This is a genomic window from Micromonospora sp. NBC_01412, from assembly GCF_045040215.1.
GTDB lineage: Bacteria > Actinomycetota > Actinomycetes > Mycobacteriales > Micromonosporaceae > Micromonospora > Micromonospora rubida.
This window is the reverse complement of sequence record NZ_CP109528.1, coordinates 3,827,453-3,883,331: the sequence shown is the minus strand read 5'-3', so window position 1 is coordinate 3,883,331 and position 55,879 is coordinate 3,827,453. Positions and strand designations below refer to the sequence as shown.

Here is a 55,879-nt window from a genome sequence, read left to right as displayed (position 1 = left end):
TTCAAAGGTCAAATGTCGGGAAAACTGGCCACGATCCCCGTGTGGGCCAGTCGCGACGCGCGGTCCGTGATGTGACAAGGAGCTGGCACGTGGGCATTGGTCGGCGCAGCGCGGGAGGGTCCGTGACAGTCGGCAGCGTCGCCGTGCCGGGCATGATGTTCGCGCTGCTGACCCGCGCCGCCATGGTGGGGGCAGCGTCACCGCGCCAGCGCCCGATGTGGACGCTGGCGGCCTCCGCGCAGGATCTCGATCCGGTCGGCGACACCGCCGGCGCCCTGCTGCATCGGCAGACCTCGCGCTTCCTGGTGCTCGGTGCCCTGGCATACCGGGTGTGCGTCCTGCCCGTCGCCCTGGGCCTGCTCGTGGTGCACGGGGATCCGCTGGCACAGGTGACTCTGCTGCCGGTTACGGCCCTGCTGCTGGCCGCCAACGTCGCGGCGATTGTCACGGTCCATCGGCGGTCGACAGTGGACCTCGGACGGGCACGCGGCGCCGTGCTGGCCGACCTCGCCGTGGCGTATGGGGTGAATGTGGGGGCGAGTGCGGTGGTACCGCACACCGAGGTGTTCTGGGCGTACCTGGCCGGTGTCGTGGTCCTGGTGACCGGCGCGTACGGCGTGGTCGGTGGCGTCCTCGCAGTGCTGGTGTCGATGCCGGTACAGCTGGCGATGGGCGCGTTCGGTGCCGCCGCTGACCGGGGAGCGCTCGCCGGCCGGGTCGGGTGGCTCGGATTGGCGGTGGTGGTCACGTTGACGGCGCTCGTGGTCTGTGGGCTGAGTCTGCACCTGGCCATGTCGTACGGGATCCGAGCTGGTCGGGAGGCCGAGCGGGTCCGGTGGCTGCGGTCGCTGCACGACACGGTGTTGCAGACCATGGAGGCGATCGCCCTGCACAGCGCGGCGGATGAGACCTCGCCAGCGGCGCAGCTCGCCGAGGTGCGGGCCACCGCCAGGGCCCAGGCCGCTCGGCTGCGTCAGGCGCTCGACGAGCCCGGTGGCGGCAACGACAACCCGCTCGCCAGTGGGTTGGCCAGACTGGTCGAGGAGCTCGCGGGACGCGGGCTGCGGGTGGAGCTGGCGGTGGCGGCCGACGCCGGCAGTCGGATGTCCGGCCCATACCGGGACGCGGTCCTCGGTGGGGTACGGGAGGCGCTGGGCAACGTGGCCAAGCACGCCGGAATCGGTGACGCGGTGGTCCGCGCTGACGAGGAGAGCAGCGCCCTGGTCGTGGTGGTCCGTGACCATGGCTGTGGCTTCGATGTCGTCGGCCGACCCGGGTTCGGCATCCGGGAGTCGATCGTCGCCCGGTTGCGCGAGGTCGGCGGCAAGGCGACCGTGGAGTCCTGGCCCGGCCGTGGCACCCGGGTAACCCTGCGGGTGCCGGCATGATCCGCCTGGGCCGGCCCAGGCGTGGCGCCGGCGCGGCGGCCCGGCCGGGTCCGACTGGCTCACGGCTCGTTCTCGGCGCACTGGCGGGCCTCGTCGGCGCGCTGGCCGGGGCGCTGCCGGTAGCCGCCGCGCCGGCCGGCTGCGCCAAGCCGGTGGGAGTGCACACCGCCGGCAATCCGTGGGCGACGGAACTGCTCGGGCCACGCCGGGTGTGGCCGCTGAGCACGGGTTCCGGGGTGCGGGTCGCGGTGCTCGGCACCGGCGTCGACGCCCGTAACGCACAGTTTCGTCCAGGTCAGGTCGAGGATGGTCGGGACGTCCTGCTCAACAAGGACGGGGCCACCGACGACTGTGACGGCCGAGGTACGTTCGCCGCCGGCCTGATCGCCGCCCGGCCACACGACGAGACGACCTTCGCCGGTCTGGCTCCCGGCGTGTCCGTGCTCCCGGTTCGCTACACCCAGACCACCAGGCAGAACGACGGGGCCGTTGACCCCGGCCGACTCGCCGCCGCCATCGACTTCGCGGTCGCCGCCCGAGCCCGAGTGATCTACGTGGTGCTACCGGCGATCAGGAACACCGCCCAGTTGCGGGCTGCCACCGCGCGAGCGATCGCGGCCGACATCGTGCTGGTTTCGCCGGCCGCTTCCGGCGTGCGGGCCAAGGGTGCGACCAGCTACCCGACCGCGCTACCCGGGGTACTGGCGGTCGGTGCGTTCGGGCCGGACGGCGCGGCGACCTCCACCGAATCCGGGGACTACATCGGGGTGGCCGCCCCGGGAAGACAGCTGCTGAGCCTCTCCGCCGGGGCCGACGGTCGACTGGGCCACTCACCCACGGTTGACGATCCGGCCTATGCGGCGGCGTACGTGGCGGGCACTGCCGCGCTGCTGCGGTCGTACCGGCCGGAGCTCAGCACCGCCGAGGTGGTGCGGCGGATCGAGTCGACCGCGCACCGAACCGCAGTCGACGGGCACCATCCGCAGCTCGGCTGGGGAATGGTGGACCCGTACCGGGCGGTGGCCGCCGAGGGGGTCGAGGATCCGCCGGCAGCCGTGGGCGCGAGTGCGCAGCCGGTTGCCGCGGCCCGGGCGAATCCCGGTGCCCAGGTGGACCCGTGGGTGCTGCCGCTGGCGTTGGCGGGACTCGTGGCGGCGCTGCTGCTCGGGATCGGTACGGCCGTGGCACGTCGAGGCCGGGACCGCGGTTGGCGTCCAGGCGGCTGCTGACCGGCCCGCCGCTGTTACGGCGCCTCGGTCGGTACGCAGGGGCTGGAGCCGCCCACCACCACATCGCCGGTGCCGTCCCGGGAGATGTGTACGCCGAGGTTCGTCCCGTCCCGCTGGAACTGGTAGGCCACCTCGGCCTCGCCGCCGCGGTCGGTGGCTCGCCAACCGTCCGCGCTCAACTCCGGCACCACCTCGGTCAGCAGAATCTCGGCGGCACCGGGCGGGGCGGGAAGCCGCAGGTTGTACTCCCAGCGCACCGACTCGCTCGGCACGCCGGCAGGCCGGAACGGGTCGCAGTCGAGCTGTTCGTCGCGGCTGATCCGGACGTCGGCGCCGAACCGCGCGGCAATCCCGTCCAGCACGGCCCGCAACGGCCCGGCCACGGCGACCAGCGGCGCGAAGTCGATCGGCTCGGTCACGGCGTCGACGGTACCGTCACGAGCGGACCACCGGTGAACACCTGATAGATGTTCCACCACGCGTCACTGTGGTAGGTCAGCACGTCGGAGTGCGCGGAGGTGCCCTCCAGCGGTCGACCGTCGGCGTAGTTGCCGGTCTCCAGCCGGACCACCCCCGGGAACTCGTCGGGGTCGGCCCCGTGCCCCCAGTTGCCGATGTTGATGTCCCGGACCCAGGCGATCGGATCGCCCGGCGCGGTCATCGAGTAGCGCTGCACATCGGGCTGGACGGGACGCAGGTCCTCCGGGCCGTCCACGCGGTGGCCCATGCCCGCCGACTCGATGTGCAGGATCCGGTCGGCGTCCAGGCCGTGCTGCTCGGCGGTCCCGACCACCGCGCCGCCGTACGAGTGGCCGGCGAAGGTGACCTGCACGTCGTTGCCGGCTGCGGCGGAGCCGGCGATCTCTGCACGCAGTTGGCCGGAGAAGTCGGCGAGTCTGGGCCCGAGTTCGTCGGCGAAGCGGGCCGACGGCGCCTGCGGGAACAGGTTGGACGGCAGGTCACCGTCCATCCAGACGACCATGGCCAGGTCCCGGCGGGGGGCGGCGTCGACGAAGCCGAGCGCGCCGTCGTGGTACCGCTCGAAGTTGGCCAGCTCGGAGGTGGTGCCCGGGACGAACACCGCGACGTTGCGGGTGCCGGCGTCGATGTCGCCGACCAACTCGACCATCGATCCGTCACCGGACGGGTCGAACGAGAGGATCTTGCGATTCTCGGCGATGACGCTCTCGTACAGTTCGATGCGCGCCTGCGACTTGGCGATGGTCTCGCGCAGCCGATGGTCGACGGCCTGGTCCCCGGTGAGCTGGGCCTGGTAGCCGGCGAGGCGCTGCCGTTCGGCGGCCAGCTCGGCGGTGACCGCCGACCGGTTGGCCTCGATCCGGGCGCCGAACGGGGCGGTGCCGGCGGGCGCGGCGGCCCCGGCGGCGGCCAGCATGGTGCCGCCGGCCAGACCGCCCAGCAGCTGCCGGAATGCCTGGCTCGCCTGGGTGTCGCCCTGCCGGTAGTTGCTCACCGTGGCGGTCACCCCGGTGGACAGCCGCCGGGTCTGGGTCGCCGCCGACTCCAGCTCGGTGCCGCTGAGTTGCAGGCTGTTGCCGTGCGCCTGCATGGCCCGTTGGGATTGCGGCATCAACCCGAACGCGTTGCCGTCGATGGCCGGCGTGGTGAGCTGCCCGCGAATGGCGTTCAACCGGTCGGCGCTTCCGGTGAGCTCGGTCGCCGCGGTGTCCAGGGCGCTCGGAACGGCCCGGAATCCGGCGGTGGTCACCTCCATGACCGGCCGCCCGGCTGGCCCGACTCAGACTCCTCACCGATCACCGCCGGCGTCACCACCGACTGCTCGCCCCACACGTCCTCGGTCTCGACCAGCCAGGGCGGGATACGCCGGCCGCCGGCCCCGTCGCCCCCGCCCATCGGGGCGAAGGGCATCGCCGGCATGAAGCCGCCGCCCATGCCCTTCGCCGCAGCCACCCCGGCGGCGGTCCCCGCGGCTCCGGCGAGCCCGCTCGCCGTCGCGCCGCCGGCCTGACCGGCCAGGGACTGGTTCGCCACCGGCGACAGGTCGACGCCGCTACCACCGCCGACGCCTCCGCCTCCGCCACCCGCCCCGCCGGCGGATATCCGGGCGCCGCTGCCGGCGGCGTCCTTGCTGTTGGCCGTCGCCACCGGGGCGGTGCCCGTCTTCTCCGTCTTCGGCTTGGCCCCCAGGGCAGGCGGCACGGTGGAGAACCGCCCGCCGAGCGCGGCGGCGGCCGCGGCCAACCCGGCGGTGAACATCGTGCCGAACAGCGGCCGGGGTTGGGTTACCGGCGGCACCTGGTTCGGGTCGGTCGGAGCCTCGTTCGGGGGTGTCTCGGCCGGTACGGACGGCAGGTCGCCACCGGGCTGCGGCACCAGCGGCAGGGCTGGCGTGACCGGCGGTGGCTCCTCGATCGGCGTGCCGGTGGCGGGCCGGGCGGCGGCGCTCGGGGTGACCGGCATCGCGTCCTCGGTGGTGACGTATCCGGTGGCGAGGGTGGACATCACCTGCACCGCCTGCAGGTGTGCCGCGTTCGAGGCGACCTGCGCCTGCTGCTGGGCCCGGACCTCGGTGGCCGCCTCGGCCTGCTGCTGGCGGAGCGCGTCGACCGTGGCGGGCGGAGTGTCCGCAGGCACGATCAGCGGCGTCGTCGCGGCGGCGATGACGGAGGGGGCGAGGTCGGGTACCGCGACCGGGGCGGGCATCGCCTTCTGGGCCGTGCTGAGCGCCTCGGCGGACGCGTGGGCCAAGTCCCGTACCGAGAACGCGGTGTTGGCCACCTGCCGGATGCCCGAGGCCAGGTCGTTGATCATCGTCTGGTACTGCCGGGCGGCGCCGCCGTCCCACCACTGCTCGAAATGGCGGAGCTGGCGTTCGATGTCGCCGGCGCGCTCGTGCAGCGCGGTGCCGGCGGCCGCCCAGCCCTCCGCCGCCTCGGTCGCCGATTCCGGTCTGCCGGCGTGCAACATCTGCGCAAGTTGCTGATGGCTGTACTGGCTGAAGTCGGTACGCGCCCGACCGCGTCCACGCGACATCGTGTCAGTCCCTTCCGTGGGCCCGGAAGGACGTGGCGACGCCGGTGTCATGTTCGGCGTACCCGTCCGCGATCATGCGGGTCACGTCGTTGGCGAAGGCGATTGCCTCCCGCACGCTGTGCAGCAGTTCATGCATCTGCTCGGCGGCGGCCCGGTGCCGCTCGACCAGCGACACCGCCTCGCCGAACTCGCCGAGCAGTACCGGCCGGATACGCAACTGGCCGAGGCCGTCCGTCGGCCTGCGCATCGCCTCTAGTTGGTCTTCCAACTCGCGGGCGAACGCCAGCAGCGATTCGAGGTGGACCCGGAAGGACTCCTCCTGGGACATCGTCGCGCTCTCCTGTCTCGGAGCTCGGCTGAGAACAACGCCGACCAGCGGGCGGCGGCCAGCGGGGGCGGCGGCGTCGAGTGGGAGCGGATCCCGCCCTCACTCCACGCCGCCGCCGATCGCCCAGCTCAGGCGAAGAAGCTGGTGTTCCGGTTCTCCAGCGCCAACTGGGTGTCGTGCGCCTCGTGCACCTTGCCGGAGAACTGACCGATCACCGCGATGATGTCGGCCAGCGCCGCCCGCAGCCGCGTCTCGGACTGCTCCGCGGACTGACCGGCGGTGCTGCCGGAGGCGTACCAGGTCTGCTTGATCGGGGCCAGGCTGCTGTGCAGCTGGTCCATGTGGCCGTTCAGCGCCTGGGCCTTGACCTGCAACGAGTCGGCGGCGGCACGCAGCGCGGCGAATTCGACGTTGATCACATCGGCGGACATCTCACATCACCCCTTTCCGGGCAGGGTCTAGGCACCAGCCAGCCGGCTGAGCACGGCGCCGCCCTCGCCCACGGCGCCGCTGAGGCCCCGCAGGGAGTCGGCGGCCGTCACGTCGCCGGTGTTGTAGTTGCGGAAGCTCTCGTTCACCAGACCGGACATGGTCTGCAGTTCTCGTGAGGCGGTCCGCATGCTCTCCTGCAGCCGGCCTTGCAGCTGCCAGAAAGCGGTGGCCTGGTTACCGGCGTACCGGCTCAGTACCGATACGAGTTCGCTCTCCAGCTCGGACATCGTCCGAGCCGCGTTGGTGGCGGCTTCGTCGAACCCGCTGACCGCTCGCGTCATCGCGGCGGCATCACTCTGGTATCCGGGACTGGCCACGTCGGGTCACCTCCTCTTGGCGGAGTCGCGCGCCGACTCGCGGCGCCGTACACGCTGCGGATGCTATGCAGTCGTCACCCATCGTTAGTACGGCACAAGTACCCGCCGCGTACACGGCACTATTACCCACACGGCTTCGGTGACGGTCGATGACTTTCCGTGCCGACCGGCCCTGAGCAGGGCGGGTTCGGATCAGGCCGGATCGGTCTCGGTCCAGGCGACCTGCACCAGCGAGACCCCGGTACGCCGGTCCACCAACTGCCCGCGTCCGGGCGGCTGCTTGCTGGCCTTGACGTCGGCCAGCAACGCGCCCTCGTCGCGGGAGCCGGAGAGCAGCAAGCCGGGCGTGCCCAGGTCGCGCAGCCGCTGCACGACCGGCTCGAACAGGCTGCGGCTGGCGCCACCGGAGCGGCGGGTGATCACCAGGTGCAGGCCGACGTCCTTGGCCTGGGGCAGGAAGTCCAGCAGGGGCGCGAGCGGGTTGCGGCTGGGTGACACCACCAGGTCGTAGTCGTCGACGAGGATGAACAGCTCGGGGCCGGTCCACCAGCTCCGGTCGCGCAGCTGGGCGGCGGTCAGGTCCGGGCCGGGCAGTCGCCGCCGCAGCCCTTCGGCGGTCTCGGCGATGAGCTGGGTGAGCACCGGCTCGCTGCCGGCGTAGCCGAGCAGGTGCGGGCCGGTGAGCGCGTCCACCAGCCCGCGGCGGTAGTCGGCGATGATGATGGCGGCGTCGGCCACCGGATAGCGGGCCACGATCTGTTGGGCGATCACCCGCAGCAGGCCCGTCTTGCCGGACTCCACGTCGCCGAAGGCGATGAAGTGCGGGTCGGCGTCGAAGTCCAGATGGGCCGGTCCCAGGTCCGCCTCGGCCAGCCCGATCGGGATCCGCCGGTCGCCGGGGACCGGGCCGGGCAGGTCGGCGGCCGGCACCAGCCGGGGCAGCAGCCGTACCTGGGGCGCGCGGGGGCCACGCCAACTCGCGTCCACCTGCTTGACCAGGTCACCCGCGCCGTCCGGCAGGTCGGCGACCGAGGTGCCGCCGTCGATGCGGGGCAGCCCGCCGAGAAAGTGCAGCTTGTCGGCGGTGAGCCCGCGCCCCGGTACGCCCTTCGGCACGCTGGCCGCGGCCCGCCGGTCGTACGCCGAGTCGGCCGGGTCGCCGAGGCGCAGCTCGACGTGGGTGCCGATCAGGTCCCGCAGTGCCGGCCGGATCTCCATCGCCCGGTTGGCCGACAGGACGACGTGCAGGCCGAACCCGAGGCCACGGGCAGCGAGGGTGGTGACCGACTCGTCCAGCGGCTCGAACTCCTGGCGCAGGGTCATCCAGCCGTCGATGACCAGGAACACGTCGCCGAACGCCCGCCCGTCAGGGCTGGGCGGGGGCCGCCGGCGGAAGTCGGCGATCGAGTCGATGCCGTGCGCGGCGAACGACCGCTCCCGCTCGGCCAGCAGGCCGGTCAGCTCGGCGATCATCCGGCGGACCCGTTCGGTGTCCATCCGGTTGGCGTAGCCGCTGACATGGGGCAGGCCGGACAGGCCGGCCAGGCCGCCACCACCGAAGTCGAGCAGGAACAGCTGCACCTCGGTCGGGGTGTGGGTGAGCGCCAGCGCGGTCACCAGCGTACGCAGCAGGGTGCTCTTGCCGCTCTGCGGTGCGCCGAGCACGAGCGCGTGCCCGGCTGCGCCCGACAGTTGTGTCCACAGTAGATCCCGGCGCTGCTCGAACGGCTTGTCCACCAGCCCCAGGGGCACGGTGAGCTGGCCGTTGCCGGCCCAGCCGACCGGTGTCAGGCCGCGCTGCGGGTCGATGCCCAGCGGCGGCAGCAGCTGGTCGAGGGCGGGCGGTTCGGCCAGCGGCGGCAGCCAGATCTGGTGCGCGGCGGGCCCGTTGCCGAGCAGCCGGCCGATCATCGCGCTCAGCACCGTCTCGCCGGTGGCCGGTGCGGCGCCGGGGCCGCCCGCCGGGGCCGGCGCGCTCGCCGGGTCGGCCAGTGCCAGCGGGGCGAGCCCGAACGGCAGGACCCGTCGCCCGTACGGAATCTCCTCGGCCACGGCCGCCGTCTGCTCGGGCGGCAGTTCGCCGGAGACGTAGGCGGCCTTGAACCGTTGCAGGGTGGTGGTGTCCCACTTCAGGTACGCCGAGCCGGGCACCGACGGCAGTTCGTACGCGTCGGACACCCCGAGCACCGCCCGGCTCTCCGCGGCGGAGAACGTACGCAGCCCGATCCGGTAGCTGAGGTGGCTGTCCAGACCGCGCAGCCGACCCTCCTCCAGCCGTTGCGAGGCGAGCATCAGGTGGACGCCGAGACTGCGCCCGAGCCGGCCGATCATCACGAACAGGTCGATGAAGTCGGGCCGGCTGGACAGCAGCTCGCTGAACTCGTCGATGATCACCAGCAGCGAGGGCATCGGTTGCAGTGCCGCGCCGTCGGTCCGGGCCCGCTCGTAGTCGCGTACCGAGGCGTAGTTGCCGGCGGCGCGCAGCAGCTCCTGGCGGCGGACCAACTCGCCGCGGAGCGCGTCGGCCATCCGGTCGACCAGGGTCAGGTCGGCCGCGAGGTTGGTGATCACGGCGCAGGTGTGCGGCAGGTCGGTCATGCCGGCGAAGGTGGCGCCGCCCTTGAAGTCGATCAGTGCGAGGTTGAGCGTCTCCGAGGAGTGCGTGGCGGCGAGCCCGGTGACCAGGGTCCGCAGCAGCTCGCTCTTGCCGGAGCCGGTGGCGCCGATGACCAGCCCGTGCGGGCCCATACCGCCCTCGGCCGACTCCTTGAGGTCCAGGTCGACCGGCCGCCCGTCGGGATCCACCCCGATCGGGATGCGCAGCCGGTCCCGGGCCGACCGGGGCCGCCAGGTGACCGCCGGGTCCAGCCGGCGCGGGTCGCCGATGCCGAGCAGGTCGGCCAGGCCGAAGTTGGTGGACAACGGCTGGTCGCTGGCCACCGGTGTGCCGGTGTGCAGCGCGGTGAGTTGCCGGGCAACCACCTCGGCGCCGGCGACGCTGAGCCGGTCCGGTACGCCGACCAGCGCGACGCCGTCCGGGGTGCGCATGCCGAGGCGACCCTCGGAGATCATCAGGTCGAGGGTGCTGGCGCCGCCGCCGGGCCCGCCGCCGATCTCGAGGATGGTGGTGCCTGCCAGCCCGCCGGGTGGGTCCAGGCCGGCGTCGGGCAGCGTGCCGGCCCCGTCGAACAGGATCAGCAGGTGCGGCGCCTCGGGCCTGTCCCCGGGCCTGAACGGGCCACGGGCCGCCGGGGCGGCCGGGTCGTCGGCGAGCAGCGCGGCCAGCTCGGTGAGGGTGGGTGCGGCCAGCCGGGTCGGCCCGCTGGCGTCGGCCCGGCCCGGGTGCACCGCGTGGGGCAGCCACTTCAACCAGTCCCAACCATCCTGCCGGTCCGGTCCGACGCAGGCGGCGACGCGCAGGTTGTCCGGGGAGTGGAAGGTGGCCAGGTGGGCCAAGAGGGCGCGGGCGAGGTCCAGGATCTCGGGGCGGTCGCCGGTCAGGGTGACCCGCTGGAACGAGCGCAGCGACACCGCCACCGGCAGCTCCCCTACCGTGGCGTAGGTGCGGATGAAGTAGCGCAGCGAGGTGGACGACACCGGGTCGAGGTCCTCCAGCGGTGCGGTCTGCGGCGCGCGCAGCGCCGTGGCCAGCCGCTGCGGCCCGGTGCCGACCCGAACCCGGCCGAAGTCGGGATCGGTGCGGGCCCGCTCCCAGAGCCGCTCGGTGCCGGCGAACGACCACAGGTCGGCCGGGTCGGGCAGCGCCGCCAGGGCCGCCTCCCGCTGGCGGACCGCCACCTCACGGACCTGCCCACGCAGGCCGCTGAGGTATCGCAGGTAGTCGCGTCGCTCGTCGTTGATCTGCGCCTTCTTCGAGGCGCCGCCGCGGGACAGGCTCATCACCAGCATGCCGACCATGGCGCTGATGTACAGCGCGCCGAAGACCCAGGTCATCGCCCCACCGGACCGGCCGATGTAGACGAACGACATGGCGCCCATGCCGAGCATCATCGGCAGCATGAACATCAGTTGCATGCCGCCCTGGCCACCGCCCCTGGGCAGGGCTGGCGGAGCCTGCAGCATGATCTCACCACGCGGTGGTTCGGGCAGCATGGCCCGACGACGGTAGGTGTCGACAGACATCCGGCAGTGCCTCCTCGGCCCGACGAGCTCGGTGACCCGTGGTCACTTTCACGGGGCAGGTCGTGGGTAGTTTTGCCGTTTAAGGGCTCGCGCGCACCAACCTACGATGACCCGCAACCATCCGGAAGCCGCCTCAGGGCGGTGGAGCTGCCCGGCCCGATGTGGCGCGGGCCGGGCGATCTGGCGGGAAGGTGCCAACGATGACGACAGGCTCGTCTTACAACGTGCGGCCCGATGCGGTACGCGGAGTGGTCGGCAACGTCGTCGGCATTCTGCTCCAGGCGTACAGCACGGTGATGGAGCTGGAGCAGTTGACCGTGGCGCCGACGTCGTTCGCGAAGCTCGGCTCGCCGGTCGCGTCGGCGAACATCACGATGCAGGGGCAGGTCGTCGGCACCATGCGGACGCTTCTGCAGGTGCTGCAGGAAGTCAACGACCTGGTGCACCGCAGCGCCAACGACTACGACGACGCCGACCGGGCGGTCGCCGCCGCGCTGGGCGGGTCGCCCGCCGGCACCGGTGCGTCGACCGGCGCGGAGCCCGGCGCCGCCCTTGCCGGCTACGCGATCAACGACAGCGCGGGTACGGCGGGTGAGCCCGGGTCGGTCGGCAACGTGCTGGACTACCTGGGCCGGGCCGGTCTCGGCGAGCTCTCTGCCCGTCCGCTGACCGATGTGACGTTCCACGACGCGCGGGACTTCGCCGACTGGCTCGACCGCAGCCCCGCCAACCAGGAACGGGTCGGCCTGCTGGCGGTGTACGCGGGCAGCGGGCGGGACGTGTCCGGCCTGGTGCACCCCGGCGACGTGGTGGTCGTGCAGCCGTTCACCGGTGACGGTGGCCCGGTGATCGGCGTCGCCGGCGCGAACGGCCAGCTCTACAACCACGGCGCGGTCGGCTCGGCGGCGGAGTTCGGCCGGGTCCGGGTCTACCGGCCGATGACGGACGCGACAGCGCTGTGGTGAATCCCGACGACGTGACGCCGAGAGAGGTGCGCCGTGTTTGACATCCCCAACTCGGGTGCGATGGATGCCGCCGCCGGCGGACGCGGGCCCGGCACAGTCGCGCTGCCCTCGATCGTGGGCGGTGACCCGGCGGCGATCCTCGCCCACGCCGCGGCGTTGACCGCGCGGGTGACCCGGCTGGTCACCCTCCTCGCCGACCTGGAACGCGCCCGCGAGCAGCTCCGTGAGGTGTGGTCCGCCGGGTCGGCGAGCGAATCCGTGGTGCAGAAGCTGAACAGCTCCTTCGCCAGCTTCCAGAAGATCATCGAGACCGTGTTCGCCGGCGTCCGCGAACTGGAGGGCGCCGCCGCGCAACTGACCACCGCGCAGATGGGGTACCGGGCGGTGGTCGGCGCGACCAACCCGACGGTCGCCGCGCTGATGTCCAACCCGTACACCCAGGCGGCCGGACGGGCGCTCGCGGTCAGCACCACCGGGATCCTCAAGGCCTTCCTCACCGGCATCGGCGGCATCCTCACCGCCATCGGAGTGACCAACCTCGGCCAGATCCTGACCGGTTTGGCCACCATCGTCGGCCAGGTCGAGCAGTTGTTCTCGAAGAACAACGACGGCGGTTCGTCACCCGCCCCGGCGTTGCCGGCCGGCAGCGCGGGCAACCCGGTGCTCGCGCCACCAGCGATGGCCAGCATCGCCACCGGGACGGGGCAGGCGGCCCTGGGCGGCGGCTACGGCACGGGCGGCTACGGCATGCCGTCGTTCAACGGCGCGGGCTACCCGGCCGGCGGGTCGATGAACACCTACACCCCGTCGGCGCTCGGCACCGACCAGTGGGTCGCGGTCCAGCCCGGGCAGTCCTCGCTCCCCTCCGGTGGGGCGCCGGTGACGATGACGCCCACCGGCCCGGTGCAGACCCTGCCGATCCCACCGGCCGCGCCGGCTGACGTGGTCGCACCCGCCCCGGCCGGCTCCGGTGGTGACGACGACGTGACGATCACGGCCAGCAAGGGCGACCTGTCGGTGACCGTCGAGGTGCCGGTGGACACCGGGCGCGCGTTCGACATCGAGGTCACCGCCAGCTCCGGCGGGCAGACCGTCGACGCCGACATCAGCGTCGGTGCCGACGGCTCGGTCAAGGTGGACTGACCGGTGACCGGCGTCCTTCCCGTCCTTGGCGGGGGCACCACCATGGATCTGTCCGGAGTCCTGTCCTGGCTGCTCGACCGGTACGCCACGGTGCTCGCCGAGTACCGCCGGCAGATCACCGGCGACCCGGCCGGGCTGCGGGCCACGGCCCAGTCCTATCTCGCGATCGCCGACCGGACGGCGGGCGTCTCCGGCGAACTGGTCCGCCGCCACTCCGGCCTCGCGGTGCACTGGTACGGCTCCGCGTACGACGCTTTCGGCTCCGCCTCCGGCCGGGTCACCGGCGGGCTCGACGGCATCGAGGCGCGGCTGCGCCGGCACGCCGCGGCGATGGAGCGCGCGGCCGGCGGGTTGGAGGCGGCGGCCGGCACCGGCGACGTGATCATCGCCCGGTTCCGGGCGAACGCCCAACTCCTGGTGGCCGCCGCCCGGGCGGTGCCGATCAGCCAGATCCCCGCGCTGCTGGGGCAGGCCCGGAGCATCGGAGAGCAGGCGGTCACCGCGATGCGCGGTGTGTACGACCGGCTCGGTGAAGTGTTGGCGCAGGTCGCCACCGAACTCGGCGGGCCGTCCGCCGCGGGCGCCGCCGGGTCGGCCGCCGCGGCCGGCGCCGACGGACGTACCGCCGGGGAGACTGTGCGGGCCGCGCTCGCCGGGGACGTCTCTCCGACGCAGTTCCGCCAGGCCATGGCGCAGCTCGCCGTGATCACCGACCGGGTACGCGCCAGCCAACCACCGTCCGCCGCGGACAAGGCCTTCCTCACCTCGTTCTACGGCGCGCTCGGCGATCGGGTGTTCGACCTGCCGGGCTACCTCAACGCCACCGAGTACCGCTATCAGACCAGCCTGTTCGGCATCTTCGGGGAGACCGCCCCGGGTTTCGCCCCCGCCGACCGGCAGGCGATGCTGCGGACCGTCGGCAACGGCATCCTGACCCTGTCGCAGGATCCGGCCGACCTGCCCGCCGCGATCCGCGATCTGGTGCACGAGCGGGCGACCACCGAGACCAACATCGGCACCAGCTCGTTCGGCTTCAGCCAGGAGTTGCCGTCGACGCCGGGCCGCGCGCCGCTGACCGGGGTGTTCGGCGAGACGGTCTACACCAACCGGCTCGACGTGCCCCGCTACGCCCAGTGGGAGGCGCTGTCCCAGCTGACCGGCGCGGCCGACCGGAACCTCGTCGGCGGGGCCGACTACTCCGCCGCGGTGACCCGTCGGGTCGGCGAGATGGCCGACGTCACCCAGCGACTCGACGACCTCTCCCGGCACAACCCCCACCAGCCCGGGTACTACGTCTCGACCAACGACGCGGTGCTCTGGGACAAGCCGCGAGTGGACACGACGCTGACCAACCTGCTCGACGTGTCCACCCGCAACCACGTCGCCGACGCGGCGTTGGCCGGCGACGGCGCGACACTGCGACGACTGGCCTGCTTCGGGTGGGCGGACGACGGCGCCACCGCCGGCCGGGTCGTCGACTGGATCGGTGCCGGGACCGCCGATCCCGCCGAGCACGACCTGGCCCGCGGGGCGTACGTGAACCTCACCCAGACGATCACCGACCCGGCGTCGTACCCGCAGACGCTGACCGCGATGCGGGAGAACCCGCACTTCGCCGAGGCGATCGCCCGGGCCACCGTGCCGAACATGGACCTGTACGCCCAGCCCCTCGACGGGCTGGACACCAACCCGGCGGCGCAGCAGCTGGGCAGCACCGACGCCCGGCACATGCTGATGCTCGGCCAGGTCACCCAGGGCGGTCGCGACGAGATCAACGCGGCCGCCGACCTGTACCAGGAGTACCTGCTGCGGCAGGCCGACGCCGGAACGATCCCGATGGAGCAGGCCGGACGGTACGCCGGCAACGTGGACGGCCTGACCAACGCCGCGGCGGCCAACGCGATCTGGCACGCCAACGTGCAGGACGCCGAGCAGGCCACCCGGACCGCGCAGGAGTCGTACGCCCGGCAGGTGGCGATCACCAACGCGGTCAAGGACGTGGTCGGATTCGGGGTCGGCAAGCTGCCGGAGGTCGGTTCGTTCGCCGGTTTCGCCTTCGGGCAGGCGGCCAACGTCGTCACTGGTGCCATGCAGGCGCCCGCTCCGGTGCTTCCGCAGGGCCTGCCCGCCGACGTGTTCCACCATCCGCAGTTCACCGGTAACGGGACCGTCTACACGGCCGCCGGTGACCTCGCCAGTTACGAGCTACGTACCGGCGGATCGGCGCCGAGCGTGCCAGTGGGGACGGGGTACGGCGCTGCCGCCGAAGAGGCCGTACGGTGGGCTCGGGCCGACCCGGGCCGGGCCGACTACATCGACGCTTACTCCACCGCCGCGCAGTACGTGTATCTCGGAAACCTTGCCACGCATACTCGTGAGTCGATCCAATTCGACGTGCAGGGGCGGCGACCGTAGCTCGGGTGGCGGATGCGGCACCGGCCGGCGGCGGACACCGGAAGGGAAGACGACAGATGGAACCGGCGATCGAGGATCTGCTTGCCCAGGTGCGCGAGCAGCAGCAGCGGATCGAGGACATCCAACGCTCGGTGGCGACCCTGGAGCTGACCGGGTACGCCGGAAACGGCGACGTGACCGTGAAGCTCAAGGGCGACGGCCGGTTCACCGACGTGACCATCGACCCGCAGGTGCTGCGCCGGTACGACGCGCACACCCTCGGCCAACTCGTGCTGGAGGCGGTGAACGACGGCCTGGCCAAGCTCGCATCGGCCAATGAGGCGCGGTACGCCCCGCTGCTCGGCGAGGCGCAGCAGTGACCACTGCGATCGCTCCCCGGCGGGTAACCGTGGTGGCGCCACATGCCCGCCTCGACGTGTCGTTGCCGGTGCAGAGCACCGTGGCGGAGTTGCTTCCGCAACTGGTCCGGCTGCTGGCCACGAACGCCGACCGGACCGGCGGGGTCGGCTGGGAACTGCGCCGTTTCGGTGGCCCGCCGCTGGACGGCGCGGTCACGGTCAGCAGTGCTGGGATGCGCGACGGCGAGGTGCTCTACCTGGGTACGGTCGACCGGCGGGCCACCCCGATGCTCTTCGACGACGTGGTGGATGCGATCGCGAGCGCCGCTGCGGACCGGCCCGGCGTGTGGCGGGCGGCGACGTCGCGGAGAGTCGGCGGTGCCGTCGCCGCGCTGGCCTTCACCGCGGTCGCGGTCGCGGTCGGATACAGCGGGCTGGCCGCGCTGACCACCGCGCTGCTCGCCGGCGTCCTGGCCCTGGCGCTGTTGGTCTCTGGCGGGGCGGTGTCGCGGGCGTTCGGCGACCGGGGGCTCGGCGCGGCGGTGGCCGCCGGTGGCGTCCCGGCCGCGATGATCGGCGGGCTGTCGGTGACCGGTGGTCTGGACGCGGCGATGGGACTGACCGCGGGCCGGTTGGCCCTGGCCTGCGCGGCGGCCACCCTCTACACGGCGCTGGCCGCCGTGGTGGTGGCGGAACAGCGGTTCGCCGCCGCCGCGGTGGCCGCCGCGGTCGGCAGCCTCGGCGCGCTCGCCGGCCTGCTCACCACCGCCTCACCCGCCTCGGTCGCGGCGGTCACCTGCTGCGCGGCCGTGATGGCCAGCCCGACGCTGCCGATGCTCGCGCTGCGGCTCGGCCGGCTGCCGCTACCCGGCGTGCCGACCGACGCGGAGGCGTTCCGCCGGGACGAGCGGCCCACCCTCGGGCCCGAGGTGGTCGGTGACACCGAGACCGCCGGGCGGGTCCTGACCGGTCTGTTGTGCGGTCTGGCGGTCATCGTGGCCTGCTGCGCCGGGGTGCTCCTGCTGACCGGCGGCCACTGGGCGTGGGCCCTGGCCGGACTGGCCGGCGCCGTGCTGCTGCTGCGCGCTCGCGCCTACGTCGGCCTTGGCCAGCGGGCGGCGCTGCTGCTCGCCGGCGCCGGGTCGGTGCTCGGCCTGGCCGCCCGGGCGGGCCTGGCCGGCGGCCCCGGGACGCGGCTGTTCCTCGCCGCGCTGCTCCTGGTGACCGGGGTGGTCTGCGCGACGTACGCAGTCCGGGCGGCTGCCAACACTCCGTCGCCGTACTGGGGCCGGCTGCTCGACGTGGTCGAGTTCCTGGCGCTGGTCAGCCTGGTGCCGGTGGCGGGGGCGGTGCTCGACATCTACGGCGCGGTACGCGCATGGGGCGGCTAACCCGTCGGCAGGCCAGCCAGCGGCAGCGTCTCCCACGCCGCCTCGGCATGCGCCCCGTCCAGTGGCACGAGGCTCCCGTCGAATCCGGCGGTGGCCTGCCGGGCCACGCCAGCGACCGCCTCCCGGGCCGGCCCGGCGGGCACTGCGACCCGGATCAGCACCGTGCTGCGGGTGCCACCGCCCCGCTGCCGGTCCCACCGCACCGACACGGCGCTGACCAGGGCCGGTGCGGCGGCGTGCCGGCGCAGCAGCGTCGCCACCTCGACCAGGCTTCGGGCCGCCCGGCGTGGTCGGTAGCAGACCTGGTGCAGCATGCCCAGCGACCAGTGGTGCCAGGTCTCGGTGCCCGGATCATCTGCGCGCCGAGGGTCGACGCCGAGCACGGTGGCCCATGCGTCGCGCAGTTGACCGCCGTCGAGCGCGGTGACCTGATGCCCGGCGGCGCGCAGGTCGGCGGCGAGCCGCAGCGCGGCGGTGCTGGCGGCCCGCACCGCGCCGGGCTGGCCGCCGCCCCGGGCCCGCACCGCCCGGACGGCCGTCTCGGGGTCGAGCCGGATGGCGATCCACCGGGCCGCGTTGCCGGTGCCGGGGGAGCACCAGTCGACCAGTTGCGCACCGGCCAGCGGCAGGTCGGGATCGTCGTAGCGGGCCACCAGCCGGCGCAGCAGGTCGTCGAGGTCGCCGTCGGGTTCGGCGCGCAGCAGCGCGCTCCACGAGTTGCCGTCGCCGGCCAGCCCGACCCGGTTGCCCGCTCGGTCCGCGTCGGTGCGGGTCCGCAGGGCGGGCAGCGCCGGCAACGCACGTCGGGCGCGGCGCCGGAAGCGGTGCCGGACGACCGCCCAGTCGGGCAGCCATCGGCCGCGCCAACGCACCCCGGTACCGATCACCACGACCGCAGCCGCCCCGGCGGCCGTGCCGCCGGCCGCGTCGTACGGGCCACCGGCGGCCACCGCGCCCAGCACCGCCGTCTGCCAGAGCACCAACCGGCCGACGCCGAGCCCGAGCCAGCTGCGCTGCCCCACGGGCGGTACGGGCATCGGTGGCACGCCACGGTGCCGCACCGTACTGAGCGGCGTCGAGGTGGCCGGTGCGGCTGGTGGCATGGCGCGGCTCCCTGGGCTCGAACTCGTCGTCGATCCATAAGTTCTAGTGCACCGGGTGTACATCGCACCATGGCGGGGAGGAACTGATGTGGACACAGCGGGACCAACTGCAGGCGTACCAGTTCCTGCGCCGCCGCCTCGTCTCGGCGCTACAGGTCGGCGACGCCAACCATCCGGTGTCGCCGAGCCGTCGCCTGGTCATCGGGTGTGCGCTCGGCGCCGCGGCGGCCCTGCTGGTGACCGCCGGCTTCGGCGTGTACGGGTTCCTGCGGCCCGGCGCGAACACCGACTGGCGCAAGCCCGGCCAGGTGGTGATTGATAAGGACACCGGCGCGGCGTACGTAATGGGTGCCGACAGGTTGCTGCATCCGATGCTCAACTACGCCTCGGCGCGACTGCTCGCCGGCGGCGACGGCACCGCGACCAGCAGGGTGTCGAGCAAGTCCCTGGCGGGTGCGCCGCGTGGCGTACCGCTCGGGATTCCGGGCGCGCCGTCGTCGTTGCCGACCCGGGATCGGCTGCTGACCACGCCGTTCACCGTCTGCGCGCAGACCGCGCAAGGACGGCCGGCGGGTACCCCGCCGGTCACCACGGCGCTGGCGGGGGTGCCGCCGGTGGGTACCGAGGTGGGCGCGGCGAGGGCGCTGCTGGTCGCCAGCCCGGACGGCGCCGAGCACGCGTTGGTGGCCGGGCGCCGGCACCGGATCGCCGACCCGGCCACGGCGGTGGCCCTCGGCTACGACGCGGTACGCCCGCTGCCGGTCAGCGCGGCCTGGCTGAGCGCGGTGATCGCCGGTCCGGACCTGCGGCTGATCACGGTGGCCGGAGTGGGCTCCGAGGGGCCCCGGATCGGTGGCCAGCTCACCCGGGTCGGCCAGGTGCTCGCCGCCACGAACGTCGGCACCGAGCCTCGCTACTACCTGGTCCGCGCCGACGGGCTGCTGGCGATCGGGCAGACCGAGGCGGCGCTGGTGCTCGGCAATCCGGCCAACCGGGCGGCGTACCCGGGCGGCGCGGCGCGCGAGATCGGGGTGACTACGGCCGACGTGGCGCAGTCGCGGCCGGTGACCGGTACGGCTGCGGACTACCCGGCCCGGCTTGCCCCGCCGGTCGAGGTTTCCGGCGAAGGGGTCGCGGTGTGCGCGACGTTGGACGGTGACGGGGCGGTGATCAGACTTGGTTCCTCGACCGGTGTGCCGGCCGGGGCGGCACCGGTCGCTGCCGGCGGCGGCTCCCGGGCCGACGTGGTGTTCGTGCCGGCCGGCCGGGCCGCGGTCCTGCGCGAGCAGCCGACACCGCAGGCCGTTCTCGGCACCGTCTTCCTCCTCACCGACCAGGGCGTGCGGCATCCGATTTCGGACGGCAACGCGTTGAAGGCACTTGGTTACGGGGCGGTCCGGCCCACTCCGGTGCCGCCGAGCGTGCTGGCCCTGTTCCCCACCGGCCCGGTGCTGGAGCCGGCCGCCGCCCAGCGGCCCGCGGCCCCGGTCGCGGTTCGATCGGCGGCCGGCACGGGGGAAACGAGGTGACCGGGGTGACGACGATCGAGGTGTCGGTGGTGGAGGACCATCCCCTCTACCGGGCGGCGCTGGTCCGCGCGCTCGGGGACGCACCGGACGTCCTGGTCACTACCACCGCCAGGTCGGTGGAGGAGTTCGCGGCGTACCGGCAGCCCGGGGGCGGGGTGGTGATCCTCGACCTGAGGCTGCCGGGGGTACGCGACGCGGCGGCGGTGGTCGCGGTCACCGGCATGGGCCACCGGGTGCTGGTGGTGTCCGCGCACGGTGACCAGTCCGATGTGCTCGGCGCGATCGCCGCCGGGGCCCGCGGGTACCTGACCAAGGACGCTGACGCCGACGAGATCCTCCGGGCGGTACGGGAGATCGCCGCCGGCAACACCTACGTGTCGCCGACCCTGGCCTCGATCCTGCTGGACTCGTCCCGTGGTCGGCAGCCGCTGTACCGGGTACCGCTGTCCGGCCGGGAGCGTCAGGTGCTGTCGCTGCTGGCCGCCGGTGAACGGGACCAGGACATCGCGGAGGCACTGGCGATCAGCGTCCGTACGGTGCGGTCCCACCTGGACCGGATCCGGGAGAAGACGGGACGCCGGCGGCGGCCGGACTTGACCCGACTGGCGATCGAGGAAGGTATCGCCGCACCGGCACAGAACCACTGACGGCCCGGTTGATCCCCCGGACTGTGGGGGGGCGGCGGGCTCGTGGACCTGGTCGATTCACACCCCGCTGAGTCCTGGTGACTCGCCCGGCAGGTCGGCGGCCGACGGAGTCGCCAGGACTCAGCGGCCACCCGATCCGCCCTCAAGCGCCTCGGCGAGCAGTTCGACACCTGATCCACTGCTGCACTTCACTGCTGTACAAGATTGAAAAAGGCCGTCTCCCACTACGGGAAACGGCCTTTGAACTGGGTGGAGCTGAGGGGATTCGAACCCCTGACCCCCTCGATGCGAACGAGGTGCGCTACCGGACTGCGCCACAGCCCCTCCGCCGGCGAACCGGCTTCGGTCCCACCCGGCTTTCACCGTGCGGGCCGGCAGCAAGACTAACAGCACACCCGTCCGCCGAGCGAATCCGCCCCACCCACTCGGCGGATCTTGGTAGGAAACAGCCCCCGGAGGGGCCGAAATCTTCCAAGATCGCCCCGGAACCCACGAACGGGGGTCAGGCCGTGTGGGAGGTGCGGCCCGACTGGTACGGGCGGCCCCGCAGGCCGCCCGTACGCCGGTACGACACCGATCCGCCGCTGGCCGCGGGCGGCAGGTCGGCCGGGCGGTCCAGGCCCATCGCCGTGCGGCGTACCGCCTCGCGCTGGGCCGCCAGGCGGCGGTGCGCCTCCCGACGGGCCGCCGCCCGGCGGGCCTGCTCGCGGCGCACCTCGGCCTGCCGGGCGGCCAGCCACGCCGTCTCCCGGGCCTGGGCCCGCCGCCGCCGGCGCTCGACCAGCGCCAGCTTGCGCAGGTGTACGACGTACGTCACCAACAGTGTCGCGGTGACCGAGAAGCTGATCCAGAACCCGGGGCCGAGCACGACCACGCCGATCAGCTCGACGAAGTTGAGCAGCAGCAGGGCGGCCAGCACCCGACGGCGGCGGTAGATCGCCGGGGTGTGCTGGCGACGCCGGGGCGCGGCCCGTCGACGGGACTTCGCCGACGACGGGACGGCGCTCAACCGACGCCGTCGGCGGCTCGCGGCGGGCGGCGCGGAGACCGGAGCGGACAGGCCACCCGTGTTCGCGTCCTCGCTCAAGGTGACAACGAGCGCTCGGGAGGGGTTGACCGGCCGGCGGCCGGGGACAGTGCGGCCCCGCCGACGGCGCTGGAGCACCCTCGCCGTCGACTGCGCCCGCTCCGCCACCAGCCGCTCGGTGGCGTCGTACCGACGAACCAGCGCCGGCGCGAGGGCGAGCAGACCGGCTGCGGCGAGGACGGCGAGGAGCACCGAGGTCGGCACCCTCACCCCTCCCGTCACCGAGTTCGGGACAACCGCCGTACGGCCGCAGGATCTTCGACAAATCGCCTTCCGGGCGGTCGATCCTGCGGGCGGGCAACGCTTGCCGCAGCTTGCAGTTACTTGAGGTTACGGGCCGCCGACCGTCTTGATTGTGCGCCGCGCCGATCAGGCGCAGGTGGGCCGCTTCACCCTGCGGTCGCGCGCAGCCGGTGCCAGCGGGCCAGCAGGCCGCCCTCGGCGGCCACTTCCTCGCTGGTCATGGCGTATCCGATGTGGTCACGCCACGCACCGTCGATGTGCATGTAACGCACGTGGTACGACTCCTCACGGAAGCCCAGCTTCTCCACCACCCGGCGGGACGGCTTGTTCTCCGGCCGGATGTTCACCTCGATCCGGTGCAGCCCACCCGGGCCGAAGGCGTGGTCCACCGCAAGCGCCAGCGCGGTGGGGATGACCCCCTGCCCGGCGACCCGCGAGTCCACCCAGTATCCGGCGTACGCGGAGCAGAACGCCCGCCGGACCATGCTGCCGATGTTGAGGTGCCCGACCAGCCGCTCCCGCTCCTGCTCGCGCAGGCAGACCGCGAACGGCATCCCCTCGCCGGTGCGCGCCGAACGACGCTGGTCCCGGTGCACCCAGCGGAACGCGGCCGGCGAGTTCAGCTCGTCCCAGCTCCCGGGCAGCGCGGACTCCCAGGGGGCCAGCCAGACCCGGTTGGCGCGGCGCACCTCCGACCAGGCCGCCGCGTCCGAGCGCCGGTACGGCCGCAGCAGCACCGGACCGTCCGCGAGCACCACCGGCCAGCCCGGCGACCGCCCGGACCACAGAGAACTCACCGAGCCCGCCCTCCGCTCGCGACTGCGGGGCTCGCAAGCTCACTCCTCACGCTCACCGGCGCCGGTCCAGCAGGAGGACGTCCACGGTGGAGCCGGCGGCGGCGGCGGTGACCCGCTCGCCGAGCACCATCAGCCCGTTCGCCTCGGCCAGCCCGGACAGGGTGAACGGCCCGCCCGACAGCGGCTGGACGGTGTAGCCGCCGCCGCGCCGCTCGGCGACGTGCGCGGGCCGGAACTCGCGCAGGCCACCGGGCGAGGTGATGGTCTCCAGCAGGTGCGCGCGGACGCTCGGCCGGAACACCGGCTCGGCCCCGGCCAGCAGGTTGATGGCGGGACGGGCCAGCACCTCGAAGCCGATCAGCGCCGCGCCGGGCTCACCGGGAAGACAGACCACCGGCACCTCCTCAGCGCCGACCGTACCGAACCCGAGGGCGGTGCCGGGATAGAGGGCAACCTCGGTGAAGGTGACCGGCCCGGCCCGGCCGCCCTCCCGGCGGGACAGGATCCGGCGCACCATGTCACCCGGCCCGGTGCCGGTACCACCGGTGGTGATGATCAGGTCGGCGCGCAGGGTCTGGTCCTCCAGCAGCCCGCGCAGCCCCTCCGGGTCGTCGTCGCAGATGCCCACCCGGTACGCCAGCGCGCCGACCTCGGCCGCGGCGGCGGTCAGCGCGTGCGAGTTGGCGTCCACCACCTGGCCGGGCTGGCTGCCCCGGCCCACGTCGACCAGCTCGTCGCCGGTGGCCACGACCACCACCCGGGGGCAGGGCCGGACCACCACGTGCCCGATGCCGGTGGCGGCGAACACCGCGACCAGGGCCGGGGAGACGTACGTGCCGGCGCGGGCGAGCAGCGTCCCGGCGGGCAGTTCCTCACCGGCGCGGCGCACCCCGTACCCCCGCTTGGGGGTGCGGAAGATCTCCACGGCGGCCATGCCCTGGTCGGTCCACTCCACCGGCACCACCACGTCGGCGGTGACCGGCAGCGGCGCCCCGGCCGCGACGGAGAAGCAGGAGCCCGGGGTGAGCCGGACCGGGCGCCAGCTCGCCGCGCCGAGGTCCCCGACCACGTTCAGCCGCACGGTGCGGGACCCGGGCGGGCCGGGGTGGTACCCGGTGGCGCGGCCCGCACCGGAGAGGTCCTCCCAGCGGGCCGCGTACCCGTCCACGGCCGCCTGGTCGAAGGCCGGGAAGGAGTGCGGCGCGACGACGTCCTCGGCGAGGACGTTGCCGTACGCCTGGGTGAGGTCGAGGTCGAGCGGAGGCAGCGCGCGTAACCTGCGCAGCACGCTGCCCAGGTAGTCGGCGAGCGGCGTCAACTCGTTCGCGGCCGCCTCGGCGTCGGCCGTCGCTGTCATGTATTAGGACCGCCCGACGCGCCGGCGGCGACGAACTCACCGAGCCACTTGCGGAACTCGGCGCCGAGGTCCTCCCGCTCGGAGGCGATCTGCACCACGGTCTGCAGGTACCCCAGCGGCATGCCGGTGTCGTAGCGGGTGCCCCGGTAGACGATCGCGTGCACCGGCACGCCCTCGGTGCGCAGCAGCTCCATCGCGTCGGTGAGCTGGATCTCCCCGCCGCTGCCCGGCTTCGTCCGCCGGATCGCGTCGAAGATCCGCCCCGGCAGCACGTACCGGCCGAGAACGGCGAGGTTGCTCGGGGCGTCCTCCGGCTTCGGCTTCTCGACCATGCCGGTGACCTTCACGACCTCGCCGACGTCCGCCAGCTCCGGCTCGGCCGGCTCGACGGAGGCGATGCCGTACCGCTTCGTCTCGGACGGGTCGACCTCGAAGAAGGCCAGCACGACGCCACCGGTGCGGGCCTGAAGCTCCAGCATCGCCGGCAGCAGCGGCTCGGACGGCTTGACGAACTCGTCGCCGAGCAGCACCGCGAAGGGCTGGTCCCCGACGTGCGACTCGGCGTACCCGACGGCGTGGCCGAGGCCGAGCTGCTCGGGCTGGCGGCAGGTGTAGATCTCGGCCAGCTCGCTGGGCCCGCGCACGGCGGCGAGCCGCTCGGTGTCGCCCTTGGCCTCCAGCCGGGCCTCCAGGTCCGGCCGCCGGTCGAAGTGGTCCACCATCGATGTCTTGCCGCGCCCGGTGATCAGCAGCACGTCACCGATGCCGGCCTGGGTGGCCTCCTCGACGATGTACTGGAGCACCGGCCGGTCGACGACCGGCAGCAGCTCCTTGGGCACCGCCTTGGTCGCCGGCAGGAACCGCGTGGCCAGGCCTGCAGCGGGAATGACGGCCTTGACGGCGCGGGAACGACCGGTTGCGGCGGCCGGTGAGAGGTTCACTGAGTGCTCCGACATGTCGCGAGACTATCGGCCATGGGCGTGTCGCGACGGGTGAGGACCGGAAGACGCGCCGCCCGGCCCGGACCGCGCCACCGGCACCTCGGGCCGCCCGGCGTCGAGGTCGACCGGGCCGACCGCCGCCGTGACGCGGGCCGGGGAGTCCCGCCCGTCGATCGCCCCACCCGCCCGGGGCAGTCCGTCGGAGGGGCTGACCGCGGCGGCCGGCACGGCGATCTCCTCCACCGGGGGCCAGGGTCGCGCCTCGGCCAGCCGCCAGGTGTCCCGGCCGGCCGCCTTGGCCGCGTACAGGGCGGCGTCGGCGGCGTCGAGGACCTGCTGGCCGGTGGTGGCGTGGTCCGGGTACACGGCGATGCCGACGGAGACGGTCACCCCGATGGTCACCCCGCCGGACCCGTCCAACGCGACGGGGGCGTCCCGGACGGCCGCACCGAGCCGCTCGGCCACGATGGTCGCGCCCCGCGCGTCGGTCTCCGGCAGCAGCAGCACGAACTCCTCCCCGCCCTGGCGGAAGGCCAGGTCCACCTCGCGGATCTCGCCCCGGAGCCGGCGGGCGAACTCGGCGAGCACCGCGTCCCCGGCGGCGTGCCCCCAGGTGTCGTTGACCATCTTGAAGCGGTCCAGGTCCAGCGCGAGGACGCTGAGCATCCGGCCGAACCGGCTGGCCCGCTCCACCTCCCGGCGGATCGACTCGCGCAGGTAGCGGTAGTTCCACAGCCCGGTCAGCGGGTCGGTCAGCGACAGCCGCTGGGCCTCCTCGTGCACCCGGACGTTGTCCACCGCCACGGCCGCGTGCCCGGCGAAGGTGCGCAGGGTGACGAGATCGTCGTCGTCGAACTCGTCCCCGCCGAGCCGGTCGTAGAGGACCAGCACACCGAGCGCCGCCGCAGGCTCCGCGCCGGCCCGGTCGGCGAGGCCGCCGGGGGTGGCGAAGGGCACCGCGACGTACGTCTCGCAGCGCGGCTCCCCGGTCGGTTCGGCCGCCGGATCGACGCGGCCCCGGCACGGCTCACCGGTGGCCGCCACCGCGCCGACCACCCCGCGCCCCACCGGCACCCGCAGCGCCGCCGGGTCGGCACCGGCGGGCCGCGCCGAGTCGACGGCGACGGCGGCGTCGGCGGCGGCGTCGGCGGCGGCGTCGGCGGCGGCGGCGTCGGCGGCGTCGGCGTCGGCGGCGTCGGCGTCGGCGGACGGCGCCGGGTCGGTGGCGTCCGGCGGCGGCCCGGCGGCGGGCCAGCGCCCGTCCAGCCCTTCGGCGCACCGCCCCACCAGCACCCCGCCGTCGACCAGCAGCACCGCCCCGGCCCGGGCCCCGGTCGCGGCGATCGCGCTGTGCAGGATCACCCGCAGGATGCGTTGCAGGTCGTGGGTGCTGGCCAGGGTGTCGCCGAGCACCGCGAGATGCCCCCGTAACTGGTCCCGGCTGCTGGTGAGCGCCTGCACGTAGGAGTCGGTCTCCCGGGTCATCCGGTTGAACGCGGCGGCGAGCCGGCCGATCTCGTCGCGGCTGCGCACCGGCACCCGGGCGCCCAGGTCGCCGCGGGCCACCCGGTCCACCGCGCCGGCCAGCTCCACCAGCGGCCGGGTGGTGACCCGGGCCAGCCGCCACGCCACCGCCACCGCCAGCAGCCCGGCCAGCACCACCGCGCCGACCAGCGCCGCGTACAGGCCGGGGGGCTGCTCGCTGGGCACGGAGAGCACCAGCGGCAGCGGCTGCCCCGGCGACGGGCCCACCCGGCGGACGTACCGGCCGTCCAGGGTCTCGGTGACCCGGTCCCCGGTGACCTTCCGCGCGGCGGTGAGGACCGCGTCGCGTACCCCCGGGGCCTCGGTGGTGTGCGCGACGCCGCCGGCGGCGTCGAGGAGGGTGACCGCGACACCGGTCACCGCCGCCAGCCGGGCCACGAAGCCCGGGTCGACCGGCTGGGCCGCGGCGACCGCGCCCAGGTCGGCGCCGGCCCGGTCGCGCAGCCCGACCCGCGCGGTGAGCGCGCGGACCGGCCCTCCGGCTGGGTCGTCGGCGGAGCAGTCCCGCCAGGGCCCGGCCGGGGCGCCGGGGGTGGTGTAGAGGACTCCGCCGGCCACGTCGCTGACCAGCACGGCGGCGGCCAGGCCCCGGCTCACCACCTGACCGGCCGCGTCGGGCCGCCCGGCCTGGTCGGCGACGAGGGCGACCGCGTCGGCCGCCGCGCGCAACTGCTGGCAGAGGGCATCGACCGAGGTACGCACGCTCGCCGCGGCCAGCCCGAGCCGTTCCGCCGAGCGGCTGCGGTCGACGGCCGCCATGGTCGAGCCGACGAAGAGCGCGCCGAGCAGGACCGGGCCGAGTACCACCGCGAGGAAGGCTGCCGTCAACCGCCCGCGTAGCGTCAACGCTTCCCCCCGGAAGTTCCGCGCCCGATGCTAGCGATGTTGACACAGTGCGACCGGGTGAGAGACGTTGCGTCAGGAGTGTTGCGTGCCTGATTTTTCTGATGACGCGGAAGTGGCCCATGAGGCGAAGCGGATTGCCCGGGTTGAGCTGCTCGCCCGCCGCCGCGCGCTGCCCGCGTCGGCCCGGGCCGAGGCGGCGGCGCGTGTCCGGGCCACGCTGGTCGAGCTGGTCCGCCGGCTGCGCCCGACCCTGATGACCGCGTACGTCCCGGTCGGCTCCGAGCCGGGCGGCCCGGAGCTGCCGGAGGCGTTGCGCGCGGCGCTGCCGCCCGGGGCCGACCTGCTGCTGCCGGTGCTGTGCGACGACCTCGACCTGGACTGGGCGGCGTACACCGGCCCCGGCTGCCTGGTCGCGGCCGGGCGAGGGCTGCGGGAGCCGGCCGGCCCCCGGCTCGGCCGGTCGGCGGTCGCCGCCGCCCAGCTCGTGGTGGTGCCGGCCCTGGCGGTGGACCCGCGCGGGCGGCGGCTGGGTCGCGGTGGCGGCTCGTACGACCGGGCGCTGGCCCGGGTCGGCGACAAGGCCCTGACGGTGGCCCTGCTGCACGATGGTGAGCTGCGCGAACACCTCCCGGTCGAGCCGCACGACCGCCCGGTCCGCGCGGTGGTCGACCCCGGGGCGGGGCTGCGTACGCTGACAGGCGGCCCCGAGGGCGGTCCTGACACTTCCGCTGGACGAACCCGGGTCCGATGACGCACCATTGGCACTCGAATGAGTCGAGTGCCAACCGGCCGTGCCAGAGCCTCCGGAGGAGAACGTGCCCACCTACCAGTACGCCTGCACCGCGTGCGGTCACCAGCTCGAGGCGGTGCAGTCCTTCTCTGACGAGCCGCTGAACGAGTGCCCGGCGTGCGCGGGGCGGCTGCGCAAGGTCTTCAACTCGGTCGGCATCGTCTTCAAGGGCTCGGGCTTCTACCGCACCGACTCCCGCGCCGGGGCCGACCCGGCCAAGGGCGGCACCGAAAAGCCGGCCAAGTCCGAGTCGTCGTCCGGCGACTCCGGGTCGTCGTCGAGCACGTCCGGCGGCTCGACCAGCGGGTCCTCGGGCTCGTCGACCTCGTCCGGCGCGTCCGGCGCGTCCGGGTCGTCCGGGTCGTCCGGGTCGTCGTCCTCGGGCGGCACGTCGAAGGCCCCGGCGGCCAGCGGTTCCAGCTCCTCCTGACCCGGTTTCCTAGCAGATCGCCGCGCCCCGTGGGGGTTGTCCACAGGCGGTCCGGTTGTCCACAGGCCCCGCCCCGACCCGGGCGGGGCCGGCCCTTCCCGGCCTAGCCTGCTGCTCCCGGCGCCACCTCGGTGCCGGGCGAGGCGGGGTGCCCCGGTGCCACCGCGGCGCCCGGGAGGATCGGGAGGACCGGATGGCGATCACCGGGGCGGGCACGGGATCACTGCGGCCGGTGCGCCGGCCCCGGCTTCCGGGACGGTCCGCGCTGCTGCGCGCCGCCCTCGTCGCCGCCCTCCTCGGGCTCGCCGCGGCGGTCCTCCAGACCCCGGCCGGGTGCCCGCAGCCGCCGGGCGGCTCCGGCTCCCCCGGCCCGGGCCCGTCGCCGTCCACCGGCGGCCCGCCGTCCGCGCTGCCGCTGCCCGACGGGGCGGTCGGCGTCCCGGTCCGGCTGGCCGAACCCGCCGCGCTCGCCGTGGTCCGCCCCGGCGCCCGGGTCGACCTGCTCGCCGTGCCGGCCGACGGCCGGGCCGCCGAGGCCGACCTGCTGGCGTCCCGCGCGCTGGTGCTCGACGTGGTCGGGGCCGGCGCGGCGGACGGCTCCTCGGCGCTCTACCTGGCGCTGCGCCCCGAGCAGGCGCAGCGCGCCGTGGGGCTGCCGGAGGGCAGCCGATTCGCCATCGTGGTCCGCGGCTGACGCCGAACGGAACGACACGGCGCTGCCAAGCGGAACCGGGGCTCAGTCCCAGTGCGGCGGGCGCTCGGCGAGCAGCCAGTCGTCGTTGCCGCCGGACCGCTCGCCCCAACCCCGGTCGGTGTCGTCGGCCGTCTGCTCGGGCAGCACCACGAAGTCGTCGCTGAGGTCGACGGCACGATCGTCGTCGCCGCGCGCCTGCGTCCCCGGGTCGATGCTCACGAGCGGCAACAGTACCGGCTCCGGCCCGCGTCCGGTCGGCCACGCGGCGCCAGGGTTGGTAGCGTCGGACGGCGTGACGACGCCCAGCGGTGACCGCCCCGACGACGACTACTGGCGCCGTCCGTCGGGCGCCCCCGGCAGCGGCGGCGCAGCCGCCGGCCAGGTGCGGCCGGCCGGCGCCGACAGGCCCGGCCCGGCGGCCGGGTACGGCGGGCCGCCGCCCACCACGCCCCCGCCGCCCGGCTGGCGGCCCCCCGTGCACCTGCGGGCGGCGCCGCCCCGCCGCCTGCCGCCGCAGGACACGGCCGGGTTGGACGCGGAGGAACAGCGCGCCCAGTGGGTCACCTGGAGCGTCGGCGGGGTCGCCGCGGTGGTGCTGGTCGCCCTGGTCTGCCTGCTCTGCTCCCGGGCGATCTTCTGACCGGGCCGGCCAGCCGCCGGGGCGGTCAGAGGGTGCCGCCCCAGACCGCCTCGGCTCCGGTGTCGCCGGTCAGGTAGACGTAGACCAGCGAGGCCACCCCGAGCACGACCACCACCACGGTCAGCAGCAGGGGCGCCCAGGAGGGCAGCCGGGAGACCCGGTCGTCGTTGCGGGTCACCAGCAACAGCAGGAGGGCCGCCACGGCGAGGCCGACGGTGAACCAGAGCAGCGTCCCGCCGTACTCCGCGTGCTCGTGGACCTGGTCGAGGATCTGCGGCGGGTAGCCCTTCTCCCGCAGCGCCTCCTCCAGCGCCTCGCCCGACTCCGTCGCCACCCAGGTGACGATCGGGGTGACCACCGCGAGGGCGGCCACCGCCCAGCCGAGCCGGGGGCGCCACCTCGGCAGCAGCCCGTAAGCGGCGGCCAGCACGGCCAGCAGTGGAACGAACACCACGGCGGCGTGAATCACCAGAACATGGACTGGCAGGCCGTTGATCTCCCTGAACACCGACACCTCCGGCAGTGGACGCGGTCCGCGGCAGCCAGCGTACGACGATCCGACCCCACGGCAGTGCTGACGATCGGATACACGCGCGCGGCGATTGCCCGGTTCAGCCGGTGGTCCGGGCGACGGCGGGCTGTGGCCCGGGCCACCCGGTCGAGGAGCTCGCTTGTCGCCTGGTGGGGGCCGTGCTGTCATTGACCTCATGTCCGGTGGTGAGGAGCTGCTCCGGTCGAGGGGCCTACGGGTCACCCGGCCGCGCCTCGCCGTGCTGGGCGTCCTCGCCACCGGCGGCCACCTGGAGGTCGACGAGATCACCCGCCGGGTCCGGGAACGCCTCGACTCCGTCTCCACCCAGGCCGTCTACGACGTTCTCGGTGCGCTGTCCCGGGCCGGTCTCTCCCGCCGGATCGAGCCGGCCGGCAGCCCCGCGCGGTACGAGGCACGGGTCGGCGACAACCACCACCACGTGGTGTGCCGGGGCTGCGGCGAGATCGCCGACATCGACTGCGCGGTCGGCGAGGCACCCTGCCTCGACCCGACCATCGCCCACGGCTTCGAGGTGGACGAGGCGGAGGTCACCTTCTGGGGGCTCTGCCCGGCCTGCCAGTCCCGCCGCCGCGCCGACGACTGACATCACCCCCGCCGGCCGGGCTCGGGGCGTGGCACCCTTGGTCTGGTGGACTCCGATGACCTCGGCCTGTTCGGTCCGGGATCGGTCACGTGGAAAGTGCACGAGGAGCCGATCCTGATCGTCGCCGGCCTGCGTTCGCTCTACCTCCAGGCGTTGCATCCCCGGGCCATGGCCGGGGTGGCGCAGAACAGCGACTACCGCGCCGACTCGTGGGGGCGGCTGGTCCGCACCGCCACGTACGTGGCGACCACCATCTACGGCACCACCGCCGAGGCCGAGGCCGCCGGGGCGCGGGTACGCCGGCTGCACGCCCGGCTGCGCGCCACCGACCCGGCCACCGGGGAGGAGTTCCGCGTCGACGACCCGGAGTTGCTGCGCTGGGTGCACGTGGCCGAGGTGGAGTCGTTCCTCAGCACCGCCCGCCGCGCCGGGCTGCCGCTGACCGACGCCGAGGTGGACGGCTACTACGGCGAGCAGCGCCGGGTGGCGGCCCTGGTCGGGCTGGACCCGGCGGACGTGCCCGGCACCGCGGCGGAGGTGGCGGAGTACTACCGGCTGGTCCGGCCGGACCTGCGGATCACCCGGGAGGCGGCGGAGACGGCCGTCTTCCTCACCGCGCCGCCGATCCCGTGGAAGCTCAGCCTCCCGGCCCGGGTCGGGCTGAACCTCGGGCCGGCCCGGTTCGCGTACCTCGGCGTCGCCGGCACCGCGTTCGCGCTGCTACCGCCCTGGGCCCGCCGGATGTACGGCGGGCTGGGGCTGCCGACCACCGAGTTGTCGGCCGACCTCAGCGTGCGCGCCCTGCGGCTCGCCCTGGCGGCCCTGCCGCGCCGCTGGAGGGAGGGCCCGTTGCAGCAGGCCGCAAAGGCGCGGGCGGCCGGCGTCGCCGCCTGACCCCCGCCGGTCCTGGCCCGCCTCGACTGCGGGCCGGTCAGGCGGTGCGTTCCATCGCCGCCCAGGGCTCCTTGCCCGGCGTCTGCGAGCCGGTGGGGCAGGTACGGCGGTAGTCGCACCAGCCGCAGCGCGGCCCGGGTGTGGTGGGGAACGCCTCGTCGGGGTCGGCCCCGTCGGCGACGGCCCGCTCGGCGGCCATGATGTCCCGCGCGGTCTCCTCGGCGCGGGTGAGCTGCCGGGCCAGCGACTCGGCGGTGTGTTCGTGCGCCGCGACGGTGCCCGTGGGCAGGTGGTGCAGCTCCACCCGGTGGCACGGCCGGCGGAACACCCGCTCGGCGGCGTACGCGTAGAGGGCCAGCGCCTGGGAGCCGCGCGCGTCGTCGGCGTCCGTTCCGGCGCGGCCGGTCTTGTAGTCCACGATCACCAGCTCCGGGCCGTCGGGGCCGGGTCGGGAGTCGATCCGGTCGGTGCGGCCGTTGAACGCCAGCACCGCCGTCTTGACCGCCACCACCCGCTCGACGCCGACCGGGTCGGCCTCCGGATCCAGGGTGTCGACGTAGGACTCCAGCCAGCCCAGCGCCCGCCGGTACGCCTCCCGCTCCTGCTCGTCGTCGCGGTAACCGTCGCGCACCCAGGTGCCCCTGAGCAGCCCGGCCAGCGCCTCCGGGCGGCGGCGGTCGGTGGGCAGCGCATACCAGTTCTTCAGGGCGGTGTGCACGCTCGCGCCGAGCGAGTTGTGCGCCCAGGGCGGGCCCTTCGGCGGGGCCGGCCGGTCGACGTACGAGTAGCGGTAGCGGCGGGGGCAGTCCGCGTACGCGCCGAGCTTGCTGGGCGTGCAGACGAACAGCCGCTCCGGCATGCCGTCGAAGCCGAGCTGCTCGGGCTGGCCGGCGCGGGCCCGGGGGGCCCGGCCGGAGGTGGATCGTCCGGGTGAGGAGGCTCGTCGCACCCCACCGATCCTGCCACCCCGGTACGACGGCCCGTCCGACCCGGTCGGCGGGTCGGGTCGGTCGGCTCAGGCCATGTTCACGTACTGGGTGACGAAGGCGGCGACGGCGTCGGCGATGAGCTGCACGGCGATGGCCGCCAGCAGCAGGCCGGCGATCCGGGTGAGCACCTCGATCCCGCCGGGCCGCAGGATCTTGACGATCCCGCCGGAGAAGCGCAGCACGAGCCAGACCGTGAGCATCACCGCGACGATGGCCGCCGCGATGGCGCTGTAGTCGGTGGCCCCGTCGGCCCGCTGGACGAAGAGCATGGTCGCCACGATCGCGCCCGGCCCGGCAAGCAACGGGGTGCCCAGCGGCACCAGGGCGATGTTCGAGGTGGACTGCTGGGTGGGGTCGTCGGCCTTGCCCGTGAGCAGCTCCAGGGCGACCAGCACCAGCAGCAGCCCGCCGGCCGCCTGGAGCGCCGGCAGGTCCACGTGCAGGTAGGCGAGCAGGGTCTGCCCGGCCACGGCGAAGACCACGATCACCCCGAGCGCCAGCGCCACGGCCTGCCACGCCGCCCGGTGCCGGTCCCGGGCGGACAGCGGCCCGGTGAGCGCGAGGAAGATCGGCATCATGCCCGGCGGGTCGACGATGACCAGCAGGGTCACGAAGACCTCGCCGAAGAGCTTGGGATCCACCCGGACACGGTAGCCGCGCGGGTGGAGGGGGATCAGGTCAAGCGACAGGCATCACCCCGGCGGCCTCGGCCAGGATCCGCTCGTACACCTCGACGGCCGTGGTGAACGCGCCGAGCCGGACGGTCTTGTGGGTGCCGTGGAAGTCGGACGAGCCGGTGACGAACAGGCCCAGCTCGGCGGCGAGCGCCCGCACGTGCGCCCGCTCGGCCGGCGAGTGGTCCTCGTGGTCGGCCTCCAGCCCGGCGAGACCGGCCGCCGCCAGCTCGACGATCAGCCCGTCCGGCACGATCGGCCCCCGCCGGCTGGCCCTCGGGTGGGCGAGGACCGGCACGCCGCCGGCCGCCCGGACCAGCCGGACCGCCTGGAACACGTCAAGGTCCTCCTTGGGCAGCCGGTAGCGCTCCCCCAGCCAGGCCGACCCGAACGCTTCGATGGTGGTGGTCACCAGCCCGGCCCGGATCAGCGCCTGGGCGATGTGCGGCCGGCCCACCGTCCCGCCGGCCGCCCCGGCCAGGATCTCCGGCCAGCTCACCTCGACGCCATCGGCGCGCAGCAGTTCGACGATCCGCTCCCCGCGCACCTCACGGCCGGCCCGCATCCGGGCCAGCTCCGCGACCAACTCCGGGTGGTCCGGGTCGAAGAGGTACGCGAGCAGGTGCAGCGCCACCGCCGGCTCGGCCCCGTACCAGCGGCAGGAGATCTCCGCACCACGGATCAGGGTCAGCCCGGGGGGCAGCGCAGCCACGGCGGGCGCCCAGCCTGCGGTGGTGTCGTGGTCGGTGATCGCCAGCACGTCCAGTCCGGCGTCGGCCGCGGCCCGGACCAGTTCGGCCGGGGTGAGGGTGCCGTCGCTGGCCGTCGAGTGGGTGTGCAGGTCGATGCGGGCTGCCGGCCCGGGGTGCGGGGTCATCGCCCGACGCTACCCGCCGCCAGCGCGGCCCCGACCAGGGCCGGAGGTCAGGGGCGGGAGGTCAGGGGCCCACGTCGGTGACGACCACCGGCCGGCCGCCCGGATCGATGCCCGACACGGGGGCGGCGTCGGCCTGTTCCCCGGCGAGCACCCGGTCGGGGCGCACCTGCACGAGCCATCCGCGTCCGTCGACGTACCCGGCGGTCCGGGCCGGGGTCCAGGCCACCACGCCGGCCAGCGCCGGACCGGCGCGGCGGGCCACCGGCGTCCCGTCGAGGGTGTCCAGGTCGACCAGGAGCGCCCCGGCGGCCTTCGACGCGCCGGTGCGGCCGTTGGCCAACAGCCAGCGGCCGTCGGCGGAGACCGCGCCGAACCCGTCGGCGTCGAGGAGGGGCCCGCAGGCGGTACGGGTCACGGCGAGGTTCCGGGCGGGGTCGAGCAGCGCCAGGCAGGGCCGGCCGGACGTACCGGTGCTGACCACGCCGACCGCCCGGCCGTCCGGCAGTGTCCCGTGGACGGCGAGGACGGCGCCCCCGGGCCCGGCGGAGAGCCCGCCCACGGCCGGCCGCCACACCGCGTACCCGGGCCGGGTGGGGTCGAGGCGCACGAGGACGGCGTCGCCGACGAAGCCGACCGGGACGGCCGGCCCGGGGGCCGCCGTGCTGGTGATCGCGACCAGCCGGTCGCCGACGATTCCGGCGAGGGTGATCCGGTCCCCGTCCCGCCAGGCGACCTGCCGGCCGGTGGCGGCGAGTGCGATGGCCTCCGCGCCCGCGAGGAGCACCTGGCGGCTGCCACCCGGCCGCACGGAGACCAGGGCCCGGCCCGCCGCAGTCGGCCCACCCACCACCAACCAGCCGCCCTGGTCGGGGACGCGTTGGGCCCGGTCGACCGCGCCCAGCCCGAGAGGGATGCTCTCGTTCCCGGTGGTGCGCAGGGTCGTGCCGACGATCAGGTCCACGGCGGAGCCGCCCGGACCGGGGAGCGATCGGGCGGGCCCGGCCGACGGGCTCGCCACCAGGCTCGGGGCCGGGGTGGCGGTGGCCCCACGCGGGTCGCCGAGCACCACGGTCGGGGTGGTCGGGTGGCCCGCCTGCGCACCGAACTGCGCCACGCCGGCACTGACCAGCACGGTGGCCGCCCCGGCGAGGGCGATGCCGGTCAGGGTGCGGCGGCGACGGGTGCGGTTGGCGCGCCGGATGGCCAGGCCGGCCGGGTCCACGGCGAGGGGTCGGAGCGTGGCGGCCTGCCGGGACAGGGTCTCCCGGAGCGCCCGCTCCAGCTCGTCTCTCGGCACATCCATTGGACGCCCGGGGCCCCTCGTCCGGTTGTCAGCGGGGATCGGCACGCCGCTCACCGCCTCTCCGCGCCGACGGCCCGGGTCGACGCCCCGACGGCATCGGCCGGGCGACCGTCGGCCGCGACGGCGTCGGCGACCACCGGGGTGGGGGCGACCAGCGGCGCCGAGTCCCTCGGGTGGCCGCTGCGGCGTGGGGCGCCGGCGGCATGCTGGGCCTCGGCCGGCACGCGGGACGAGGCGGGTGCCGGCACGCGGGACGGCTCCCCAGCCGGCGCGGGCCGGCGCGGCGGCGTCCGGGACGCGCCCGGGTGCGGGCCGGCCCGGCCCGGAACCGGGGCGTCGGACGCCGCCGCCCGGGACGGGCGACGCGTCGCCTTCGGGCCTGCGGACCCGGGCAGGTCGGGTAGGTCGAGGGCCGCCTGCTCGCCCAGCCTGCGGCGCAGGGTGGCCAGCGCCCGGGACGTCTGGCTCTTCACCGTTCCCGGGGAGATCTCCAGCAGCGCGGCGGTCTGCGCCTCCGACATGTCCTCGTAGAAGCGCAGCACCAGCACCGCCCGTTGCCGGCTGGGCAGCGCCCTGAGGTGCCGCCAGAGCACGTCCCGGTCGAGCTGCTGCTCGATCTCGTCGGTCCCGGCCCGCTCGGGCAGCACCTCCGTCGGCCGTTCCCCGTGCCAGCGCCGCCGCCACCAGCTCGTCGAGGTGTTGACCATGACCCGGCGGGCGTACGGCTCGATCGCGTCGATCCCGCCGAGTCGCCGGCAGGCCAGGTACGTCTTGGTCAGGGCCGTCTGGAGCAGGTCCTCGGCCGTGGCCCAGTCCCCGGCGAGCAGGTACGCGGTACGCAGCAGGGCACCGGAGCGAGCCGCGACGAACTCACGGAACTCCTCCTCCAGCGGGTCCCTAACGGCCACGCCCACCTCCCGCACCCCCGTGCCCTGCTGGCAGGCTGCCACGCCGGGGCGCGTCGGTCGACGGCGATTGGTGCCTTGTTCCTCCGATGTTCGGGCGGAATTCTCAGGCCCCGTCGTCGGCCTTCGCCTCGTCCGCCTCCTTGCCCAACCGCGCCTCGACTGCCTGCGGCTCGTACATCTCCTCGACGACGCGCAGGTAGAGCTCGTTGGGGTTGGGCAGGTTCTTGATCTCGCGGAGCGCCTGGTCCTGGCCGGCGGACTCCAGCACGAAGGTGCCGTAGTTGAGCGCGCGGCCGGTCGGGCTCTGCTCGTACTTCATGTCGGTGACCCGGGCCAGAGGCATCATCGCGACCTTGCGGGTGACGATGCCGTTGACGACCATCACGCGCTTGTTAGTCAGGATGAAGCGGTCGTACCACCAGTCGGCGACCCGCCAGGCGACCCAGCCCATCACTGCGAACCAGAGCAGCACCGCGATGGTGGTCAGCGCGCCCACGTCCCGCCCGGCGAGGAAGCCCGAGAGGTAGCCGAGGACGAAGGTCGCGGCGATGCCCACCAGGATCGGCGTGGTGAGGTGGATCCAGTGCCGCTTCCACTCGCCCCGGTATCGCTCGGTGGGGAAGAGGTAGCGGGCGACGAGCGAGCTGGGCTCGTCCTCCAGCGGGAGGACCCGCCGGGGGCCCAGCGGCATGCCGGAGGCGTCGACCCGCAGGCCGGCCAGCTCATCCTCGGAGATCTGCGGCGCCTGGTAGCCGGCCTCGGGGTCGCGGACCCAGGCACGCCCGGAGCGCCCCTCGCCCGCGTACGGGCCGTCGCCGTAGCCGACGTCGTCGGAGAACGGGGGGCCGTCCGAGGGGCCAGAGTGGGAACCCGGTACATCGTCGGGCCGGACCCGGGGAATCGGCTCCGTGTCTCGGTCCCGGCGCCCCCGGTCGGGGTCGTCGGGATCGAAGGGGGGACCGGAGGGGCTTCCCATCGGCGGCTAGGCGATGAGGCTGGTGAAGAAGTCGCCGAAGCCTTGGGCGATGTCCATGATGCCGCCACCGATCGACTTGAAGACGTCTGCGGCCGAGTTCGGCCGGTAGGCGACAAAGAAGATCAAGAATGCGATACCGGCCCAGGTGAGGACCTTCTTGACCATGGCGGGCCATCCTCTCGCGCTGGCGCCGGGTCCATTTACCGCAGCGGCACCCAGAGTATCAGTAAGGTGTCGTACAGTGAATCTTTGCGTCCGTTCCCCGACAGAACGGGAGACTTGTCAGGCCTTCCCGTGCAGGTACGGGGATGGTGCGCCGTACACGAGCTCGGACGGCGTCCACTCCGTGAGGTCGCGCAACTCCACGTCCTCGGCGAGCAGATGCCCCGCACTCGCCGGCCAGGCTATCGCATGAAGCCACATTCCCCGAGCCTCGCCGGCGTACGCGCTTCGATCCGTCGGGGAATTCACGAGCCACAGTGGAGTCGGATGGCCCGCCACCCGGATCCTGGCCTGTCCGATGTGCTCCGGATGCCCGGGACCGGGTTCGTTCAACGCCTCGGCGAGTTGCGGGCCCGGATCAGGGCCCGCCATCCCGGCGAGCCGGGTGCCCAGGCCCACGCCCGGCTCCTCGGCCACGAAGACCAGATCGGCGGGGCCGCCGCCGAGCGGCTCGGGCCCGGCGCAGGCGATCGCGGTGGCCCGCACCCCGGTCCGCTCGTCGCCGGCGTACGCCACGCCGGTGAGGGTCCAGCCGGGCGGCAGTGGCCAGGGGCACCAGACCGGCGTGGCCGGCTCCGCCCCGGGCGCGGCGGCGGCGACCCGGCCCACCACACTGGCCATGATCTCCGCGCCGATGTGCTCGGGCACGTGCAACGGCGGCACCGGCCCGCAGCGCAGGCACCGCCATTCGGTGTGCATCAGGTCCGGCTCCCGCACGGATCCACCACACCTCGGACAACTCACCGCGACACTCACGTTTCCACCGTCACCCCGGATGGCGGGGCAGTCAAGTCGAGCGGCCGTTTCCCCGGCGCGTCGGGGTGGGATTCCACCGACCGTGCCCGATCACGGGCGCAGGGCCATCGGACCGACGCCCCCGCCCCGGACCCGGACGGCGCAGTGGTGTGGACCTCGGCTCAGCCGGGCGGCGGGCCGGCGTGGGCCCGGATCCACGCGTGCATCGCGATGCCGCTGGCCACCCCGGCGTTGATCGATCGGGTCGATCCGTACTGGGCGATCGAGAAGAGCTGGTCACAGGCCGCCCGGGCGGTCTCGGACAACCCCGGGCCCTCCTGGCCGAAGAGCAGCACGCAGCCGCGCGGCAGGGTGGTCGTCTCCAGCGGCCGGGAGCCGGGCAGGTTGTCGATGCCGACCACCGGCAGGTCCCGCCCCACCGCCCAGGTGACGAACTCGTCGATCGTCTCGTGGTGGCGGACGTGCTGGTACCGGTCGGTCACCATGGCGCCCCGCCGGTTCCACCGCCGCCGCCCGACGATGTGCACCTCGGCGGCGAGGAAGGCGTTGGCGTTGCGGACCACCGTGCCGATGTTGAAGTCGTGCTGCCAGTTCTCGACGGCCACGTGGAAGTCGTGCCGGCGCCGGTCGAGGTCGGCCACCACGGCCTCCCGCCGCCAGTACCGGTACCGGTCCACCACGTTGCGCCGGTCGCCCCCGGCGAGCAACTCCGGATCGTACCGCGGGTCGTCCGGCCGGTCGCCGGGCCACGGCCCCACACCGACCTCGAGCTGGTCACCGGTCACGGTCTGAAGAGGGTACGGTCCGGCCCGCCGGCCGCCGGCCGTGGGGTGCCCCGGGGCCGGTCGCGGGCCGGCGGGCGGACGGCCTGATCAGCCCAGGTCGAGCGCCCCGCCGAGCCGGTCCAGGAAGCGCCGGTCGGCCGGCACGGCGGGCATGTCCGCCGGGGCCGGGGCGCCGCCCGCGGTGACCCGGCAGACCCGGGCCGCCACCGACTGCACCCACTGCCGGTACGCGGCCGAGTCGGCGGGGTCGGCCCGGCGGCGCAGCACCCGCACCGCGGCCCGGCAGGCGGCCAGCAGGTCGACGAGGTCGGTGAGCCGGCCGGCTGGGGCGGGCGCCCCGTCGTGCCGGGCGTAGATGGTGGCCACCACTGCACGGACCAGGTCGCTGTCGAAGGCACGGCCCGCCGCCACGGCGTCCATGCCGGCGAGCCCTGCGGCGACGCCCCGCGACGGGCGCCCGGGGGCGGGCGTGGCGGCGGCCACGAGCACCCGGCCGGGCAGCCCGGTCAGCAGGTCCCACTCGGCGGCGGAGTAGACGGCGGTGGTCAGCGGCGCGGCGCGGCGGCCGGCAGAGGGCGACTCTCCGGCGACGGAGTGGCTCATGGGGACCTCCGGCGCCAGCATAAGCCTCCGACCAGGGAAAGGGCCCCAACCCCGCGGAAGACGGCGGGGAGGGCCCGGTGCCGGACGGGAGGGTCAGCGCGGCTCGGGGAAGCTGGGCCGCTCCGGGTCGACGCCCTCTCCGGCGGCGGCCGCCGCGTACTCCCGCTTGGGGACCATCACCCGGCGGCGGAAGACGCAGACCATGGTGCCGTCCTGCTTGTAGCCGCGGGTCTCCACGGAGACGATCCCCCGGTCCGGCTTCGAGCCGGACTCGCGCTTGTCCAGCACGGTGGTCTCGCCGTAGATGGTGTCGCCGTGGAAGGTCGGGGCCACGTGCCGCAGCGACTCGACCTCGAGGTTCGCGATGGCCTTGCCGCTGACGTCGGAGACGGACATGCCGAGCAGCAGGGAGTAGATGTAGTTGCCGACCACCACGTTGCGCTGGAACTGGCTCGCCGACTCGGCGTAGTGGGCGTCCAGGTGCAGGGGGTGGTGGTTCATGGTGAGCAGGCAGAAGAGGTGGTCGTCGTACTCGGTGACGGTCTTGCCCGGCCAGTGCCGGTAGACCGCGCCGACCTCGAACTCCTCGTAGTAGCGGCCGAACTGCATCGATGTCCCCTTCACGGCGGCGACGGAGTTCGGGCCAGCATGCCTTATCGAGTGTTAAGGCGGGGGCCCAGGCGGGCCGGCCGAGGAAATGTCACACCGGCGGCGGCACTTGGGGGGAGACGCAATGAGCGGCGGGGCCCTCCCCGGCACCCGCCGCCCACGCTCTGATGCGACAGATTCTGCCGTACCGCAGTGCCAAACGAACAGAGACCGACGTCACATTTATCTTTTCGTAACAATACCCTGCGTGACTAGCGACCAGTTCCGGAGCGATCTCCGCAGGTCGGATCGGCGCTTGTCAGGCATCAGATCACCGACAGGGCTCCGCCGCCCGGCCGCGCGACCATGGAAGCGCTCCCATCACGGCTCGTCACGCAAATGCGTCATGCATGTGCACGCCGCAAGCCGGGGACGACAGATGCAGGTCGATGCCCCTGGGCACCCACCCACTGTCCGGCGGGGTTTTGGCACCGGCCTGCCGGGAATTCATGGGCACCCGTCCTGGTTCCAGGAGGCGTAGCTGATTCCGCGGTGATCGGAGAGTGCAAATGGCAACCGTTGAGCTGACCACGGGGAACTTCGACGAGGTGGCGAGCAGCGACGGCATCGTCCTCATCGACTTCTGGGCCGAGTGGTGCGGCCCGTGCAAGCGGTTCGCCCCGGTCTACGAGCGCTCCGCGGGGAAGCACCCGGACATCGTCTTCGGCAAGGTCGACACCGAGGCGCAGCAGGAACTGGGCGCCAAGTTCGACATCCGCTCCATCCCGACGATCATGGCGATCCGGGACGGCGTGATCGTCTTCTCCCAGGCGGGTGCCCTGCCCGAGTCGGCCCTGGAGAACCTCATCGAGCAGGTTCAGGGCCTCGACATGGACGACGTCCGCAAGAAGCTGGCCGAGCACAACCACTGAGCCGACAACCGCGACGGCCGGGCCCCGGATCCGGGGTCCGGCCGTCGTCGCGTCCCGGGTAGGGCCGGGGCCCGGTCGGCGCGGCTGCCGGAAGCAGCGGTGGCCTGAAGTACCGGTACGGCCGGTGCCGACCGGCCGACGGAGGGACCCCTGCCAGCCCATCCATCCCGTATGGTCCTGAACCGATGGAGACGTTGACCCGCCGTGGCCGGGCGGTCCGGTTGGGCGCGAGCGCGCTCGGCCTCGCCGTGCTGCTCGCCGGCACGGCCTGGGGCAGCGACGACCACTTCCCGTTCGGCCCGTTCCGGATGTATTCCACCTCGGACCCGCCCGACGCCCCCGCCCCGGACACCCGCGTCGAGGGCGTGGACCGCACCGGCGCAGTGGTCGACCTGGGCCAGGCCACCACCGGCCTCCGCCGCGCCGAGATCGAGGGCCAGCAGAGCCGGTACGTCGCCGAGCCGGACCGGCTGCGCCAGGTCGCCGACGCGTACGCCGAACGCCACCCCGACGCCGCCGGGCTCGTCGAGGTGCGCATCGTGATCCGCTGGTACGGCATCGAGGGCGGCCGGCCTACCGGCCGCTGGGCCGACGAGACGGTGGTCAGTTGGCAGGCGGACCGGTGACCGGCTGGCTGACCGAGGCGGTGCCGCGCGGCCGGGTGGCTGCCTTCCGTACTCTGATATACCTCTTCGTTGCCGCCGACCTGGTGTTCTTCACCCCCTGGGTGCGCACCCGGGCCAGCGTGCCCGGCGAGCTGTACCAGCCGCTGCTCGTCGGCCGGGCGCTCCCGCTGCCCACCCCCACCCCGGCGCTGGTCGCCGCGATCTTCTGGGCCCTGCTGCTCCTCGCCGTGCTCGCCGCGACCGGGCGCGCCCACCGGCTGCTCGGCTGGTCGGTCTTCGCGCTCTACCTGCAGTGGATGATCATCGCGATGAGCTACGGCAAGGTCGACCACGACCGGTTCGGCCTGCTCGTCGCGCTCGCCGTGCTCCCCACCGCCGGGCGAGCCCGGCACGGAGACCCGACACGCACCGAGGCCGGCGGCTGGGCGCTGCGGGTCACCCAGATCGCGGTGATCTGCACGTATTTTCTGGCCGCGTTCGCCAAGTTCCGGTTCGGGGGGCTCGACTGGGCCACCGGCTCGGTGCTGGCTCGGGCGATCATCCGACGTGGCACCGACCTGGCCGACCTGATCGCCGGGGTGCCGTACCTGCTGCTCGTGGCGCAGTTCGGCATCCTCGCCTTCGAACTACTCAGCCCGGTGGTCTTCCTGCTGCCCGAGCGCTGGCGGCATGCCACGATCGGCTTCTTCTACTCGTTCCACCTGGTCACCATGGCGACGATCACCATCTCGTTCGCGCCGCACCTGGTGGCGATGACCAGCTTCCTGCCGCTCGAGCGGGTGCGCCCGGTGCTCTGGGCGCGTCGGCTCGGCGGGCGCCGACGCCCCGGCCCGCGCGGGACCGGCGACGCGGAGGAGCCGCAGGCCGCCCCGACCCCGACCGCGCCGGGTCAGGCGTCCGTGGTGGGCCGGCCCGCCGGGCCGTAGAGCCGTTCCCGCGCCTCCTGGGGCAACGAGCACGCGGCGGTGCCGCCCGGCAGCCGGTGCCGGTTACGGGCCACCCAGCGGTACACCGGCCAGGCCGCCGCGCGGGCCGGCCGGAACCGCAGGCCGGCCCCGGCCACCCGCCAGAGCGGGCCGCTGTCGCCGAGCAGCCTGGCAATCGCGTCCGGGCCGGCGGCCCGGGAGCCGTCCGCGCCGACCCACTGCACGGCCTCCTCGCACTCGGCCTCCGTCAGGCCCAGCGTGTCCAGGTCGGCGAACTGCCAGGGCAGCACCCGCGCCCCGGTGGGGATGCGGTGCTCGATGAACTGGGCGCACTTCGTGCAGAACGCGCAGTCGCCGTCGTAGACGAAGGTCGACGTCTCCATGGCTACATCCTCCCCCGGCCGGGCGACCGCCGGGGTCCTGGTGTCCGGCAGGTCACTTGCGCTTCATTCGCACACGTGTTCGAATGATGGCCATGCGCTGGGATGCCCTCTCCGCTCCCCCGGACGAGGGCGGTTCCGAGCGGGCAGCGCCGGCGGCTCCACCCCTGCCGCCGGCGCTGCCCGGCGCTACCCGTCCACACCCCCGGGTTCGCCGGATGACCGGCCTACCGGTTCATTCGGGCCATCACCACGAAGGTTGGCGACCTCATCGCCGACGGCACGGCCAGTCACGACTGCTTCGCTGGCAACACCTGCGGGCAGGCCGGTTAGAGTCGGCGGGTGCGTACCGCTCAGCAGATCCTCGCCGATTCCGCCGTGATCGCCGTCGTGGGCGCGTCCCGCGACCCGAGCAAGGCCGCGCACCGGGTGCCGGCGCAGATGCAGCGGCACGGCTGGCGGATCATCCCGGTCAACCCGACCGTCGACGAGCTGTTCGGCGAGCGGGCGTACGCGTCGCTGGCCGACATTCCGCACCCGGTCGACCTGGTCGACGTGTTCCGCCCGGCCCGGGACGCGGTCGACGTGGTCCGCGAGGCGGTGGCGATCGGCGCGCCTGCGGTCTGGCTGCAGCTCGGCATCGTCTCGCCGGAGGCTCGGCGGATCGCCGAGGAAGCCGGCATCGACTATGTCGAGGACCGCTGCCTCATCGTCGAGCGCGCCGCCGCCGGGCTGACCCGCCTCGGCTGATCCCAGCGCCGGTGGGGCGGCCGGCTCAGAGCTTGTACTCCTTGAGCAGGCCACGGGAGATGATCGTCTTCTGGATCTCCGAGGTGCCCTCGCCGATGAGCAGGAACGGGGCCTCCCGCATCAGCCGCTCGATCTCGTACTCCTTGGAGTAGCCGTAGCCGCCGTGGATGCGGAACGCCTCCTGGACCACCTCGGCGCAGTACTCGGAGGCGAGCAGCTTGGCCATCCCGGCCTCGACGTCGTTGCGCTGGCCGGCGTCCTTGAGCCGGGCGGCGTTGACCATCAGGGCGTGCGCGGCCTCGATCTTCGTGCCCATCTCGGCGAGCTTGAAGGCGATCGCCTGGTGCTTCGCCAGCGGCTGGCCGAAGGTCTTCCGCTGCTGGGCGTACGCGACGGCCAGCTCGAAGGCGCGGATGGAGATGCCGCAGGCGCGGGCGGCGACGTTGACCCGGCCGACCTCGATGCCGTCCATCATCTGATAGAAGCCGCGGCCGACCTTGTCCGGCCCACCGAGCACGGTGGCGGCGGGGACGGTGACGCCGTCGAGGACCATCTCGGTGGTCTCGACGCCCTTGTAGCCCATCTTGTCGATCTTGCCGGGGATGGTCAGGCCGGGCGCGGTCTCGCCGAAGCCGGGCTCCTTCTCCAGCAGGAAGGTGCTCATGTTGCCGTACACCGAGTCGGCGCCGATGTCGGTCCTGACCAGGGTGGCCACCACCGAGGAGTACGCCCCGTTGGTCAGCCACATCTTCTGGCCGTTCAGGACGTAGTTGTCGCCGTCGCGGACCGCCCTGGACCTAATCGCCGCGACGTCGGAGCCACACTCGGGCTCGGACATGGAGAACGCGCCGCGCACCTCGCCGGTCGCCATCCGCGGCAGCAGCCGGGCCTGCTGCTCGGCCGAGCCGTGCTGCGAGATCAGGTACGCCACGATGAAGTGGGTGTTGACGATGCCGGAGATCGACATCCAGCCCCGGGACAGCTCCTCGACCACCAGGGCGTAGGTCAGCAGGGACTCGCCGAGCCCGCCGTGCTCCTCGGCGATAGTGAGGCCGAACAGCCCCATCTCGCGCATCCCGTCGAGGATGTCGGTGGGGTACTCGTCGGCGTGCTCCAGCCGCTGCGCGTGCGGGATGATCTCCTTGTCGGCGAACTCCCGGACGGTTTCCAGGATCGACCGCTGCACGTCGGTCAGGCCGGGCGTCTGGGCGAGTCGGGCCATCTCAGCCTCCGGGGGGATCGGCGCATTACTCATGGGTAACTGAACGCTCGGTCAGTATCGGCCTCCTGACCGGCGAGGCCAAGGTGACCAGTCCACACAACCGCTGTGAAAAGGTTCACCGCTACGGGTAGCGTCCGCAACAGGGCAGGTCACCAGGGGTGCGCGGGAGGTACCGGATGAGTTATCCACCGCAGGAGCCGGACCAGCCGCCGTCGCCCTACGAGCCGCCGTCCGGCGAACCCGGCCAGTCGAGCCCGCCACCGGGATACGAGCAGTACGGGCAACCGGGCCAGTACGGGCCACCCCCAAGTTACGGCCAGCCCGGACCGTACGGCCAGCCCGGACCGTACTACGGCCAGCCGCCGCCCGGCCGGGGGACGAACATCCTCGCCGTGCTGTCGCTGGTCTTCGCGTTCGTCTTCCCGCCCGCCGGCATCGTGTTCGGGCACGTGGCCAAGCAGCAGCTCCGGCGCACCGGCGAGGAGGGCGACCAGCTCGCCACCTGGGGTCTGATCCTCGGCTACGTCTTCACCGCGATCGGCCTGCTGGCCTGCTGCGGTTGGATCGCGCTGACGATCTGGGGCAGCTCCGACGGCGGCAGCTCCTACAACTGACGCCCGGCCGCCGCCCGGGGCGGGTCAGCGGAACTGAGCCTCCCGCACGCTGTTGCCGCCGTCCACCACCAGCATCTGCCCGGTGATGTACGACGCGGCGGGCGAGCAGAGGAACGCGATCGCGGCGGCCACCTCGTCCGGGATGCCGGGGCGGCCCACCGGGGTGCCGAGCCCCTGCCGGATCTCCGCCACAGTGGAGGCAGCCGTGTGGATCGTCCCCGGGGCCACCGAGTTAACCGTCACCCCGTCGGCGATCATCTCCATCGCCAGCGCCCGGGTCAGGCCGACCACGCCCGCCTTCGCGGCGGCGTACGCCGCCTCGGTGGGCAGGGCGTTGACCGGGCCGGCGGTGGCCGCCAGGTTGACGATCCGCCCCCAGCCACGCTCGGCCATCCCGCCGATGAACGCGCGGCTGCACAGGAACGCGGTGGTGAGGTTCCGGTCGATCTCGCCGCGCCACTCCGCGTAGCTGAGCTGGGCCACCGGGCGCAGCACCTCGGGGCTGGCCCGGCTGGCCAGGCCGGCGTTGTTGACCAGCACCTCCACGTCGCCGAGCTGCTCGGCGACCGCGTCGGCGAGCGCCCCGACCTCCGACTCGTCGGTGAGGTCGGCGACGAACCCGGTCACCCCCAGCTCGCCGGCCCGTTCGTGGATGCGCCGGGTGGTGGACACGATGGCCACCCGGGCGCCCAGGTCGGCCAGCCGACGGGCCGTGGCGTACCCGATGCCGTCGGGGCTGCCGGCCCCGGTGACCAGGGCGACCCTGCCGTCGAGCCGCATGGTGACGGGGTCGGCCAACGGCGCCGGGGCGTCCTGGTCGGCCGGTGCCGTCGCGGCGGTGACCCGGCCGCGGCGGGCCAGGCCCGGTCGGCTCGCGTCCCGCCGCGGTCGGCTTCCGGAACGGTCCGCGGAACGCGCGTCTGCTGCCATGCCGCGATCCTGCCCGCTGCGCCCCCGCCGAGCAACGCGGCACCCGGTAACGGGGGGCGCCGGTTCTGGGCGGGCCTGGCTACCCTGACCGCGCACCCTCGACAGACGGAGAGAACCGATGACATATCCGCCGCCGTCCGGCACCGACCCCTGGTCCCAGCCGTCCACCCCTCCGGTCGACCCCACCCTGCCGGTCAGCGGGCAGCCTGTCCCCGGCCAGCCGACGGGCGCGGACCCGTACGCGCCCGTCGACCCGTACGCGGGGATGAAGTCGGAGCAGCCCGCGCCGGTCGCCGCCGACCCGTACGCCGTGCCCGGCTACGCACCAGCCGGCTACGCACCCGCCGGCTACCCACAGGCCGGCTACCCCGGGTACGGGTACCCGCAGCCGCCGAGGACCAACGGCATGGCCATCGCGGCGTTGGTGCTCGCCCTGGTCGGCTTCGCGTCCTGCATCACCGCGCCGGTCGGCGCGATCATGGGCCACGTCGCCCAGAAGCAGATCCGGCAGACCGGCGAGGGCGGTGAGGGGATGGCGAAGGCGGCCATCATCATCGGCTGGATCCTCACCGGCCTGATGGTGCTGGGGATCATCTTCTACATCGTGATGATCGTCATCGCGATCTACGCGAGCAACACGAGCAGCAGCTACTGACGCGCGGCCGGCACGACGGTCCGGTGCCGCCCCGGGGCCCGGGGCGGCACCGGCTCACCCTGCCGTGGGCGTGAAGCTGGAGGTGCGGGTCAGCCCGGCCGCGCGGCCCTTGGCCGCGATCACCAGGGCCATCTTGCGGGACGCCTCGTCGATCATCTCGTCGCCGAGCATCACCGCGCCGAGCCGGCCGCCCGCCTCCGAGGTGTAGTGCTCGTACGCGTCGAGGATCAGCTCCGCGTGGTCGTAGTCGGCCTGGGCCGGCGAGTAGACCTCGTTCGCGGCATCGATCTGCCCGGGGTGCAGCACCCACTTGCCGTCGAAGCCCAGCGCGGCCGACCGCCCGGCCACCTCCCGGAACGCGTCGACGTCCCGGATCTGCAGGAACGGGCCGTCGATGGCCTGCTTGTCGTGCATCCGGGCGGCCATCAGGATGCGTATCAGGATGTAGTGGTACGGGTCGCCCGGGTAGTCGGGAATGAGCGCGCCCACCACCAGGGACTTCATGTTGATCGAGGCCATGAAGTCGGCCGGCCCGAAGATGATGGTCTCCACCCGGGGCGACGCGGCGGCGATGGCGTCGACGTTGACCAGGCCGGCGGCGTTCTCGATCTGGGCCTCGATGCCGATCCGGCCGACCTGGAGGCCGAGGGTCTTCTCGATCTGGGTGAGGGTCAGGTCCAGCCACTGCACCTGGGCGGCGTTCTGCACCTTCGGCAGCATGACGCAGTCCAGGTTGGCGCCGGCCCCCTCGACGACCTCGATCACGTCCCGGTACGTCCACGGGGTGGTGAGGTCGTTGACCCGGACCACCCGGGTCTTGCCGGCCCAGTCGCCCTCGTTGAGCGCGGCCACGATGTTCTTGCGCGCGTCCGGCTTGGCCAGCGGGGCCACCGCGTCCTCCAGGTCCAGGAAGACCTGGTCGGCGGGGAGACCCTGGGCCTTGCCGAGCATCTTGACGCTGGAACCGGGCACGGCGAGGCAGGACCGGCGGGGGCGACCGACAGCGGCCATGGATGCGCTCCTTCCCGCGTCGGCGGACGGCCGACGGGCTGACGGGGCCCGCCGCGCCGGCGGACTTAACGATCGCAAAGGTGTTTGTGACGCCACGGTAACCTCGTGCCGTGACCGGGGTGAATGGACCTGTGGAAGATCTCACTGGGCGTCGGATCGTGGTGGTGACCGGGGCAAGCTCCGGCATCGGGCTGGCCGCCGCCGTGGACCTGGCGCGTCGCGGCGACCAGGTGGCACTGGTCGGTCGGGACCCGGCCCGCCTCCAAGCGGCCGGCGACCGGGTGCGGGACGCCAGCGGCGAACGGCCCGAGCTGTTCCGGGCCGACTTCGCGGTCCTCGACGACGTGCGAGGGCTGGCGGAACGGCTGCGCGCCGCGTACGACCGGATCGACGTGCTGGCCAACAACGCCGGGGCGATCGTGCTGCGTCCGATCACCACCATCGACGGGTTCGAGCTGTCGATGCAGGCCAACCACCTGGCCCCGTTCCTGCTCAGCACCCTGCTACGGGATCGGGTCGGCAGGCTGGTGGCCACCGCCTCCGGGGCGCACCGCAGCGGCGTACTGGACCCGGACGACCTCAACGCCACGCTGCGCGGCTACCGGCCGATGCGCGCGTACGGCACCAGCAAGCAGGCGAACATCCTGTTCACCGCCGAGGCGGCCCGACGGTGGCCGGAGATCCCCGCGTACTGCTTCCACCCTGGTGTGGTGCGGACCCGGTTCGGCGCGGACAGCCGGCTGGTGGCCCTGGGCATGCGGGTCCTGCCGTTCCGCAGCCCGGAGAAGGGCGCCGAGACGCTGGTCTGGCTCGCCGACCAGGAGCCGGCCAGGCTGACGTCCGGCGGCTACTACGCCGACCGGCGGCCCCGCCGCCCGCTGCGCAAGGCCGCCGACCCGCGGCTCGCCGCCCGCCTCTGGGCCGCCAGCGCGAAGGCGGTCGGCGTCGACGCCGGGTAGCCCACCAGCCGCCACGCGGCGGTGACTAGCGGCCGGCTGGCCGGGTACGCCGTTCCCATGGGTAGCGAGAAACACAACAAACACGACAGCGGGGGCGAGTCGGCCCAGGCCCGGCGGCATCCCGGCAGCGGGGCTCCGGGCCGGCAGGGCTCGGAGGTCGAACGCTCGCCTAGGCGCCGCCACGAGCGGGCGGCGACCGGAACCTCCGGCAGCGAGCGCGACCACGGCCGGTCCAAGGTCACCCACGAGGGGCGCGTCCACCGCCAGGGTTCGGGCTGACCAGGCCCGCGCGCGGGTGTGGCACGGCCGGCCCGATGGCACACCCGCCGCGCCGGTCGCGCCCTCCTCACCCGGGCAGGTGCACCGGGACGCTGGTCACCACCACCCCGGCCAGCTCCCGCAGTGCCCGACGCAGCCGCCGCTCCACCTGGCTGTGCAGCGGCCGGTGCCAGCGGTGGCGCAGTACCACCTCGGGCACGATCACGGTGAGCACCAGGTCGGCCCTGGAGGCGTGCAGCGCCTCCAGGTAGCGGGCCAGCGGCCCGATCACCGCCCGGTACGGCGACACGATCGTCTCCAGCCGCAGGTGGTCCCCCCATGCCTCCCACTGCCCACGGAACCGGTCGGCCTCCTCCTCGTTCGGGGCGAGGTGCACCGCCAGGGTCGGCTGCCCGAGCGACGCCGCGTACGCGAGGGCGCGCAACGACGCCCGGTTGAGCCGAGCCACCGGCACCACCACCAAATGCCGGATCTGCTGTGGAATCTCCTGCCCCTCGGCCGGCAGGGGCGGCCCGGGGGATGCCGGGGGAGTTCCGGGCGGGCGCGGCGCCAGTGCGCCGTCCAGCCGCCGGTAGTGCCGCTGCACCCGGTGGAACAGCAGCACCAGCAACGGCACGGCGACGACCACCACCCAGGCGCCCTCGGCGAACTTGGCGACCGCGGCGGTCAGCAGGATCAACCCGGACAGTGCCGCACCGACCGCGTTGACCGCCAGCCGATGCCGCCAGCGCGCCCCGCGCCGGCGGTGCCAGTGCACCACCATCCCGGCCTGGGAGAGGGTGAACGCCAGGAACACCCCGACCGCGTAGAGCGGGATCAGCGCCTCGGTGTGCCCCCCGAATACGACGAAGACGAGCGCCGCCGTGACGGAGAGGGCGACGAGGCCGTTGCCGAACGCCAGCCGGTCCCCCATGTGCAGGAACCGGCGCGGGGCGTGCCCGGCCCGAGCCATGAAGAACAGCAGCCGGGGAAAGTCGTTGAAGGCGGTGTTCGCGGCCAGCAGCAGGATCAGCGCGGTGGCCGCCTGCACCAGCGCGTACCAGGGGCCGGTGGGGAAGATGGTCCGGGCGAGCTGGGACAGCAGCGTCTCCCCCGGCCTGGGCGCCAGGCCGTTCAGGTGGATCAGCACGACGATGCCGGCGAACAGGACCACCAGCATGGCGACCATCCAGCTCAGGGTGGTGCGCGCATTGCGCCACTCCGGCGGGCGGAACGCCGGAACCGCGTTGGACACCGCCTCGATGCCGGTCATCGACACCGCCCCGGAGGAGAACGCCCGCAGCACCAGCAGCAGGCCCAGCCCTTCGGCCGCCGGCACGTCCGGCGGCGGCAGCGCCGTGAACCCCCGGCCGGCCGCCTGGAAGAAGCCGGCGCCGAGCACCGCCAGCAGCGCGACGACGAAGGCGTACGTGGGGAGCACGAAGATGTTCCCGGCGGTACGGATGCCGCGCAGGTTGCCGGCCAGCAGCACCGCGATCATCAGCACGCCGAGCGGAACGGTGAGCCCGGTGAGCCCCGACAGAGCCGAGGTGACCGCGTGGATGCCGGCGGCCACCGACACCGACACGGTCAGCACGTAGTCGATCATCAGCCCGGCCGCCGCGGCGAGCCCGGCCCCTGCGCCCAGGTTGTCGCCGGCCACGATGTACGAGCCGGCGCCGTGCGGGTAGGCCGGGATGGTCTGCCGGTAGGAGATCCCGACCGCGACCATCAGCAGCACCAGCAACGCGCCCAGCGGCAACGACAAGCCCAACGCGGCGCTGCCCGCCAGCACCAGCACGGTCAGCATGGCCTCCGGCCCGTACGCCACCGAGCTGAGCAGGTCGGAGGAGAGCACCGGCAGGGCGACCAGCTTGCGCATCCGCTCGTACAGCACGGCCGCGCTGCTCAGCGGCGGGCCGAGCGCCCCCCGGCGCAGTCGGGCGAGGCCTCGACCGAGGCGGGAGTCGGGCAGGTTCGCCGGCTCGGTGGCGACCAGTTCATCGGGCTCCCCGACCTGGAACATCTCGATCGGTGCCAGCCGGCCGAACCGGCTCGGGGCGGGCCGGCGGCGGTACTGCCCGAGGGTCGGGTCCACCGGCAGTTCACCCGCCGGCCCAGGCCGGTCCGGCCGGGCCACCCGCCACCGGTCCCCGATCCGGCGCAGCGACCCCAGCTCCTCCGGCCCCAGGGCCGGGAACTCCGCCGCCGGGGTGACGACCGTCCCCTCCCCACCGCCTTCGCCCATCCCACCGCCCCTCTCCCCTCGCACTGTCGCCGAAGAGGTGCGCCGGGGCGGGCGGAACCGCGACACCCGCCGCGGAAAGTACGCGGAGTCAGGCCGGCGGACGCTCGGCGAGCGGGGTGGCGTCGGCGGGCAGCGGGGTGGGGACGACCCGGCGGCCGGCGCGCGCCCCACCGAGCACCACCACGACGACGCCCACCAGCAGCAGCGCGAGCCCGGGCAGCGCGGTGGCCCGGGGGAGCTGGCCGAGCCAGGCCCAGGCGATCAGGGCGGCCCCGGGGGCCTCCAGCAGGATCAGCACGCTGACCGTGGTCGCCGGGATCCGGCGCAGCGCGTAGTTGAACATCGAGTGGCCGAGGAGCTGGGCGCCGCCCACCAGGGCGAGGATCGCCAGCCACGTGCCGGCGTCCCAGCCGCCCAGCCGCACCCCGCCGACCAGGCAGACCCCCAGCAGGACCAGCGCGCACATCCCGTAGCAGACGGTGGTGTACGTGGTGGTGCTGACGGTGCTGCGGGCCCGCTCCCCGAGGGCGGTGTAGACCGCGGCGAACATGCCACCGGCCAGCGCGAGCAGGTCGCCGGCGAACGCCGGGCCGGAGACGCCGAGGTCGGCCCCCGAGGCGAGCGCCGCGCCGCCGACCGACACCCCGATGCCGGCCCAGACCGCCATCGGCAGCCGGCGTCCCTGACCCCGGGCGATCAGCCCCTGCCAGACCGGCTGGGTGGCGACCAGGGCGGTGGCCGCGGCAACGGAGGCGAGTCGGACGCTCGGCATCCAGGCGGCGAAGTGGGCGGCCAGCGCGACCCCGGAGAGCACGCAGTACCAGCCCTCGCGCCGGCCCGCGCCGACGGTCAGTGCCCGGAACTCGGCCCGCCGCCGGGCCAGCGCGAACGGGCCGAGCACGCCGACCGAGAGCAGGTTCCGCCAGAAGGCGATCGCCAGGGCCGGCGCGGCCGCGAAGGCGATCAGCGGCGCGGACGAGGAGACCGCGACGACGGCCAGGGCGACGACGCCGACGGTCGGCGCGTCGACCGGCGGGCGGTGCTGCGGGGGTACGGACACGAAAAGCAATCCTCACACGGCACAGGGCAGCACAGAACGTCATCGTCCGGTTACGATCAAGGAATTCCGTCGGCGACCCTCCCCCTTGACGCCCGGAGGCACCTCTCCATGCCCGTCTTCCATGCGGTGCTGTTCGACTTCTTCGGCACACTCACCCGTTCCGTGCAGCGCGGCGCGGCCCACCGGTTCACCGCCGAACTGCTCGGTTGCCCGGTCGAGGCGCTCGCCGCAGTGCTCGACCGCAGCTACTACGAGCGCGCCAGCGGGCGGTTCGGCGATGCCGAGGCGACCCTGCGCTGGGTCTGCGATCAGGCCGGGGTGGACCCGCCGGAGAACGCGCTGCGCGCAGCGGTCCGGTCCCGGCACCGGGCGGTCCAGGCCGACACCCGGCTGCGCGACGAGGCGGTGCCCGTGCTGGCGGCGCTGCGCCGGCGCGGCCTGGGCACCGGGCTGGTCAGCGACTGCACCCACGAGCTGCCGGCGTTCCTGCCCCAGCTGGCCGTCGACCCGCTGCTCGACGTGCGGGTCTTCTCGGTGGAGGTCGGTCGCTGCAAGCCCGACCCGGCGCTCTACCTGGCCGCGTGCCGGCTGCTGGGGCTGCCGCCGACCGACTGCCTGTACGTCGGCGACGGGGGCAGTCGGGAGCTCACCGGCGCGGAGCAGGCGGGCCTGACGGCGGTGCGGCTGGCGGCCCCGGACCTGGCCGAGCACATGGTGTTCGACGCCGAGCCGGACTGGACGGGGCCCGTGCTCCGCTCGCTGACCGAGGTCATCGACCTGGTGGACCCGGCCGCCGTGCCGGCCTGACCCGCCACGCGGCCGGCTCCGGCCACCCGGCTCCGGCCGGCTCCCGCAGTTCCGAGATGAGCCGGAGCCTCAGCGGCGACGGACCCGGTGCAGGCGGAACGGCCTGCGGGTGGCCCGGACCACCGGGGCCGGCCGGGGCGGCTCGGCGAGCGAGGAGTCCGGGAGCCGGTCGCCGGTCGCCGGCTCGCCGGCCGGGGTCAGCCGGACCAGGGCGCAGCCCTCGGCGGCCCACCGCCGCACCAGGTCGGCCGTTGGGCCGGGGGCGTTCAACCGCTTGCCGGCCACCGTCGGGGCCAGGGCCGTCCACTCCTCGGTGCCGGGTGCCACCCGGGTCACCCGGGCCGGCCAGGTGACGATCCGCCCGCCGTGGTCGCCGCGCAGGGTGACCTGCGCCTCGGCGGCCTCCGCCAGGCCGGGAGCCGGCTGCTCGCCAGGGCCGCTCACCACCAGAAGCGACCCCTCGACCGGTACGCACCACAGCGCCCGCGACGGCTCGCCCGCGACGCCCACCCAGGCGACGGCGGCCTTCTTCACCGCCTCGTCGACCAGGGGCGTCGCGACCCGCTCGTCCACCTCGTCCGTCACCCCGGCATCCTCCCGCATCTCCGTGGGCCCGCGCGACCGCACCGCCACCACGGGCCGCACCGCGCTGGCCCGCGCCGGCCCGCCGAGCCGGCTCCACGCGCCGGCCCCACGCTGTCCCGGGCGTCGACGCGGACCCCGGCGGACCGCTCAGCCGACGAAGGGCGGGACGGCGATCTCGCCCCGGGCCACCGCCATCACGTCGCCGGTCACCGTGGCGCCCACCGCGGCGCCGTGGGCGGCCGTGACCGTGCAGGCCAGGAAGGACGGGCGGTTGATCTCCGCGCCCTGCCGGACTGCATAGGAGGAACGGCTGTCGCCCGGGAGCAGGCCGCTGGCGACCAGCCACACGCCGAGCCCGAGGGCGGCCGATCCGGTCGCCGGGTCCTCCGTTACGCCGTGCCCGGGCACGAAGACCCGGGCGTGCGCGGTTTGCGAGTCGGCTTCCCAGGAGAAGACGCTGATGTGCTCGATTCCGTACCGCTCCGCCGCCGCCGCGTTCAACCGGGCGCGGGCCACCGCGTCCGGACGCACCGGCAGGTACGGGAACTCCAGCCCGCAGCCGGCCACCCGGGGGGCCGGGCCGGCGTGGTCGTCGGCGGCGAGGCCGGTCATCTCCAGCAGCGGCTCCAGGTCCAGCTCGGGGCCGAGGGTGGGAATGCCGCCGGTCAGGGTCGCGCCGGTCGCGGTCACCTCGATCGGCAGCACCCCCGCCCCGCACTCCTGGGTGACCTGCCCCACACCGAACATCCCGCGCCGGCTCGCGGTCACCGCCGCGCCGACGCTGGGGTGCCCGGCGAACGGCAGCTCGTCGGTGGGGGTGAAGATCCGCGCCCGGTAGGTGACCCCGACCTGCGTGGGTGGCAGCACGAACACCGTCTCGGACAGGTTGAACTCCAGCGCGAGCGCCTGCATCTGCTCGGTGGCCAGCCCTTCGGCGCCGAACACCACGGCCAGCGGGTTGCCGGCGAAGGGGCGGTCGGTGAAGACGTCCACGATCTCGTACGCCAAGGTCGACATGTTGATAAACAGTAGGCGCTTAGGCTGGTGCCCGTGAGCACGCCGAACCGGGTCTACATCGCCCGACTCGCCGGAGTCGCCGTCTTCGACCCGAACGGTGACCAGGTAGGACGGGTGCGGGACGCGGTCGCCCGGATCCGGCTGACCCAGCGCCCGCCCGAGGTGGTGGGTCTGGTGGCGGAGATGTCGATGCGCCGGCGGATCTTCCTGTCCATCAACCGGATCACCTCCATCGAGGCCGACGCGGTGGTGCTCGGCACCGGCACCCTCAACCTGCGCCGGTTCGAGAAGCGCCCCAACGAGCTGCTGGTGCTCCAGGAGCTGCTGGACCGGCGGGTGCAGATCGACCCGGGCGGCCAGCCGGGTGCGGTGGTC

59 protein-coding genes and 1 tRNA gene (1 of these 60 only partly in view) are annotated in these 55,879 nt (G+C 74.0%); 25 read left to right on the top strand and 35 right to left on the bottom strand.

Annotation, left to right across the window (positions count from 1 at the left end; genetic code table 11):
- The first annotated feature begins 122 nt into the window (after positions 1–122).
- Together OG617_RS17915 and OG617_RS17910 are read left to right on the top strand one after the other, a co-directional pair.
- The gene (locus tag OG617_RS17915; RefSeq protein ID WP_405103237.1) at positions 123–1,388 is read left to right on the top strand and encodes a sensor histidine kinase; all 1,266 of its coding nucleotides are present in this window, start codon (positions 123–125) and stop codon (positions 1,386–1,388) included.
- Positions 1,385–2,617 carry a S8 family serine peptidase gene (locus OG617_RS17910; RefSeq protein ID WP_405103235.1) on the top strand — a complete coding sequence of 411 codons (1,233 nt, stop codon included), beginning with the start codon at positions 1,385–1,387 and terminating at the stop codon, positions 2,615–2,617. The genes OG617_RS17915 and OG617_RS17910 overlap by 4 nt, the downstream gene beginning before the upstream one ends.
- 14 nt (positions 2,618–2,631) lie before the next feature.
- On the opposite strand, the gene OG617_RS17905 is transcribed toward OG617_RS17910, so the two are convergent.
- From OG617_RS17905 to eccCa, 7 genes are all read right to left on the bottom strand, one after another.
- Entirely contained in the window at positions 2,632–3,036 is a 405-nt protein-coding gene (locus tag OG617_RS17905; protein WP_405103233.1) for a hypothetical protein, read from the bottom strand.
- Positions 3,033–4,352, bottom strand: coding sequence for an alpha/beta hydrolase (locus tag OG617_RS17900; RefSeq protein WP_405103231.1), 1,320 nt, complete (start codon positions 4,350–4,352; stop codon positions 3,033–3,035). Before OG617_RS17900 ends, OG617_RS17905 begins: the two co-directional genes overlap by 4 nt.
- On the bottom strand, positions 4,343–5,632 hold the full coding sequence (locus OG617_RS17895) for a WXG100 family type VII secretion target (RefSeq protein ID WP_405103229.1): 1,290 nt from the start codon (positions 5,630–5,632) through the stop codon (positions 4,343–4,345). The genes OG617_RS17900 and OG617_RS17895 overlap by 10 nt, the downstream gene beginning before the upstream one ends.
- Before the next feature lie 4 nt (positions 5,633–5,636).
- Positions 5,637–5,960 (bottom strand): hypothetical protein, encoded by a 324-nt coding sequence (locus tag OG617_RS17890; RefSeq protein WP_405103227.1) that lies wholly within the window; start codon positions 5,958–5,960, stop codon positions 5,637–5,639.
- A gap of 128 nt (positions 5,961–6,088) precedes the next feature.
- Positions 6,089–6,391 carry a WXG100 family type VII secretion target gene (locus OG617_RS17885; protein ID WP_405103225.1) on the bottom strand — a complete coding sequence of 101 codons (303 nt, stop codon included), beginning with the start codon at positions 6,389–6,391 and terminating at the stop codon, positions 6,089–6,091.
- A gap of 27 nt (positions 6,392–6,418) precedes the next feature.
- Complete coding sequence (locus OG617_RS17880) at positions 6,419–6,769, bottom strand: WXG100 family type VII secretion target (RefSeq protein ID WP_405103223.1); 351 nt, start codon at positions 6,767–6,769, stop codon at positions 6,419–6,421.
- Positions 6,770–6,961: 192 nt separating this feature from the next.
- Complete coding sequence (gene eccCa / locus OG617_RS17875; protein WP_405103221.1) at positions 6,962–10,912, bottom strand: type VII secretion protein EccCa; 3,951 nt, start codon at positions 10,910–10,912, stop codon at positions 6,962–6,964.
- A 200-nt stretch (positions 10,913–11,112) separates the two neighbouring features.
- Here eccCa and OG617_RS17870 point away from each other — a divergent pair, with 200 nt between their 5' ends.
- From OG617_RS17870 to eccD, 5 genes are read left to right on the top strand one after another with little or no spacing between them, the layout of a single operon-like run.
- On the top strand, positions 11,113–11,877 hold the full coding sequence (locus tag OG617_RS17870) for a WXG100 family type VII secretion target (protein ID WP_405103219.1): 765 nt from the start codon (positions 11,113–11,115) through the stop codon (positions 11,875–11,877).
- A gap of 33 nt (positions 11,878–11,910) precedes the next feature.
- Positions 11,911–13,020, top strand: coding sequence for a hypothetical protein (locus OG617_RS17865; RefSeq protein ID WP_405103217.1), 1,110 nt, complete (start codon positions 11,911–11,913; stop codon positions 13,018–13,020).
- A 3-nt stretch (positions 13,021–13,023) separates the two neighbouring features.
- Positions 13,024–15,435: a WXG100 family type VII secretion target gene (locus OG617_RS17860; protein WP_405103215.1), complete on the top strand. Its 2,412-nt coding sequence runs from the start codon at positions 13,024–13,026 to the stop codon at positions 15,433–15,435.
- Positions 15,436–15,491: 56 nt separating this feature from the next.
- Positions 15,492–15,794: a YbaB/EbfC family nucleoid-associated protein gene (locus tag OG617_RS17855; RefSeq protein ID WP_405103213.1), complete on the top strand. Its 303-nt coding sequence runs from the start codon at positions 15,492–15,494 to the stop codon at positions 15,792–15,794.
- Positions 15,791–17,164, top strand: a complete 1,374-nt coding sequence (gene eccD / locus OG617_RS17850; protein ID WP_405103211.1) for a type VII secretion integral membrane protein EccD — start codon at positions 15,791–15,793, stop codon at positions 17,162–17,164. Before OG617_RS17855 ends, eccD begins: the two co-directional genes overlap by 4 nt.
- On the opposite strand, the gene OG617_RS17845 is transcribed toward eccD, so the two are convergent.
- Entirely contained in the window at positions 17,161–18,201 is a 1,041-nt protein-coding gene (locus OG617_RS17845; protein ID WP_405103209.1) for a type VII secretion protein EccE, read from the bottom strand. The genes eccD and OG617_RS17845 overlap by 4 nt on opposite strands.
- Before the next feature lie 152 nt (positions 18,202–18,353).
- Here OG617_RS17845 and eccB point away from each other — a divergent pair, with 152 nt between their 5' ends.
- A complete protein-coding gene (gene eccB, locus OG617_RS17840) occupies positions 18,354–19,796 on the top strand; it encodes a type VII secretion protein EccB (protein ID WP_405103207.1) in 1,443 nt (480 codons plus the stop codon).
- A 5-nt stretch (positions 19,797–19,801) separates the two neighbouring features.
- Complete coding sequence (locus tag OG617_RS17835; protein ID WP_405103205.1) at positions 19,802–20,443, top strand: response regulator; 642 nt, start codon at positions 19,802–19,804, stop codon at positions 20,441–20,443.
- 250 nt (positions 20,444–20,693) lie between these two features.
- On the opposite strand, the gene OG617_RS17830 is transcribed toward OG617_RS17835, so the two are convergent.
- From OG617_RS17830 to OG617_RS17805, 6 genes are all read right to left on the bottom strand, one after another.
- Positions 20,694–20,767 (bottom strand) — tRNA-Ala (locus OG617_RS17830).
- A gap of 178 nt (positions 20,768–20,945) precedes the next feature.
- On the bottom strand, positions 20,946–21,740 hold the full coding sequence (locus OG617_RS17825) for a hypothetical protein (protein WP_405103203.1): 795 nt from the start codon (positions 21,738–21,740) through the stop codon (positions 20,946–20,948).
- A 179-nt stretch (positions 21,741–21,919) separates the two neighbouring features.
- Positions 21,920–22,561: a GNAT family N-acetyltransferase gene (locus OG617_RS17820; protein ID WP_405103773.1), complete on the bottom strand. Its 642-nt coding sequence runs from the start codon at positions 22,559–22,561 to the stop codon at positions 21,920–21,922.
- Between the two features lie 61 nt (positions 22,562–22,622).
- The gene (gene glp, locus OG617_RS17815; RefSeq protein WP_396683686.1) at positions 22,623–23,927 is read right to left on the bottom strand and encodes a gephyrin-like molybdotransferase Glp; all 1,305 of its coding nucleotides are present in this window, start codon (positions 23,925–23,927) and stop codon (positions 22,623–22,625) included.
- On the bottom strand, positions 23,924–24,883 hold the full coding sequence (locus tag OG617_RS17810; RefSeq protein ID WP_405103201.1) for a UTP--glucose-1-phosphate uridylyltransferase: 960 nt from the start codon (positions 24,881–24,883) through the stop codon (positions 23,924–23,926). Before OG617_RS17810 ends, glp begins: the two co-directional genes overlap by 4 nt.
- A gap of 9 nt (positions 24,884–24,892) precedes the next feature.
- Positions 24,893–27,259: a diguanylate cyclase gene (locus OG617_RS17805; protein WP_405103199.1), complete on the bottom strand. Its 2,367-nt coding sequence runs from the start codon at positions 27,257–27,259 to the stop codon at positions 24,893–24,895.
- Between the two features lie 85 nt (positions 27,260–27,344).
- On the opposite strand from OG617_RS17805, the gene OG617_RS17800 reads away from it, so the two are divergent.
- The 3 genes from OG617_RS17800 to OG617_RS17790 all read left to right on the top strand — a co-directional run bounded on the left by OG617_RS17800 (position 27,345) and on the right by OG617_RS17790 (position 29,173).
- Positions 27,345–28,010 (top strand): 5-formyltetrahydrofolate cyclo-ligase, encoded by a 666-nt coding sequence (locus OG617_RS17800; RefSeq protein ID WP_405103197.1) that lies wholly within the window; start codon positions 27,345–27,347, stop codon positions 28,008–28,010.
- 40 nt (positions 28,011–28,050) lie between these two features.
- Positions 28,051–28,479 carry an FmdB family zinc ribbon protein gene (locus tag OG617_RS17795; RefSeq protein WP_405103195.1) on the top strand — a complete coding sequence of 143 codons (429 nt, stop codon included), beginning with the start codon at positions 28,051–28,053 and terminating at the stop codon, positions 28,477–28,479.
- 193 nt (positions 28,480–28,672) lie between these two features.
- Complete coding sequence (locus OG617_RS17790) at positions 28,673–29,173, top strand: flagellar biosynthesis protein FlgA (protein WP_405103193.1); 501 nt, start codon at positions 28,673–28,675, stop codon at positions 29,171–29,173.
- A gap of 42 nt (positions 29,174–29,215) precedes the next feature.
- Here the strand turns inward: OG617_RS17790 and OG617_RS17785 are convergent, their stop codons facing one another.
- Positions 29,216–29,401, bottom strand: a complete 186-nt coding sequence (locus OG617_RS17785; RefSeq protein WP_405103191.1) for a hypothetical protein — start codon at positions 29,399–29,401, stop codon at positions 29,216–29,218.
- Between the two features lie 64 nt (positions 29,402–29,465).
- On the opposite strand from OG617_RS17785, the gene OG617_RS17780 reads away from it, so the two are divergent.
- On the top strand, positions 29,466–29,813 hold the full coding sequence (locus OG617_RS17780; protein ID WP_405103189.1) for a hypothetical protein: 348 nt from the start codon (positions 29,466–29,468) through the stop codon (positions 29,811–29,813).
- Between the two features lie 25 nt (positions 29,814–29,838).
- On the opposite strand, the gene OG617_RS17775 is transcribed toward OG617_RS17780, so the two are convergent.
- Complete coding sequence (locus OG617_RS17775; protein WP_405103771.1) at positions 29,839–30,321, bottom strand: DUF2231 domain-containing protein; 483 nt, start codon at positions 30,319–30,321, stop codon at positions 29,839–29,841.
- 199 nt (positions 30,322–30,520) lie between these two features.
- On the opposite strand from OG617_RS17775, the gene OG617_RS17770 reads away from it, so the two are divergent.
- Together OG617_RS17770 and OG617_RS17765 are read left to right on the top strand one after the other, a co-directional pair.
- A complete protein-coding gene (locus OG617_RS17770) occupies positions 30,521–30,949 on the top strand; it encodes a Fur family transcriptional regulator (RefSeq protein WP_396683703.1) in 429 nt (142 codons plus the stop codon).
- A 45-nt stretch (positions 30,950–30,994) separates the two neighbouring features.
- Positions 30,995–31,843 carry an oxygenase MpaB family protein gene (locus OG617_RS17765; protein ID WP_405103186.1) on the top strand — a complete coding sequence of 283 codons (849 nt, stop codon included), beginning with the start codon at positions 30,995–30,997 and terminating at the stop codon, positions 31,841–31,843.
- A gap of 37 nt (positions 31,844–31,880) precedes the next feature.
- Here OG617_RS17765 and OG617_RS17760 read toward each other — a convergent pair whose 3' ends face one another.
- From OG617_RS17760 to OG617_RS17710, 11 genes are all read right to left on the bottom strand, one after another.
- Complete coding sequence (locus tag OG617_RS17760; protein WP_396683706.1) at positions 31,881–32,792, bottom strand: RecB family exonuclease; 912 nt, start codon at positions 32,790–32,792, stop codon at positions 31,881–31,883.
- Positions 32,793–32,858: 66 nt separating this feature from the next.
- Positions 32,859–33,473, bottom strand: coding sequence for a MarC family protein (locus tag OG617_RS17755; RefSeq protein ID WP_405103184.1), 615 nt, complete (start codon positions 33,471–33,473; stop codon positions 32,859–32,861).
- A 37-nt stretch (positions 33,474–33,510) separates the two neighbouring features.
- Entirely contained in the window at positions 33,511–34,383 is an 873-nt protein-coding gene (locus OG617_RS17750) for a PHP domain-containing protein (protein WP_405103182.1), read from the bottom strand.
- A 61-nt stretch (positions 34,384–34,444) separates the two neighbouring features.
- Entirely contained in the window at positions 34,445–35,686 is a 1,242-nt protein-coding gene (locus OG617_RS17745; RefSeq protein WP_405103180.1) for a hypothetical protein, read from the bottom strand.
- 50 nt (positions 35,687–35,736) lie between these two features.
- A complete protein-coding gene (locus OG617_RS17740; protein WP_405103178.1) occupies positions 35,737–36,594 on the bottom strand; it encodes a SigE family RNA polymerase sigma factor in 858 nt (285 codons plus the stop codon).
- A gap of 103 nt (positions 36,595–36,697) precedes the next feature.
- Positions 36,698–37,570: a PH domain-containing protein gene (locus OG617_RS17735; protein WP_405103176.1), complete on the bottom strand. Its 873-nt coding sequence runs from the start codon at positions 37,568–37,570 to the stop codon at positions 36,698–36,700.
- A 6-nt stretch (positions 37,571–37,576) separates the two neighbouring features.
- Positions 37,577–37,735, bottom strand: coding sequence for a hypothetical protein (locus OG617_RS17730; protein ID WP_165878125.1), 159 nt, complete (start codon positions 37,733–37,735; stop codon positions 37,577–37,579).
- A 117-nt stretch (positions 37,736–37,852) separates the two neighbouring features.
- Positions 37,853–38,536 (bottom strand): DUF6758 family protein, encoded by a 684-nt coding sequence (locus OG617_RS17725; RefSeq protein ID WP_405103769.1) that lies wholly within the window; start codon positions 38,534–38,536, stop codon positions 37,853–37,855.
- A gap of 173 nt (positions 38,537–38,709) precedes the next feature.
- Complete coding sequence (locus tag OG617_RS17720) at positions 38,710–39,333, bottom strand: TrmH family RNA methyltransferase (RefSeq protein WP_405103173.1); 624 nt, start codon at positions 39,331–39,333, stop codon at positions 38,710–38,712.
- Between the two features lie 87 nt (positions 39,334–39,420).
- Positions 39,421–39,936 carry a hypothetical protein gene (locus tag OG617_RS17715; protein ID WP_405103171.1) on the bottom strand — a complete coding sequence of 172 codons (516 nt, stop codon included), beginning with the start codon at positions 39,934–39,936 and terminating at the stop codon, positions 39,421–39,423.
- A gap of 93 nt (positions 39,937–40,029) precedes the next feature.
- Positions 40,030–40,545 carry a MaoC family dehydratase gene (locus OG617_RS17710; RefSeq protein ID WP_405103169.1) on the bottom strand — a complete coding sequence of 172 codons (516 nt, stop codon included), beginning with the start codon at positions 40,543–40,545 and terminating at the stop codon, positions 40,030–40,032.
- Between the two features lie 548 nt (positions 40,546–41,093).
- Between OG617_RS17710 and trxA the strand changes: the two genes are divergently transcribed.
- The 3 genes from trxA (at position 41,094) to OG617_RS17695 (ending at position 43,008) form a co-directional block, all read left to right on the top strand.
- The gene (gene trxA, locus OG617_RS17705) at positions 41,094–41,456 is read left to right on the top strand and encodes a thioredoxin (RefSeq protein WP_396683726.1); all 363 of its coding nucleotides are present in this window, start codon (positions 41,094–41,096) and stop codon (positions 41,454–41,456) included.
- 185 nt (positions 41,457–41,641) lie between these two features.
- Entirely contained in the window at positions 41,642–42,082 is a 441-nt protein-coding gene (locus OG617_RS17700; RefSeq protein ID WP_405103167.1) for a hypothetical protein, read from the top strand.
- Positions 42,064–43,008, top strand: coding sequence for an MFS transporter permease (locus OG617_RS17695; protein WP_405103165.1), 945 nt, complete (start codon positions 42,064–42,066; stop codon positions 43,006–43,008). The genes OG617_RS17700 and OG617_RS17695 overlap by 19 nt, the downstream gene beginning before the upstream one ends.
- Here OG617_RS17695 and OG617_RS17690 read toward each other — a convergent pair.
- Positions 42,972–43,391: a thiol-disulfide oxidoreductase DCC family protein gene (locus OG617_RS17690; RefSeq protein WP_405103163.1), complete on the bottom strand. Its 420-nt coding sequence runs from the start codon at positions 43,389–43,391 to the stop codon at positions 42,972–42,974. The genes OG617_RS17695 and OG617_RS17690 overlap by 37 nt on opposite strands.
- 339 nt (positions 43,392–43,730) lie before the next feature.
- Between OG617_RS17690 and OG617_RS17685 the strand changes: the two genes are divergently transcribed.
- Positions 43,731–44,138, top strand: a complete 408-nt coding sequence (locus OG617_RS17685; RefSeq protein ID WP_405103161.1) for a CoA-binding protein — start codon at positions 43,731–43,733, stop codon at positions 44,136–44,138.
- A 25-nt stretch (positions 44,139–44,163) separates the two neighbouring features.
- On the opposite strand, the gene OG617_RS17680 is transcribed toward OG617_RS17685, so the two are convergent.
- Entirely contained in the window at positions 44,164–45,360 is a 1,197-nt protein-coding gene (locus OG617_RS17680) for an acyl-CoA dehydrogenase family protein (RefSeq protein ID WP_405103159.1), read from the bottom strand.
- A 176-nt stretch (positions 45,361–45,536) separates the two neighbouring features.
- Between OG617_RS17680 and OG617_RS17675 the strand changes: the two genes are divergently transcribed.
- A complete protein-coding gene (locus OG617_RS17675; protein ID WP_405103157.1) occupies positions 45,537–45,974 on the top strand; it encodes a DUF4190 domain-containing protein in 438 nt (145 codons plus the stop codon).
- Positions 45,975–45,998: 24 nt separating this feature from the next.
- Here the strand turns inward: OG617_RS17675 and OG617_RS17670 are convergent, their stop codons facing one another.
- On the bottom strand, positions 45,999–46,835 hold the full coding sequence (locus OG617_RS17670) for an SDR family NAD(P)-dependent oxidoreductase (RefSeq protein WP_396683840.1): 837 nt from the start codon (positions 46,833–46,835) through the stop codon (positions 45,999–46,001).
- A 187-nt stretch (positions 46,836–47,022) separates the two neighbouring features.
- Between OG617_RS17670 and OG617_RS17665 the strand changes: the two genes are divergently transcribed.
- The gene (locus OG617_RS17665) at positions 47,023–47,559 is read left to right on the top strand and encodes a DUF4190 domain-containing protein (RefSeq protein ID WP_405103155.1); all 537 of its coding nucleotides are present in this window, start codon (positions 47,023–47,025) and stop codon (positions 47,557–47,559) included.
- Positions 47,560–47,613: 54 nt separating this feature from the next.
- On the opposite strand, the gene OG617_RS17660 is transcribed toward OG617_RS17665, so the two are convergent.
- Complete coding sequence (locus OG617_RS17660; RefSeq protein ID WP_405103153.1) at positions 47,614–48,570, bottom strand: HpcH/HpaI aldolase/citrate lyase family protein; 957 nt, start codon at positions 48,568–48,570, stop codon at positions 47,614–47,616.
- A 131-nt stretch (positions 48,571–48,701) separates the two neighbouring features.
- Between OG617_RS17660 and OG617_RS17655 the strand changes: the two genes are divergently transcribed.
- Complete coding sequence (locus OG617_RS17655; RefSeq protein WP_405103151.1) at positions 48,702–49,529, top strand: SDR family NAD(P)-dependent oxidoreductase; 828 nt, start codon at positions 48,702–48,704, stop codon at positions 49,527–49,529.
- 57 nt (positions 49,530–49,586) lie between these two features.
- Positions 49,587–49,808: a hypothetical protein gene (locus OG617_RS17650; RefSeq protein ID WP_405103149.1), complete on the top strand. Its 222-nt coding sequence runs from the start codon at positions 49,587–49,589 to the stop codon at positions 49,806–49,808.
- Positions 49,809–49,875: 67 nt separating this feature from the next.
- Here the strand turns inward: OG617_RS17650 and OG617_RS17645 are convergent, their stop codons facing one another.
- Both OG617_RS17645 and OG617_RS17640 read right to left on the bottom strand, forming a co-directional pair.
- Positions 49,876–52,035 (bottom strand): APC family permease, encoded by a 2,160-nt coding sequence (locus OG617_RS17645; RefSeq protein WP_405103147.1) that lies wholly within the window; start codon positions 52,033–52,035, stop codon positions 49,876–49,878.
- An 88-nt stretch (positions 52,036–52,123) separates the two neighbouring features.
- Positions 52,124–53,104, bottom strand: a complete 981-nt coding sequence (locus tag OG617_RS17640) for a DMT family transporter (protein ID WP_405103145.1) — start codon at positions 53,102–53,104, stop codon at positions 52,124–52,126.
- 99 nt (positions 53,105–53,203) lie between these two features.
- Between OG617_RS17640 and OG617_RS17635 the strand changes: the two genes are divergently transcribed.
- Positions 53,204–53,902, top strand: a complete 699-nt coding sequence (locus tag OG617_RS17635) for an HAD family hydrolase (RefSeq protein WP_405103143.1) — start codon at positions 53,204–53,206, stop codon at positions 53,900–53,902.
- A gap of 69 nt (positions 53,903–53,971) precedes the next feature.
- Here the strand turns inward: OG617_RS17635 and OG617_RS17630 are convergent, their stop codons facing one another.
- Together OG617_RS17630 and OG617_RS17625 are read right to left on the bottom strand one after the other, a co-directional pair.
- The gene (locus tag OG617_RS17630) at positions 53,972–54,505 is read right to left on the bottom strand and encodes a hypothetical protein (RefSeq protein ID WP_405103141.1); all 534 of its coding nucleotides are present in this window, start codon (positions 54,503–54,505) and stop codon (positions 53,972–53,974) included.
- Positions 54,506–54,634: 129 nt separating this feature from the next.
- Positions 54,635–55,504: a PhzF family phenazine biosynthesis protein gene (locus OG617_RS17625; protein ID WP_405103139.1), complete on the bottom strand. Its 870-nt coding sequence runs from the start codon at positions 55,502–55,504 to the stop codon at positions 54,635–54,637.
- Between the two features lie 33 nt (positions 55,505–55,537).
- Between OG617_RS17625 and OG617_RS17620 the strand changes: the two genes are divergently transcribed.
- Positions 55,538–55,879: the start of a magnesium transporter MgtE N-terminal domain-containing protein gene (locus OG617_RS17620; protein WP_405103137.1), read on the top strand. 942 nt of this gene lie beyond the right edge of the window; the window shows 342 of its 1,284 coding nt (coding positions 1–342); it begins with the start codon at positions 55,538–55,540; the stop codon falls past the right edge of the window.

Coding starts and splice junctions, on each gene's coding strand:
- OG617_RS17910 (WP_405103235.1), top strand. CDS start 1,385: ATGATCCGCCTGGGCCGGCCCAGGCGTGGCGCCGGCGCGGCGGCCCGG.
- OG617_RS17900 (WP_405103231.1), bottom strand. CDS start 4,352: ATGGAGGTGACCACCGCCGGATTCCGGGCCGTTCCGAGCGCCCTGGAC.
- OG617_RS17895 (WP_405103229.1), bottom strand. CDS start 5,632: ATGTCGCGTGGACGCGGTCGGGCGCGTACCGACTTCAGCCAGTACAGC.
- OG617_RS17890 (WP_405103227.1), bottom strand. CDS start 5,960: ATGTCCCAGGAGGAGTCCTTCCGGGTCCACCTCGAATCGCTGCTGGCG.
- OG617_RS17885 (WP_405103225.1), bottom strand. CDS start 6,391: ATGTCCGCCGATGTGATCAACGTCGAATTCGCCGCGCTGCGTGCCGCC.
- eccCa (WP_405103221.1), bottom strand. CDS start 10,912: ATGTCTGTCGACACCTACCGTCGTCGGGCCATGCTGCCCGAACCACCG.
- OG617_RS17870 (WP_405103219.1), top strand. CDS start 11,113: ATGACGACAGGCTCGTCTTACAACGTGCGGCCCGATGCGGTACGCGGA.
- OG617_RS17855 (WP_405103213.1), top strand. CDS start 15,492: ATGGAACCGGCGATCGAGGATCTGCTTGCCCAGGTGCGCGAGCAGCAG.
- OG617_RS17845 (WP_405103209.1), bottom strand. CDS start 18,201: ATGCCCGTACCGCCCGTGGGGCAGCGCAGCTGGCTCGGGCTCGGCGTC.
- eccB (WP_405103207.1), top strand. CDS start 18,354: ATGTGGACACAGCGGGACCAACTGCAGGCGTACCAGTTCCTGCGCCGC.
- glp (WP_396683686.1), bottom strand. CDS start 23,927: ATGACAGCGACGGCCGACGCCGAGGCGGCCGCGAACGAGTTGACGCCG.
- OG617_RS17810 (WP_405103201.1), bottom strand. CDS start 24,883: ATGTCGGAGCACTCAGTGAACCTCTCACCGGCCGCCGCAACCGGTCGT.
- OG617_RS17790 (WP_405103193.1), top strand. CDS start 28,673: ATGGCGATCACCGGGGCGGGCACGGGATCACTGCGGCCGGTGCGCCGG.
- OG617_RS17770 (WP_396683703.1), top strand. CDS start 30,521: ATGTCCGGTGGTGAGGAGCTGCTCCGGTCGAGGGGCCTACGGGTCACC.
- OG617_RS17750 (WP_405103182.1), bottom strand. CDS start 34,383: ATGACCCCGCACCCCGGGCCGGCAGCCCGCATCGACCTGCACACCCAC.
- OG617_RS17745 (WP_405103180.1), bottom strand. CDS start 35,686: ATGGATGTGCCGAGAGACGAGCTGGAGCGGGCGCTCCGGGAGACCCTG.
- OG617_RS17735 (WP_405103176.1), bottom strand. CDS start 37,570: ATGGGAAGCCCCTCCGGTCCCCCCTTCGATCCCGACGACCCCGACCGG.
- OG617_RS17730 (WP_165878125.1), bottom strand. CDS start 37,735: ATGGTCAAGAAGGTCCTCACCTGGGCCGGTATCGCATTCTTGATCTTC.
- OG617_RS17715 (WP_405103171.1), bottom strand. CDS start 39,936: ATGAGCCACTCCGTCGCCGGAGAGTCGCCCTCTGCCGGCCGCCGCGCC.
- OG617_RS17710 (WP_405103169.1), bottom strand. CDS start 40,545: ATGCAGTTCGGCCGCTACTACGAGGAGTTCGAGGTCGGCGCGGTCTAC.
- trxA (WP_396683726.1), top strand. CDS start 41,094: ATGGCAACCGTTGAGCTGACCACGGGGAACTTCGACGAGGTGGCGAGC.
- OG617_RS17700 (WP_405103167.1), top strand. CDS start 41,642: ATGGAGACGTTGACCCGCCGTGGCCGGGCGGTCCGGTTGGGCGCGAGC.
- OG617_RS17690 (WP_405103163.1), bottom strand. CDS start 43,391: ATGGAGACGTCGACCTTCGTCTACGACGGCGACTGCGCGTTCTGCACG.
- OG617_RS17680 (WP_405103159.1), bottom strand. CDS start 45,360: ATGGCCCGACTCGCCCAGACGCCCGGCCTGACCGACGTGCAGCGGTCG.
- OG617_RS17675 (WP_405103157.1), top strand. CDS start 45,537: ATGAGTTATCCACCGCAGGAGCCGGACCAGCCGCCGTCGCCCTACGAG.
- OG617_RS17665 (WP_405103155.1), top strand. CDS start 47,023: ATGACATATCCGCCGCCGTCCGGCACCGACCCCTGGTCCCAGCCGTCC.
- OG617_RS17660 (WP_405103153.1), bottom strand. CDS start 48,570: ATGGCCGCTGTCGGTCGCCCCCGCCGGTCCTGCCTCGCCGTGCCCGGT.
- OG617_RS17650 (WP_405103149.1), top strand. CDS start 49,587: ATGGGTAGCGAGAAACACAACAAACACGACAGCGGGGGCGAGTCGGCC.
- OG617_RS17645 (WP_405103147.1), bottom strand. CDS start 52,035: ATGGGCGAAGGCGGTGGGGAGGGGACGGTCGTCACCCCGGCGGCGGAG.
- OG617_RS17635 (WP_405103143.1), top strand. CDS start 53,204: ATGCCCGTCTTCCATGCGGTGCTGTTCGACTTCTTCGGCACACTCACC.
- OG617_RS17630 (WP_405103141.1), bottom strand. CDS start 54,505: ATGCGGGAGGATGCCGGGGTGACGGACGAGGTGGACGAGCGGGTCGCG.
- OG617_RS17625 (WP_405103139.1), bottom strand. CDS start 55,504: ATGTCGACCTTGGCGTACGAGATCGTGGACGTCTTCACCGACCGCCCC.